Raw genomic sequence first — 56,596 nt, 5'->3', positions numbered from 1 at the left:
CTTAAAAGCCTGGCAGATAAAGCGCTTTTACAGCAACAAGCATCATCAGCACCAACTGATGAAGAGAAAACAATCGCACTCCATACTCTGTTATTTAAAGATCTGATGGTTGGTGATTATCAAGGTTTTATTGACGATAAACGCTTACAACAAAATATTAAAAATATGCCCGACCAGACGCTTTTTGACGATGTAAATATCGGCGTATTCAATTGGGATGGCAGCGGTAGCGAACCTGGATATTTTTGCGCGCCATTAGATAAAACGGTAGAAGTACTGGCTAAAAATAAGAACGATCCTCACGCATTGAATTGCATCGGCGAGTTTTTACGTACGACCAATGCCAATGTCAGAATTGATGTTGAATCAGGAAATAATGGCAAACTCGATCAACTCGCCAGCACTGCACTTAATCAAGATCCAATGCACGGGCGATTGAAATATTACCAGCAGGTTATTGCCGCCCCTAAAGCAGAGCCCGAAGATAAAAGCTACGCGCTTTATCGTGCGGTGATGTGTTTCTCACCCTCTGGTTATAACAGTTGTGACCAGCAAGAGATCGCTAAACAAACGAGGCAACGCTGGTTTAATCAGTTGAAAAGCAATTATAAAGGCAACCAATGGGCGCAACGCCTCAAATATTATTGGTGATATGAGATTGCTGAAACGATTATTACTTTTACACGTGTTTATTGCTGCTCTCTCTACTGCCTCGGCAATGGAGAGAGCACCAAACGGCTATGTAAATGCCCATGACTATCCGGCATTTTGGCTATGGTCTGGCGTTTGGGCTCAGCCTGTTTTGCAACAAGCTCAGACGCTTTATCTCCACCAAGGGGAAGTGATTAGCGTTGGTCAGACGACGCAATTTATCAAATTAGGCCTGCCATTAAGCCAACTCAAGGCACCGAAGGTCTGGATAACCGTGCGCGTTGCTACACTGGATATCACGGACGATGTCTTGGCAAACGTTTTACGATTGCCTGCGCGCTGGGCTGAAGCAGGCAATCAGGTGGTTGGCTTGCAGATTGATTTTGACGCCGCCACTTATCAGTTAGATAAATACGCAACTTTCCTCACCATGCTGCGCAGCAAGCTGCCCGCGGAATATTCCCTAGGTGTGACTGGGTTACTCGACTGGGCGAAAACTGGAAATATCAATCAGTTAAATACGTTACCGATTGATGAACTGGTGATCCAAACTTATCAAGGCAGACATACCGTCACGCAATACGAGCACTATTTGCCCGCGCTACTGAAACTGCAATTACCCTTCAAAATTGGTTTGGTACAACAAGGCGCATGGAATACACAGTGGCAACAACGCCTGGCGGCGTCACCATTCTATCGCGGCGAAGTGGTCTTTCTGTTGAATACGGCCAAGTAACGACTGAAATCCCAAATAGTTGGCATTACGACAACGCAGCTCATAACCCTCAGAACACAAAAACTCAGTAGCATTTTTCACCCGATGCATTGACTAGGTAGAATGATCATTCTACCATCTGCGCATGAACACAAAAAACACCACTGAAATACCAGACAGATTACTGGATGCAGCCGAAGCGCTGATTTACCAGCACGGCCTCAATGCCACCGGGATGGAACAAATCGTCAAGAAAACCGGGATAGCGCGTAAAACTATTTATCGCTATTTCAGTAACAAAGACGATCTGTGTGCTCAGGCATTGCAGCACAGAGATAAACGCTGGATGCGTTGGTTTGAAGAGTCATCGTGCGTCAGTGATAGTCCAGAAGCGTGCTTACTCGCCATGTTCGACGCATTGAAATCCTGGTTCCAAACCGAGGACTTTCGCGGTTGCGCCTTCATTAACTCAGCAGGAGAAACGGCAGATCCGCATCATCCAGTAAGGGTGATTGCCAAAGAGCATAAAGTGAACATTCTTCGTTTCATCACAAGGTTGGCCGAAAAAGCGCATGCCAAAACACCGCAAGCACTGGCCAATCAATTGCTGGTGTTGATTGATGGGGCCATTACCGTTGCTATGTTGATGGGCAACCCGGCCGCTGCCGACGATGCCAAAGAGACAGCAAAAGTATTAATAAACAGTCAGATAAATTAGTTCAAATATTCGAGGTGATACATGTCTGAACCTACAGAAAGAAGAGCGCCTTTCCCGCCATTTACTCGCGAGACGGCCATCCAGAAAGTTCGCTTAGCCGAAGATGGCTGGAATTCACGCGATGCAGCCAAGGTGTCGCTGGCCTATACGCCTGATACCCAATGGCGCAATAGAGCAGAATTTATTAATGGTCGCGCCGAGGCCGAAGCTTTTTTGACGCGTAAATGGCGCAAAGAGCTGGATTACCGCCTGATCAAAGAATTGTGGGCGGTAGAGGCTAACCGTATTGCCGTACGTTACGCCTATGAGTGGCATGACGATGCCGGTAACTGGTTCCGTTCTTATGGTAATGAGAATTGGGAATTTGATGACAACGGGCTGATGTTCAATCGTTATGCCTGTATCAACGACATGCCGATTAAAGAGAGTGAGAGAAAATTCCACTGGCCGCTAGGACGCCGCCCAGATGATCATCCCGGTTTGAGTGAGCTGGGGTTATAACATCAAGATTCAGCCAGAAGCTTAAAACCATCTAGGTCTGCTTCTTGTGAGTTGATCTTCGATAGCCTGTCTTGTTGGCTAAGATAACGAATACAGGCCAGAGGAAATGACCATGAACAGCCAATCAAACTCAACATTTGATCTAAAACTCATAACTCATCGCCAACTGGCCTAAGCCGCACATGACTATGGCTTGTGAATAGAGAATATAGGATATATTCTCTCAACATACTTCCTCGGCAGGCTGCATTCTATGTCTTCACAGGCGCACTTACTTGACGTTACTCAACTTGGCATTGCTACTGAGGGCGGACTTTCGCTGGTTAATGGCATCTCATTTCGGGTTGAACGTGGTGAAATCGTTGCGCTAGTCGGGGAGTCAGGATCGGGTAAGACACTGAGTTCACTGGCATTAATGGGCCTGTTACCTAGCGGTGTACAGCAGCAGCAAGGTGATATTCGCTTTGAAGGTGAGCTGATTGCCAGCGCTGGCCAGCCGTTTGCCGCACAGGTGCGTGGCCAACGCATTGCCACCATATTCCAAGAACCGATGACTAGCATGAATCCGGTGCTGAAAGTCGGAGAACAGATTGCCGAGGTATTGGTCAGACACCGCCAGCTCAGTTGGAAACAAGCCCATCAGCAGGCTATCGCACTGCTAGACAGAGTCGGTATTGTTAACCCAGCCCAACGCGCTAAACAATATATTCACCAGCTATCTGGCGGCATGCGCCAGCGAGTGATGATCGCCAGCGCTATCAGCTGTAAACCAGCACTGTTGATCGCCGATGAACCGACAACCGCGCTTGATGTGACGATCCAGGCGCAGATCTTGGCATTATTACAGGAAATCCAGCGGGAGATGGATATGGGGATTCTATTGATCACCCATGATCTCAGTCTGGTCGCTCGTTACGCCGATCGTGCCTATGTAATGCATCAAGGAAATATCGTCGAACACGGCGATGTTCCTGTTTTAATGACCACCCCGCAGGATGCCTATACCCGCAAGTTGATCCAGGCTTCGCAACCTGAACCGCTACCGCGCCAGCCGATTTCCAGCGGCAATACGCCATTGCTCAGCATACAGGCTTTAACCAAGAGTTACCCGCACAAACATTGGCTGCCGTTTATGCCCGCCAACCGTCAGACAGTGTTATATCCCACCACTGTCGATATCCAACGTGGTGAGATTATCGGTCTGATTGGCGAATCGGGTTCTGGTAAAACCACCTTGGGCCGGGCAATTATCGGCTTGGTGCAAGCTGACAGCGGCAAAGTGATATTCGATGGGATTGACCTACAACGCGCCAGTAAGATGCAACAACAGGCTTTGCGGCGTCGTGCACAGATTATTTTTCAAGACCCTTATGCCAGCCTGAACCCTAAAATCCCGGTGGGCGAGCAGATAGCCGAGCCGTTGCGGGTTTACAAACTGCGACCCGCTGGAGAAGTAACCCAACGCGTGGCCGAGTTGCTCACACTCGTCGGGCTGGAGCCCGATCATGCCAGCCGTTTGCCCGGCGCATTTTCTGGCGGACAGCGTCAACGGGTAGCTATTGCTCGTGCGCTCGCATTGGAACCCGATTTACTGGTAGCAGATGAAGCCGTTTCGGCATTGGACTTGTCGGTGCGCGGGCAGATTCTGGCGTTGCTGAGCCAGTTACGTGAGCAATTAGGATTAACGGTGCTGTTTATCAGCCATGATATCGGTGCAGTGCGCCAGCTATGCGATCGGGTTATCGTGCTGTACCACGGCAAGGTGGTGGAAACCGGTAGTACCTCAGAGGTACTCAATGCACCACAGGATGAATACACCCGCCAACTATTAGCTGCCGCGCCAGATATCCAACAGGCGCTACAGCGGCGTAAAACGGGTTAAGAGCCAACGCTTAGCGGCAGTTCATGATGTTCTGCCCACTCATGCCAAGACCCGACATACACCGATAAATGTTGATAACCCGCCAGGCGCAACGCCGCCAGTACGGTTGCAGCACGCGCGCCACGATGGCAGTAAATCATGATCTGCTGGTGTGGTTGCAACCCGGCCTCAGCGGCTCGTCTGGCGATGAAATCAGCACCAGCAAATGCCCCCTGTTCTACAATATCCTCCCAGAACAGCAGATGTGCACCCGGGATCCTACCGGCTCGATGACAACAGTCATGGACAAAACTGCCATCAAACTCGCTAGGCCGACGAGCATCCAATATCACTTGTTGCACGCCATCAGCTTGCTCGATTTGTTTCCGAGTCGCTACCCACTGACGCTGGAGCGGACTTAAACGGATATCCGCTATCAACTCGGCACCCTGTTGCACAGCAACCACGGCATTTGGCGCATGGCCCGGCAAAAGCTCCCCGCCAGCAGCGATCCAGGCATCCAGGCCACCATCGAGGATCAACGCCTCTTCATAGCCACAGAACCAGGCAAACCATGCGCCGCGTGGAGAACGCATTCCAACTTGCTGCTCAAAGAATACTGGCACCGCGTTATCATGCTGCACGACTTGCTGCCACGCAGCTTCAAAGGAGGCGGCCATCGCCACCAGCCCTTGCTCAGTACTGTCGGGAATAAAATAGTCATACACATTCAGGCTGACCGCGCCGGGTAACGTTGCCGCCTGCCAGCTAGCAATGTCACGCGTATCCACCAACAGAAACCGCTTACCTCGCTTCTGCTGCGCCAACAGTTCACGCGCATTAATCAGCATAGCGAGTCTCTGGAAAATAGCGGCAGGGTTTGACCAAGCTGTTGCAACTCGGCGTCTTGTAACAAGCGTGCGGCCAGCGCGATATCAAACACATTGAGGCCAAATGAAGAGAAATAGACGCTATCGTTGGTGTCAGGACGCCAACCGTCGATCAACAAATTGCTGAGGTCGGCCGCCAATGCAGCAGCGGGAAACTCCCCAGCTCGATACATTTGAAACAGACTTTTAGCGCTGGTCTGGCAAAAATCGCCCCATAAATCGGCGACCACTTTGCTAGCTTTGCGGATACCCTCAAAGGACATCTCGTGATAACCAATCTGTAAAACAATCGTCCCTTCACGCAGCGCCTGCGGCCCAAGAAATGGCTGTGCAGCGCTGGTACAGGAAATCAGCGCATCGTATTCACTCGCCAATGCATCGGCGAGTGAACTCGGACACTCAACGGGCCAAGGTAAGTCTCCCAACGCCGCCAGAGTACGTTGCAGATGGGTCGGCGTGCGGTTCCAGCAGATCAGCGTTTCCAATTGCGGGAACAACACGTTAAGCATTTTGATATGTGCCTGCGCTTGCACGCCAGCACCAAGTAATAATACGCGCCGGATCGGCCGTGGTGCCGCATAACGCAGCGCCACGGCAGAAACGGCAGCGGTGCGCGTCGCTGTCAGCGCCGCGCTTTCAACCAGCCCACGCGGAATACCGCTATTAGCATCATTAACCAAGGTTAAGGCTAACGCTTGCGGTAAACCATCTTCTGCCTGCGGACGATGAGCGGTCCATTTAACCCCTGCGGCGTTAAATCGTCCACCTACTCTCGCAGGCAGTGCGTAAGCTTTGCCTAACGGTGTCGCTAAATCGACATGCGACTCCGCCGGCATTTGCGCCTCGCCGCTGCGCATCAGACGTACCACTTCAAGCACATCATCGAAGGCTTGCTGTGGGTCGGTACCGCCAAGTTGCAACACATCCTGACGATTGAGGTAGCGCAGCGTCGGTAGCATCTTATTGCTCCAACAGTCGTTGCGAGAACGGATATAACGCCGGTGATCCACCACAGTGAACAAATACCACCTTATCCCCCTGCGCAATTTTGCCCTGTTCGACCAAACTTATTAGCCCGTGCATCGCTTTGCCAGTATACACCGGGTCAAGCAACACACCTTCGGCCTGAGCAACCCGATAGATAGCTTCAATACCACCATCTGAAGGAACACCATAGGCCGTGCCAACAAAGCCATCTTCAATCCAGATATCTTCTGGCGACCACTGCTGCGGCCACTCCAGCAGATCGGCGCAATCCTGCGCCATCGTAGAAATACGATCCTGGAACCATTGTGCTTTAGCGCTCACACTGATGCCGACAATTTTGGTCTGCGGCCAGTAATGACGTGCGCCGACGTATAATCCCGCCAACGTACCACCAGAACCGGTCGGAGCCACAATCACCTGCGGCGCGGATTCACCGCGCGCTTTCAGCTGCGCATCCATCTCTTCAACTGCACGAACATAGCCAAGCGCTCCTAAAGGCGTTGCTCCGCCCAAAGGAATGATTAGCGCTTTTTCACCGCGCGCCGTGGCAGCATCAGCATGCGCCTGCATGGCCCCAGCGATCAGATCAAAATACTGGTCTGGATCGAGGAACTGCAGCTCGGCACCGAACAATTTGTCCAGCAGCAAGTTGCCCTGATACTGCTCCGGCGGGTTGCCGCGCAGCACTAAAATCGGTTTCATACCGAATTTTCGTGCTGCAGCGGCGACCATACGGGCATGATTTGACTGATGCCCGCCGGTGGTGATCACTGTGTTAATCCCCTGACGACAAGCTTCTGCCATCAAGTACTCCAGCTTACGAACTTTGTTGCCGCCACCGCCAAAACCGGTGTAATCGTCACGTTTGATCGTAAGCTCAATGCCCAGCGATGCCCCCACATTGCTCAAACTTTCGAGCGGCGTGGGGAAAAAGCCGAGTGGAACACGTTCAAAATCATCAACAGTTTTCATCTTGTTACCTTAACTTTCTTTATGTACTGCTTTATATACTGCTTATGTACTGCTTGGTTTTCCCTGGTGCTAGCGCTCGGCCATAAGCCGAGAAAAATTTAGAATGACTTGATCCAGTCACTCATTGAATGCTGGAAACGCTGCAAACCTTGCAACGTTACAAATTCATTGATGCCGTGTGCATTGCCACCGTGACCCAGGCCGCCAATAAGAAAAGCTGGCGCAATCGGCGCAAACGCATAAGCTGGCGCACATCCTGGAGCCCACGGCCAGATCTGTGGCGTGGCATGATGCTGCTGATAACTGGCAATAAGTTCATTGACGCCGGTCGCTTCACGGCTAAAACGATGGCCGGGATAACAGTCATCAAGGAGCAGTTCGCAGCCTTCGAAACCTGGTGTGGCTAAGCGCTGATGTATGCTGGCAATCAGTGCGGCGCTATCGATACCCGGCGGTGTACGGAAAGCTAATTCGGCACTGGCACGATGCGGTATCACGCCGCGTCCACCCGGCGGATCGCTATGGATTTCGGCAAGATTGAGTACTGCACAGCCGAGCAGATGTTGCAGGCAGTGCAAAGTATCACCAGAAACGGTCAGCCGTTGACTGCGGCGAAAACGCAGCTCATCGCCAAGGCTAAAGTTTTTGGCGAGTTCTGCCAGCAGCGCGTTGGCTGGTTCATCAGGCGTAATTTTTGCCAATACCGCTTGATTGCCTGGCTTACCGCCAATAGCGTTAAGCGCGGCTACCAAGCGCCAAACCGGATTGGCAATCCAACTGGCGTTGCTGGCATGTATTGCCGCTGTAGGCCCGCCCCACTCCCCGCCGTTCACCGATAAACAACCGCTACTCAACCCACTAAAACCGAGATAAATGCGTGGCTCTCCCCCGCCATATTCACAAAGCGAAGGGAACAATACGGCTTCAGCTGGAGCAATCGGGCAAGGGTGTCGTCCCAAATAACGGCGCAAGCTACCGCTGCCAATCTCTTCTTCGCCTTCAATAACAAATTCGATATTGACGGTTAACTGCTCTGCTAACAGCAGGTTCTTCACCGCCATCAGCATGCCAGCCAATGGCCCTTTGTTATTTTCTGCGCCGCGGGCCACATACACCGCCCCCAGCTCAGGCCACTCCAGAACGCCGCCGGTAAACGGCGGGATATCCCAACCATGATCGCTGGCAGGCATCACATCGTACATGTTGTACAACACCAGCGTTTTACTGGCGCCGATATCCAGACGCGCATGGACTAACGGCGGTGAATCCTTCAGTAGTTGCTGACTGACTGGTAAAACAGGATGGGCACCTAATTCAGTTTCCAGCCAGGTTTCTAGCCATTGTGCCAAGGCTCGCTGCTCGTCTAGCTCACCGTCAACCGAACGAAATGGCGTCATCTGGGCCAATAAATCGAGTGTTTCTTGCAGTGCTGGCGTGATATCAGCAGACGCCATCGCTAATCGAGTCATAGGCGGATCCTCGGATTAAGTACCACGTACAACAAGTCAATAATCAGGTTGATGCCGACAAATAGCAGTGCAGCTAGCAGCACAATCGCCTGAACCAACGGAAAATCGCGGTTTTGAATCGCCTGTACCGCCAGTCGGCCAATGCCCGGCCAGGCAAAAATAATTTCCGTCACCAGCGCACCGCCGAGCAGCGAGGCAAAATACATTCCCTGCACCGTGACGACCGGGATCAGCGCATTACGCAAGCCATGACGCACAATTATGCGCCACTGGCTTAGCCCTTTAGCGCGGGCAGTACGAATGTAGTCCTGCTGTAATACATCGATCAGGCTGGCGCGGATCAGCCGGGCAATAGCGCTCATATAATAAGCACCTAGGCTAATCGCTGGCATAATCAGCTGGCTGGCACTGCCATAACCACTCGATGGCAGCCAGCGCAAATTCAGACTAAAAAGAATAATCATCAACAAGCCGAGCCAGAAAACCGGTACCGCCTGCCCACTAAATGCCAACAGTCTTGATAAGAGATCCCACAGGCTGTTCTGCTTTAACGCACTGAGAATACCCAGTAATAATCCGGCAATCGTGCTCCAGGCCAGCGCCGTGACCGCCAGCAGCAGCGTCGCGGGTACTCGTTCACCAATCAGAGAGGTAACTGGCTGGCTGTAGCGTAACGAATCACCCAAATTACCGTGTAGCACCTCATTGAGGTAATGGCCGTATTGCCACAGAAGTGGACGATCAAAGCCCATGCTATGACGAAAAGAATCGATCTCCTGCTGCGTCGATCCCGGTGGCATCATCACTGCCGCCGGATCGCCGGTCAGATGCAAACTGTAAAAAATCAGTATTGATAAGCCAAACATCACCAAGATCGACTGGCCGAGGCGCGCCATAATATATCTCAGCATATTAGCCCGCCCTCGCATGGCTTTTGCGCAGCAAACCGTCACCGAGCAAGTTACAGCCGATGACCAGAGCGGCAATGATCAATCCCGGATAGAACACCAACCATTGCGCCAGCAACATATAAGATCGCCCTTCGCCAATCAGATTACCCAAGGTTGGCGTTGGCGGCTGAATACCCATGCCGAGAAATCCTATCGAAGCTTCCAATACGATAAGCCGCGGAATATCGAGGGTCAGCAGCACCACTAATGGCGTGGTCAAATTAGGCAATACATGGCGTAATAAAATACGTGGCGTTGAAAAGCCCATCGCGCGGACGGATTCAATATATTCCAGCTCACGGATCTCAAGCGTTTTTGCTCGAGCAACCCGAGCATAAATAGCCCAACTGGTCACCCCCATAATCACAATGATATTGCTCAGAGAGGCACCAAATAACGCCATCACGAGCAAAATCAGCAGAATAAAAGGTACGGCCAGCTGAATGTCCATCAGGCGCATGATCAACGCATCTAACCAACCACCGACATACCCGGCCAACATGCCAAGCAACGAGCCCATAACGGCTGCAATCACAGCGGCCATCAGTACAATAAACAGCGACAAGCGTGTACCAGCAAGAATACGCGCCAGCAAATCACGCCCGAGCTGATCGGTGCCCAACCAGTGCATACCCGATGCAGTTTGGGTCCCTGGCGCTAAAAACACATCGGCCAAATGCGTCGTTAATGGGTCAGGCAGCGGCAACCAAGGCGACAGTAACGCCGCCAGCAGCACGAGAGCCACCAGCAGGCCACCGAGCAGCACATCGCCATAAAAGCGACGACGTGGTTTGGTCCGTAATGCCTGACGTAACAGGATCATTTCAGTTTCAAATCAAACAATGGAATACGGGAATCAGCACGACCAGTGAAGGTCAATGCATCGCTGCTGGCGTAAATAGAATCCTCACGATACAGCGGGATTAACGGCTGCTGTTCAGCCACCAAGGTTTGAATTTGTTGTAAGATCTTCTCGCGTTTTGCCGCATCAACCGTCAAACGGCTCTGGTTAAGCAAGCTGTCGAGCGCAGGAATACTAACGGTGGAGTAAGGCTCGCCTGAATGTAGAATCGGGTAAAGTGCAGCGTCAGCATCCAATGTTTGGGTCGATCCCCAGGCTAACATATACAGTGGCGCTTGTTTCTGGGCGGCGACTTCCTGGGTATAGACAGACCATTCTGGTACTTCAAGCTCGGCTTTTACGCCAATCGTTGCCAAATCCTGCACGATAGCTTGCGCGACATCAGCGCTGGCAATATAACGGCGCGGCGCTTGGAAATGCACGGTGAAACCATTTGGGTAGCCCGCGGCTGCCAACAAAGATTTGGCCTTAGCAATATCCTGAGCTGGTGCTGGGATCGCTAAATAACCAAAATCTTTCGCCCCAGCCATAGTTCCGGTTGGTGTACCGAAACCATGTAGCAAGTCTTGGGTATAAGACTGACGATTAAGCGCGAGAGACAAAGCCTGTCGTACCCGCACATCATTCAGCGGCTTCTCGTTCATTTTCAGGCCAAGGTATACGGTCAGACCGCCACCTTTAACCTGCTCAAGATGAATGCCCGGTTTGTTTTTCAACGCGGGCACCAGATCGGCCGGTACGCCATCAACGAGTTGAACTTCTCCAGTCAATAATGCGGTAACACGTGCCGTAGCCTCTGGGATTGGACGCCATGTTACGGTATCGATAGACGGTTTACCGCGCCAGTAATCTGGGTTGGCTTGCATCACTACTTTTTCGTCCGGCACAAATGCCGAGAGCGTATAAGCACCGCTACCAATAGGCTTGCGAGCAAATTCAGCGGCGCCGACTTTGCTGACATAAGCTGGCGGCACGATATAGGTCGGATAGCGGCTCATTCGCGTTGGCAGTAATGGGTCCGGGCCATCGGTGTGAATTTGAACCTCATACTCCCCGATAACATCGACAGACTTAATCGTTCTGATATAGGAAATCGTCGGCGCATGATTAGCCGGGTCAAGAATACGGTCGATTGAGAATTTCACCGCCTGTGCGTTGACGGGTTCACCATCGGTGAATTTTACGCCTTTGCGCAATTCAAATTGCCAGGTCGTGTCATTAATAGCCTTCCAGCTCAGCGCCAAGCCGGGTTGCAACGCCATGTTCGCATCGCGCATCACGAGCGTGTCGAACAAGTTATCAACCAGCGTCGCCGGCTCTTTCAAAAAGCCAGGGTCCATGGCAGTCGCTGACGTCGGTTGGGCAATAACCAACTCAGACGCTATCGCCATAGGAGATATCAAGCCAAACAACACCACCAGAGAAGCAAGTTTGAAGACAGGTATTCTCATCACAATCATGTCCCAACACGTTGCCAACCAAAGGCTGACAGAAGAAGAGTTAACAGAAAAATAGCTAACAGAAAAAGAGTTAAGCGCGAATTTTCACCGCTGTGTTTTTGATGCACTACAATTTCTTAATACATGATATATCCTATATAATGCATTTTTGGCAAGCTATCGATTAAAGTGCAAAAGAATAGACATTTTTTTGCTAACGCTGGGGGGCACAATGTTTGAGATGGAAAAAGCACAACGCGTCAGTCTGACTATGCAGGTTGAGGCGAATTTGAAACGCGCATTAATTGTCGGTGTCCTCAAGCCAGGAGCGCGCTTGGTTACCAAAGATATTGCTAATCAACTAGGTACCAGCGTGACGCCAGTACGCGAGGCATTGCTGCGTTTAGTTTCTGCTGGCGCATTGGATGCAACGCCCGCTCAGGCTTTTTTAGTACCCGATATGCCACTGGGCAAATACCAGGAAATCACGCTGATACGTAAGCAGCTAGAAGGCCTGGCCGTTACTCAGGCAATATCAAAAATGAATGCCAAGAAGCTGACAAAACTAAAAAAACTCAGCGCCGAGTTTATGGCCTCCAAATTAGAGCAAAATGTTGAACACGCATTACAGGCTAATCGCGAGTTTCGTTTTGCACTCTATGCTTATGCTGAAATGCCTTCCCTGACGTCACTTATCGAACAGCTTTGGGTGCAAATTGGCCCATGCTTTAATTATCTCTATCCGCAATCTACTGAGATGGCACAAGGGCAGCATAATTACGACGAACTTCTGCTCGCCTTGGCGGCTGGTGATAGTGAACGTAGCGTACGTTCCATTCATAAAGCCATCGATGATGGTGCAGCTCTGCTTGAGAAACATTATTTCTCCCTGCAAGCCAGAAATAGCTAATAAATAGCAACAGATTCAGCCATCGGCCTGAATCTGTTGTCATCCTAAAAATACATTTTTGGCTATAAGAAATAGAGACTGATCACAAAAAATCCGCGTTACTTCGTTGGAACCCTTCCCCCTTTCTTTATTATTTTTCAATAAGTAATCCCAGTCTTATTTACCACACCCAAAACCTAACCTAGACTGTTTGATAGGAAAATTCGTATTTGCCCATGATGGTGTAGCTCCGACATATGAACAGAAACATATTCCGCAAGGAAGCTATTGAATACAGCAAGACGAAATGGCTAGGTAAAGCACTGCTGGTTTCAGGTTACCCAGCTTGGGTCATTGCTTTAATATCTCTCTTGTTTTTCATTGCGCTAATAAGCATGATTATTTTCTCTAGCTATACGCGAAGAATTAACGTCAGCGGGGAGGTCATTACCCAACCGCATGCCATTAATATTTTCTCGCCACAGCAGGGGTTTATAAGTAAAACATGGGTAAAAACCGGCGATCGAGTACAGCAAGGCGCACATCTTTATCAAATTGACGTCAGCCGCTCAACCCAATCGGGCAACGTCAGCCAAAATTCAATTGCGGCGATTAAAAATCAAATCACCTTGGTTGATGATATCATTCTGAAACTACAGCAGAATAAACAACAAACCGAAAAGAATCTTCAGCAGCAGCTTAATCAATATCAATTAGCCCATGAGAAATCACTAGCGCTGGTCGCGAATGCCGCCAAAGGCATGGAAGAAATGCGCCTGAGCATGAATAACTATGACAGTTATCAGCGTAAAGGGTTAATTAACAAAGACCAGCTAAACAACCAGCGCTATCTTTATTATCAACAACAAAGTTCCTATCAAAGTCTCAATACCCAAAGCATTCAGGAAAGCTTGCAGATCACTAATTTGCAAAGCGAGCTATCAACGAAAGCCACCGACTTTGATAATCAGATATCGCAATATCAATATCAGCGCAGTGATTTAAGTCGGCAATTAGCCGAGGTCGATGCCGGTGGCACCCTCTTTATTAATGCGCCAAGCGATGGAAAAATAGATTCTCTTAGCGTCACGCAAGGGCAAATGGTCAACGCTGGCGATAGTCTGGCGCAATTGGTACCTAGCAGCAGCGATGCCTATTCATTGTTACTATGGCTACCTAATAGCAGCCTGCCTTACGTCAAGTCTGGAGACAGCATCAATATTCGCTATGAAGCCTTCCCGTTTGAAAAGTTCGGCCAGTTTCCTGGCAAGATAATGTCAATTTCTAGCGTCCCAGCCTCGACGCAAGAGATGTCTTCATACAATAACGTCCCTCGCCTGCCGTCAGGCGGCACCAACCAACCTTATTACAAAGTGCTGGTTGCTCTGGACAATAACCAATTTAGCTATCAGGGAAAAACGCTGTCTTTATCCAGCGGCATGAAAGCTGAATCCACCCTATTTCTGGAAAAACGTCCTATCTATCAATGGATGTTGTCCCCTTACTACGATATTAAAAAGAGTATAACCGGGCCTATTCATGAATGACTCCGCATTTAAAGACATGATGCACCGACTGAACTTCAGTTTCCGTCGCAAGGTGCCACAAGTTATTCAGACCGAGGCTGCCGAATGTGGTTTGGCTTGTATGGTCATGGTTTGCCGCTACCACGGTATGAATATCGATTTGTTTAATCTGCGTCAGCGTTTTGGCATCTCTTCGCACGGTGCGACGCTAGCATTACTGATTAATATCGCTAACCAGCTCAAGCTAAAAAGCCGTCCGCTCTCTCTCGATTTAGATGAACTACGTGAGCTTAAAACGCCCTGTTTACTGCATTGGGATATGAGCCATTTCGTGGTGCTCGTCGCAGTCAAAGGCTCACGCTTTATAATCCATGATCCGGCATTTGGGCGGCGTGTTGTTGGGTTGGCAGAAATGTCACAACACTTTACCGGCGTAGCGCTGGAGCTGTGGCCAGATAGCGAATTTACCCGAGTCACTCAGCGTACCAAGCTGAGCTTTCGCAATATGCTGGGCAATATCAGCGGATTGAAGGGCTTTTTAGTCAAGATATTCTGTTTGTCATTAGTGGTCGAAGCTATCAACCTGTTGATGCCAATCGGCACCCAGTTGGTAATGGACCATGTCATCATCGCCGAGGATCACGATTTACTGGCGTTGATCTGTATAGGGTTACTGTTCTTTATTCTGTTCCGCACCTTCGTCAGTATGCTACGGGCCTGGACTTCATTAGTGATGGGCTCATTAATTGACGTGCAATGGAAAGCTGGGATGTTTGATCATCTGATGAAGCTGCCATTGGCCTACTTTGAAAAACGTAAACTTGGCGATATCCAATCTCGCTTCGGATCGTTAGATACTATCCGCACTACGCTGACCACCAACCTGGTCAACAGCATTATTGACGCCATTATGTCGATAGGCGTTTTCATTATGATGCTGTTATACGGCGGTTGGTTGGTATGGGTTGTTCTCGGATTTACGGCCCTGTATATGGTGCTGCGACTGGCGACGTATAACCAGTATCGTCAGGCATCAGAAGAGCAAATTGTTAAAGGTGCCAAAGCCAGTTCGCACTTTATGGAAACGCTATACGGTATCAGCACGTTAAAAGCACTGGGCATTTCGACCACACGCTCGCAATTTTGGCTGAACCTGAATATTGATACTACCAACGCCAATATCCGTATCTCTAAACTCGATATGTTATTTGGCGGGGTAAATACCTTTATCAGCACCGTCGATCAGGTGATTATTTTGTGGCTCGGCGCATCGATGGTGATCGACGGCCAGATGACACTCGGGATGTTTGTCGCCTTTAACGCCTACCGTGGGCAATTCTCAGAACGTGCCGCCAACCTGATCAATATGGCCTTACAACTGCGGATGTTGGCACTACATAGCGATCGTATCTCCGATATCGTATTTACCGAGGCAGAAACGACACAGCCAACGCGCAAGCTGTTGCCTGAAAACCAACCGGCCAGCTTTGAAGCACGAGATATCGTCTTTCAATATGACGCCCTTTCCAGACCGATTTTCTCCGATCTAAATATCGCGGTCAGTGCAGGAGAGAGCGTGGCGATTGTCGGCCCTTCCGGCATTGGAAAAACCACGCTGATGAAGGTAATGGCCGGGCTGTTAACGCCAACACAGGGCAATATATTGATCGACGGGCTGGATATTAATAACGTCGGATTAAACAACTATCGCGACTGCATTGCCTGCGTCTTACAAGACGACAAACTGTTTGCAGGTTCGATAGCCGATAACATTGCCAGCTTTGATATCGGCAAAGATATGGAGCGGATTATCAGTTGCGCCGAGCATTGCAATATTCACGGTGAAATCATGCAAATGCCAATGGGCTATGAAACGCTTATCAGCGAACTTGGCGGCAGCCTGTCCGGGGGGCAAAAACAGCGTTTGTTGATTGCCAGGGCCTTGTATCGCCAGCCAAGCTTGCTGTTCCTTGATGAAGCCACTAGCCATTTAGATCTCGACAATGAGGCGCATATTAATGCCTCTATCGCGGCATTGCAGATCACAAGGATCTTTATTGCTCATCGCCCTTCAACGATTGCCAGCGCCAGCCGGGTGATTAATTTGGGCGATGCTACGCAGCCCGCATCATAAATGCATATCAACTAAGAAACACTTTTTCTCTTAAATAAATACGCCGCAAAAAAATTTGCGGCGTATTAAAAATAACGTCACTTAAAACTTAGTACAGTAGATTAAATCATTTGAATTAGGCCGAATCCGAAAAAGAAACCGCCAAGTACCCTGTCAATTTCGTACTAAGAAATGAGTGCTTATCGATTAATGGCGACCGAAAATTTTATCGAAAATAGAGATAACGCCAACAGCAACTTGCTTAAGGCCGTTATAGATTTCATGAGCGCCTTTGATAATGCCATCCAGAGAAGTACCAACGCTTGGTACTGAGGCCTGCTGCGCACTGCTGAGCAAGCTGCTCGCCAAACCTGCACCACTAACTGTTTGTACTTCCTGAGATGAAAGCTCTTTCATTATATTCTCCAGAATAAAAGTGATGTAATAAATCGGATGTAATCGGAAGTCGAAAATTAAACGCAATGAGGTTCAACTTTCTCCCGTATAAATTTTTAATACAGGTTGTAAAAAAGTGCAAACTGATTATTTAAGTAAATAGACATTAATTTAATTTTTAATTAAAAATAAATTAATAACCTTTAAAAACAATTAATTAAGTTAAATAAAAAATAAACTAAGTATATTCTTATGAAATGACGTAAAAATAAACATGTCTATACACCAAAATAATTGGCGTAGCGTCATAGTAACAAACGAGTTCATCTCGACGAGTTTACTTATGTAAACGATTCGCAAGAACTCGATATCCAGCAGGACTATTAAGAGTGTAGCGGCGGATGTTCTTTAAAATATTGAACCAGAAAATCAATGCACACTTTTAATCTCGCCGATCCCGATGGACGAATCGGATATACCGCCCAAATATTGGCATTTTGATACCATTGCGGAAGCAGGTGGATAAGTTTGCCGTCATCAATATGTTTTTGAACATCCCACATCGAACGTAGCACGATACCATGGCCTTTGAGCGCCCAGTGCAACACCACACCACCGCTGTTAGAAGAGAGCTGGTTTTTAACATGCACCTGAGTGATGTCACTACCATTGGTTAACGGCCACAGACCAAATGGCGAATTTCGTTCCTGAATAAATAGACACTGGTGATTCTTCAGATCATCGACCGTTTCCGGCCGTCCATAGCGGTCAATATACTCGGGTGATGCGCAGACTATCCGGCGATTCTCAAACAGCATTTTCGCAATATAGAGATCATTGATGTCATCACCTACCGTAATTTCAATATCCACATCCTCCTCGAGGAGATCGATGGCTCGATCGGAGAGCGTCAGTTTTATCTTTAAATCAGGATAGGTCGTAGACAGTTCAGAAATCGCCTCAGAAATATGCGATAAACCAAAACCAAATGAACAACTGATATTCACTGAACCAATAATGGATTCGCGCCAAGAAGCCAGATCCGAAACAAATTGGTCCATACTATCAACTACATTCATAGCGCCAGACAGGGCTTTTTCACCATCTGGCGTCAGACGCATGGTGCGGTTATTCCTGAAAAATAACCGCGTATCGAGCCGCTTCTCCAATATGCTGATTCTTTTGCTGATATAAGAGGGAGAAAGCCCCAGTTCTGCCGCCGCACGAGAGAAACTTTCATTTCTGGCGACAGTAACAAACACTTGGAGATCTTCAATCAGCGGCCAGTGGCTGCCTTTATTTTCCGGTGTAGTCATCATTTTTTGTGCCCCTCCCCTATATACCCAATACCCCAGATAATTGGCGTTGCATCGAGGCGGCAAGGGAACACATTCCAATGGCCTACTTTGTTAAGTGACTCGAGTCAGTAACCGCAGTCAACGCTGGGGCAGCGCCAAGTATAAAGGGTAACATCGTCGCCAGCATTTGTTCAGGGATCTCTTCATGCGGCGCATGTCCACAAGGCAATGCCGTACCTTCAACCTGGTACGCTTTTTCTCGCCAGGTGGCGAGCACATCATAAAGCTGCCCGACAGTGCCCTTAGCTCCCCATAATAGCTGTAACGGGCAACTGATGCGTTTTTCACTATCCTCAGCATCATCTTGTAGATCGATGCTGGCCGCAGCACGATAGTCTTCACATACCGCACGCAACATGTCCGGGTCACGATAACAGCGCAGATACTCGGCCATAATTTCAGGTCCGGTAGCTCCCGGCGTCTTAATTTGCCCGTCGATATGTTTTTGCAGGAAAAATTGCGGATCATGGCCGATCATAGTTTCCGGCAATGGCGCAGGTTGTATCAGGAAGAACCACCAAAAATACCGCGTAGCAAAGGCTTGATCGGTGAGCGCATACATTGTCGCGGTAGGCGCAATATCGATAAATACACAGCGGTTGACGCGCTGCGGATAATCTAAGGCCAAACGATGACCAACTCGCCCGCCGCGATCGTGACCAACAAAAGTGAAATCATCATGGCCTAATGCATCCATCAATAAAATAATGTCTTCGGCCATGACCTTTTTGGAATAATTGCGATGCAGCACGTCACTCGGCGGTTTATCGCTATCACCATAACCGCGCAGATCCGGCATGATGACCGTAAAATATTGTGCCAACGTCGGGGCTATTTTTCGCCAGGTGACATGGTTTTGCGGGTGGCCATGCAGTAAAACCAGCGGTGCCCCCCTGCCTCCGACCGCAGCGCGTAATGTCACGCCATTAGATAATGTGACATCTTGCAGGACAAAATCAGCAATAAATGAGGATTCGCCGACAATAGCTATCCTGTTGCTCGGATTATTCATGTTGTTATCCATACCGATATTCATCCCTCAATTAGCACGCCAGCCATGGATTAGTAGAAAAATGGTTGGCTTCAAAAGCGCGAATATCACTCTGGTACTGCAAGGTGTAATCAATAAAATCCAGACCTTCTAGCAACATCTTGCTTTTCAATGCATCCAGGCTGAAATCTATGTCGCCATTTTCGCTGATGATGCGCTGCTGCTCTAAATCGATAGTAATGTTATTTTTTTGCGGGTCAGTGGCAATGCTTTCGAGCTGGTTAAGTTGTGCTTGAGCTAATTCAATGGTCAGCACGCCGTTTCTTTGGCAGTTATCATTAAAAATACCGGCAAAGCTGCTGCCGATCAGCGCGCGAATGCCTAGCTGCTTGAGTCCCCAGACCGCATGTTCTCGGCTCGAGCCACAACCAAAATTAGGGCCAACTAATAAGAATGTCGTATTCTTCCATCCGTCTTGGTTGAGGACAAAACGCTCATCGGGTTGCCCATCGGCGTTAAAGCGCAGATCGAAGAAAACGCCTTTATCCAAACCCTGACGGTCGATCCCTTTTAAGAATTGCTTGGGCATAATAACGTCCGTATCAATATTGGCAGACATCATTGGCGCTACAACGCCACTAACAGTTTTAAACGCTTCCATAATCAACGGCCTTCTTTAATAAACTGGCGAACATCGGACAGGCGACCTGTAATCGCCGCAGCCGCTACCATCGCAGGACTCATCAAATGCGTTCTGGCTCCGGCACCTTGCCGTCCGGCAAAATTACGATTGGTACTAGAAGCACAGCGATCGCCCAGACTTAATACATCCTCATTCATCGCCAGACACATCGAGCAGCCCGATTGTCGCCATTCAAATCCGGCATCAATAAAAATCTTGGCTAATCCTTCCCGCTCGGCTCTTTCGCGCACTTGAGTGGATCCAGGAACAATGATCCCCTGCACATGCTCGGCGATCTTCTTACCTTTAAGCACTTTGGCTACTTCGCGCAGATCCTCAATGCGGCCATTAGTACAAGAGCCGATAAAAGCATGGGTAATAGGGATCTGCTCGAAGGGAGTGCCGGGTTTTAAATCCATGTAACGCAAGGCGCTTTCCATATCGCGTCTTTTTGCGAGATTAGGTTCATCGGCAGGATTAGGCACGCAGTCGCTGATGCTTCCGGCTTGATCTGGGCTGATCCCCCAAGTCACTTTAGGTGCCATATCGGCGCAATCGAGCACAATATCTTGATCAAAGACCGCATCATCATCACTGCGTAATTGTTGCCAATGGTGGACGGCTTGCTCCCAAAGCTCACCTTTCGGCATACGTGGAGCATCTTTTATGTAGCTAAAAACTTTCTCATCAGGCGGCATAAACGCACCGCGAGCACCGGCTTCCACCGCCATGTTACAGATGGTCATGCGGCCTTCGACACTAAGCTGGTCGATTGTCTCGCCAGTAAATTCAATAGCATATCCCGTAGCACCATCGGCACCGATACGCTCAATGAGCAACATAATGATATCTTTGGCAACCGTAGCAACAGGCAATCTTCCCAGCACCGTCACGCGCATGGTTTTCAGCTTTTTATACACCAGCGTCTGGGTTGCCAGCATATGTTCAATTTCGGAGGTGCCGATACCAAACCCGAGTGCGCCAAACGCGCCGTAAGTCGTGGTATGACTATCACCGGCGGCAATGACCATCCCAGGCATCACCAGCCCTTGTTCATGGGCGACAACATGCTCAATTCCCTGGCGCTTATCCATGACACCAAAGAGTTCAAGGCCAAAATCGCGGCTGTTCTCTTCAAAGTATTTAACCTGTAGTGCACCGCCAGGATCGGTCATTTCAGGCGTTCTTACCGGTCGGGTTGGATTGACGTGATCAACATTTAACAAAATGGCTGCAGGCTTCCACACCTGTCTTTGCGCATCACGCAATCCACTGAAAGCCTGAGGGCTGGTATATTCATTAAGTATTGAACGGTCGATATACAACAGGACAGTCTCGTCATCCAATTGGCGGACGGTATGGGAATCAACAAGTTTGTCGTAGAGCGTTTTTGCAGACATTGAGCATCACCTTGCAGCAGGTTTAAACAAAAGCACTTTATTTTTATCGATAATAACCCTGTTTATTTTGGATGTAAGGGGAACCATGATGCCTATTCGTAATGTATAAAATCACAAAGTGTGCACTACCAGACAATCAGTGCGGAACGGGCTTTCAAGAGTAAATAGCGGGATTATTTAACGGGTAAAGAAGGAAGGGAGTCATTAATTTCATTGGTTCTTAATAAACAAGCATGCCGCAAAATACCTAAATACGTTGCGGCATGATGATTGGTGCACTCTTTAACGGCTTACGCCGTTTGAGTTTGGCCGAATCCGTGGAAGAAACCAGCAATTCCACCTTCAAGACCTGCGCCTAACGTATGGCCTGCAATGGCACCGGCCGCGCCGCCAACAACGCCACCTACTACGCCGCCAACAGTACCGCCAACAGCATTACCAACCACAGGTACGAAGGAGCCTAAAGTCCCACCAATGCTACCACCGATAGCACCGCCTGCCGCCGTACCAAGCGTCGTACCACCTAAGGTCAAAATGCTCTGCAGGATGCCTGCACCGCTAACATCATCAATTTCTTGAACCGTTAAGTCTCTCATATCCTTGTTGCCTCTCTATGAGTTAATTACACGTCCCAGTGCATCGATTAACGACCGCCGAGAATCCCACCGAAGATATTACCAACAGTTGACACTACCCCGCCAACGACGCCACTGATGACATTTTTAGCACCATTAAATGCCTGACCTGCCACATTACCGGCAACATTGCCGATAGCATTGCCAAGATCGCGAGCAGGTTTATCTAACAGGCTATTAATACCATCGGTAATCAGACCGGCACCGCCGACTTCTTTAACTTCTTGAGATGAAAGTTCCTTCATGATTTTCTCCATAACAAACGTAATGAAATAGATCTGAGGGTAATTCAGAACGACGATTGCAGAGCCAGAATTGTTGGCATAACGAAGTGGTTTGGATAACCAAGATTGTTTAGATAACAAAAATGCTTTGCACGTCTTATTAACCTTTAATACAGGTTTCATAAAAGCGCAAATTTTTGGCAAGAATAACTTTATTTTAAATAATAAAAAGAGGGATAAGCATGCCGCAGAATATATTGCGGCATGTTTATTAAAAATTCATTCGTAGCCAGTAAAAAATACTTAAGCTACTTGAAATCATGCAGAATCTTGAAAGGAAACTGCCAGCAATCTTTCAATTAACGAGGTTTAATAAAACCACCGAAAAGTGAAAGAACGCTTTTTACAATGCTGCCAACGCCGCCAATAATTTGGCCAACGCCGCCGATAACGCCGCCAATCACACCGCCAACATCAGGAAGTGGAAGGCCAGTACCATTGCCATCTAATAAACCTGCACCGCTAACTGTTTCAACTTCTTGAGATGAGAGTTGTTTCATTATCTTCTCCACAATAAAAGTGATGAAATAGATCGGAAGGTATTTAGGAAGTGCGACTCAATTGCGTGAGTATTCGTTCGCATCCCCTTAGAAGGTTTAATACAGGATGTAAGAAAGTGCAAATTTCAGATTAGTCTTATTACAAATAAAATAATCTTTTTTTGTCAGATAGAGAAAATCAGCAAGAAAACATAATAAAAACAGTAGCAATATTTTCAAGGATGGAAGAAAACAAACGCTATTAGTTTGCGTTTATCTTCTTCAATCCTTGTCAGTGGAATTTTAGGCTGAAACTTTTTCTGCGTTGACCTGTTTGGCCTCAGAGATAGTATTGGTCAGGCGACCGATATGCTCAATTTCAACTTCAATCACATCACCAGGCTGTAAGAACAGTGGCGGTACACGCTTTTTACCCACCCCACCAGGAGACCCTGTCAAGATAACGTCGCCTGCTGAAAGCTCAGTGAAGGTGCTGATATAAGCAATCAGATCCGCGACTTTGTGTACCATGTTGGCAGTATTATCATCCTGCACCACACGCCCATTGAGCAAAGTACGCAAGTTGAGCGTCTGAGGATCGGTAATTTCATCGCGAGTGGTCAGGCACGGGCCAAAGGCACCGGTAGCCGGCCAGTTTTTACCTGCGGTGAACCAGCTGTGCTGCCAGTCGCGCACCGAGCCATCCATATAGCAGCTATAACCCGCAACGTAATCCAAGGCCTCCGCTGCGCTGACGTGAGAACAGGTTTTCCCGATAACCACCGCCAGCTCACCTTCATAGTCAAACTCTGCTGAGATTTTCGGTTTCAAGATGTCGTTGTTATGCCCAATCTGGCTGTCGGCAAAACGAACAAACAGTGTTGGCGCAGGATCAGATTCATCAAACTCAAGGCGTTTTTCGGCGTAATTCATGCCAGCACAGATAATCTTTAGTGGATCATCGATAACCGGAAGATAAACGATTTCATCAAGTGCAAGATCGGTGGCGTTATGCTGATATTCTGCCGCAACAGATAATGCATCAGCGGCTAATAATGATTTGATTGTTGGATATGTATTGCCAATTCGTATCTTAAGGTCAATAACGCCATCTGCTTTTAAAATCCCATAGCTTTTATTATTGTTGTGGAGATAGTTAATCAGTTTCATGTTACATCCCTAGTATTATATCTAAATAATCAGTACGTTAGTAAAAATGGATAGCAAGGCGGGCGGCGGAAAAAGCGCAAATATTGTTCTAATCATCTGGAATGTGACCAAATGAATCCATACCGTCCTGACACGCCTTTCTTATTTATAAATCAATTAGTTAATACAAAACATTAACATTGACGTCGCTATTTTCGCCGATAATAAGATTACATTCAAAATATATTGTAAGAATATCTTTCTGATAAACGAAAAACCTCGTTATTATTACAATAAAATATGACGTTAAAAAAATAATACCGTTATGAAATTAATAGACTCACGCCAAGATAAATATTATCTAGAATTCAAATCATCCGAGTTCTCTGCACTTGGCGCCAGCGCAATGGTGTTTCTTGATGATAACGACGAAATAACAGCGAAAAATGCGAAGCAGAATCAAACCCTAACCGACCCGCGACTTCAAGTACTGACAAAGAGGTGTTGCGTAGCAATTCTGCGGCACGAATCATGCGCTGACGGATAAGGAAATCATGCAGAGTTTCGCCGAAATGGCTGCGAAATACGCGGCTAATGTGACGCTTAGATAGCTGGAATACATGGGCAAGATCATCTTGTTTCAAAGGTTCTTCAAGATGATCAATCAGGTATTGCGCCACGCGCTTTGCCAGCATGTCGCCACGCTCATGAGCAATATACCCGGCAATCAATGAAGGCGAAGCGGCGGCAATATTTACCGCCTCCAGTAAAATCAGCTGGATGGTCTTTTCCTGTTGCATCTGCCGTAACAGGCTTGGCTTTTGTAAGCCTAATTCACGATGTGAGATTAATTGATAACGCATAAACGGCGTTAACGACCAGATACCAAAATCGGGCAAACATTCGAGACTATTTTGCTTGGCCTGGCCCAGTTGCAGAGCGTAAGTCATATAATCCGGCGAGCCATATAAGGTGTGGTGGCTCTGTGTTTGCGTAGTCGTTTCAGTCGCATGTGGACGCAAAGATTTTACCATTGCAAACTGATTACGCATCGCCGACCCCGAGATACCAGAATCCCCCTCAGTGACATTCATCAAGCCCTTTTCAGGGATAATCAGCATAAATTCGTCATGCAGATGAAAATCGGTCTGATAATGTTTGTCTGTATTATAAAGAGATGAAATCTCTGTCATATCAGAGGGTCCACAGCAAAAAGGTAATGAGGCCACGCGGCAATAAGCAAAGTGGAAGAATTATACGATCAATCCCCTCTGCTGATAATCCCCATCCGTTTCATACCATATTGAGCTTGTCTCAAATACGGCATTTATTTACGCCATCCTGTCCCAAATCCGTGAGAAGTGCAGCGAGATGTTTGTCAGTATGCGCGCCATTATCAGCGCCTGATTACAGGCATCCTATTTTGGTACATCACCGGGTGACGTATGAATGTTTTTTTGAGTTTCTCTTGTGCGTTCCTGTGGGCATCAACAGGCATTTTTGTGCATCTGCTACATGGGGTCGGCGTATGGCAGATGATTTTATGGCGTTTTAGCATTGCTGCCCTCTGCGCTTTTTTACTGGGAAGGCAGGTATTTTCACGAACAGGCAACTCAGCTAATGGGCTGGCAAGCCTGACCCGTCACGATCTACTGCTTAGCGTACTGATGTCGCTGTACTATATTTGTGCCACCTTTGCCTTTGTACTGGCTCCGGTTGCACTGGCCGCGTTAATTGTCGCCTTGTCGCCATGTATCACCTTTATCTGCCGGTTGTTCGACGGCGATAAATTAAGCTGGCGAGAAATGCTTGGTTTTACATTGGCGCTGCTGGGCGTTTACCTGTTTCTATTCCAAGGTAAGAATTCGGCTACCGCGTTCAATAACCAAAGCTTGCTCGGAGCAGCGCTGGCTTTTGTTTGCGCCATCGTGCGCGCACTATATTCGTTTCGTATCTGGAAACTCTCGCAGCGTGGCTGCGCGCCCTCTGCCAGTGCCATGAGCCTGGGCACATTGCTGATCGGCCTGCTGCTATCACTGGTATTTTCCCTGCCCTCCGGCGGGCCGTTCGCGCTAACAGTCAGCCCATTCACAATAACGGCACTGGTTGCGCTCGGTGCGCTATCTACCGCCTTACCAACGCTAATCAATGGCCTGGTTTCAGGGCGTCTCAATCCCAGTATCCATAGTCTGATCGGCATGACGAGCCCACTATTTTCTAGCGTGATGGCCTGGTTCTTCCTTGGTGATACGCTGTCGGCCTGGGAAATAACCGGCATGATCGTCGCACTGCTGGGCATCGCTTTGTCATTATTTTAAAACGTCAGGCGAATTGACTTGTTTTGTCATTTTTGTATTTTAAGGACATACAGAGCACAACGTTAAGCAAAGACAGCGCGGCCTTTTATGCACATACAAAACTTCCTGATTATTGTCCCCGATGGCGGCATGTTATTTGAGCCAACGGGTATCGCCGATATTCTGATGCAAGCTAACCGCTTGAGGCCGCAGGATTCCCCCAATCCTCCTTATCAGGTCACCATTGCCACCACCCAATCACATCGGGTGATACACGGCATGTCAGGCCTAAGCCTGCTGGCTGATTATCGTCTGTCTGACCTTGATCCCTCCCAGTCCTATGGCACGGTGATGATTACAGGTAAGGGAATGAATGTTGAGGAAGCTGACAGTGTTATTGCATGGATACGTCAGGCAGCGCCGCGCACAGGGCGAATTGTATCGATATGCGGCGGGGCGTTGTTACTGGCAAAAGCGGGCCTGCTAGATAAGCATCGCGCCACCACACACTGGCGACTGCTTGATGCGATGCAGGCAGAATTTCCCGCCATTGATGTCGAGAAAGGCCCGATTTATGTGCAAGATGGCAACATATGGACCAGCGCTGGCGTCAGTTCTGGCTTTGATCTAACGCTTGCTCTGGTCGAAGACGATCTCGGTTTTAGCGTCGCGCGCAGCGTCGCACAAGATCTGGTGATGTTTTTGCGCAGGCCCGGCGGGCAATCACAATTCAGTCGTTTCCTGCTAAGTCAGGCCAGTACACCTGGCCCCATTCGTGACTTACAATCGTGGATACTTGAAAATCTAGCCAGTGATTTATCAGTGGAAAAGCTGGCAGAACGTGTCGCCATGAGCCCGCGTAATTTTACTCGCGTCTTTACCAAAGAAACCGGCAGCAGCCCGGCTAAATACGTTGAGGAAGTCCGCCTCGACGCGGCACGTCAGCATCTGGAACAAAGCTCAGATAAAATCGAACAAATTGCTGTCGTCACCGGCTTTGGTAACAGCCTGAATTTACGGCGGGTCTTTGAGAGAAACTTGCAGCTTACGCCGTCAGATTACCGCGAGCGCTTTTATGCCCGTACATCCGAGCACACCTTTATCTGACTAACAGGGCTTATCTGACTGACAGAGCTTATCTGATTTACCGGACTGAGCTTATCGACCGCAGAGGCAAAAAACAGCAATATGGCCTAAATTGATTGTTAATTGTCATTTACGCCAAATCACTCTCGCACTACTTTGAAGCCAGATAATTCATTAAGGAGTTCATCATGGTCAAAGTAGGCATTAACGGATTCGGTAGAATCGGCAGAAACGTACTGCGCGCGGCGCTTGGCCGCAGTGATTTTCAAGTGGTGGCAATCAACGACCTGACCGACAGTAAAACGCTGGCACACCTGCTGAAATATGACTCACTTCAGGGCACGCTCGCCGCCTCTGTTGAATCATCCGAGGGGCAGTTGGTGGTAGATGGCAACGCGATCCGCGTATTTTCCGAACGCGATCCGGGCGCAATTCCATGGAGCAGCGTTGGGGTAGAACTGGTGATTGAATCGACCGGTTTCTTCACTGACAAAGCCAAAGCCGAGGTGCATATCACCAAAGGCGGCACCAAACGAGTGATCCTCTCCGCTCCCGGCAAAGATGATGACATCACCGTGGTCATCGGCGTTAACCATGAGAAGTACGATCCGGCACTGCACAAAGTGGTCAGCAACGGCAGCTGTACCACCAACGGTCTGGCACCGGCGGCACAGGTTCTGCATCAACACTTTGGTATTGAACATGGCCTGATGAACACCACTCACGCTTATACCAACAGCCAGGCGTTACACGATCAGCCAGAAAAAGACTTGCGCGGCGCACGTGCTGCTGCCCTGTCCATCGTGCCTTATTCCAGCGGTGCCGCCAAAGCCTTAGGCAAAGTTATTCCCGAACTCGACGGCCGCCTGACCGGTTATTCACTGCGCGTACCGGTACCGGTGGTATCTATCGTTGACCTGACAGTCACGCTGAAGCGCAATGTCAGCGCAGAAGAAGTGAACGCAGCGTTCCGCCAAGCGGCAGAATCCGGTCCGTTAAAGGGCATTCTGGGCTATAGCGACGAACCGCTGGTCTCAAGTGATTATCAAGGCGATGCGCGCTCATCGATCATTGACGGATTGTCTACGCTGGTGATCGGCGGCAATCTGGTGAAGATCCTCGCCTGGTATGACAACGAATGGGCGTTCTCGAATCGTCTGGTTGACCTGGCGGTACTGATGGATAAACAAGGCCTGTAACTGCCTTGTTGATGTCAGGTTTCTTATTGATATAGGCATAACTCTGGCCCGCAATACGCTATTTCCTAGATAGCGCGGGCCTGTAATGAAAACGTTGGCATCAACCCCATACGCCAGAGAATACGTTTAATGGCACGATATCTTGTTTGGCGAAACTGACCATATCCTCTATCTGACTGAGCAGAAACTGTTGCTTCTTATCACCAAGGTGTCTGTCATTGATAATCACCTCTTTAAGTTCTGAACCGACATACGCGACTTCCCATGCACCATCTTGTAAGCCATGTTCTTGAAATACCTTCTCCCGCTTTAATACCCACCCGGCCGCCGCCATAAGTGTGGAAACATCGTTTTTGGTGATCAAGGTGCGAACGTTTCCTTCCACCCCGTTAAACAGCAACGCATATTGATTTTGAATCAGCACCGCGTGCAGATGCGCCAACTGAGCAATATGGGTCGCTTGGCTATCCCATTCGGCATAACACAATGTTTTGGCGATATGTCGCGATTTTTCGATGATTTTCGCCAGTTGATTTTTATCGTCAAAATACCATGAGCAATGCGAGAGAATAATTTTATCAAAGCATTGATTGGGGAAGACTATTGAGTCGGACAGGAAATCGGTGTCGAGATGAAATTGGATTCTGGCTCCTAGCGGCGAGGCGGCTATCTTAGCGATCGACTGCGCCAGTGTATAAGGTGCACCATAATCCCCGTGCGCAATATCCACAGCAACAACCTCACCAGCCTCGCCGACCATTTCGGCTAAAACGGCGGTAGTATCACCTTGGCCACAGCCGATTTCTAAAATTTTATCACCGGGTTTAACCCCCCCAGAAGGTTGCTAAGTTGATCCTATGCTGCGTTTGTATTTTTTGAATATCTCGATTGTTTTCATCCAGCAGCATATAACTCAAAATTTTCTCAATCATCGCAATCCTTATTATAAAGCGGGCAACAGAATCCAATCCTACAGACAAGCAATCTTACACATTATATCCGCCCCTCTCCCGCTAAATGCTCTCTCGTGTGTAAGATGAAGATTGATCATTTATCCAACGGAACGCCTTTAATGACTGACCTCACATTCCGCCGCGCACTGCTTAGCGATCTTCCCGCCATCATTACTCTGTTAGTTGATGATGCGCTTGGCCAACAGCGGGAAGATGCCAGCTCACCGCCGAATCAATGTTATCTCGATGCGTTTGCGGCCATTGAGGCAGATGCTAACCAACTCCAGGCCGTCGCTATTTTCGAGAATAAAGTGGTAGGTACGTTACAGATAACCTTTACACCCGGTTTATCGCGTAAAGGCTCTTGGCGCGGACAAATCGAAGGGGTACGCATTGCCAGCGCCTACCGCGGAGCTGGCTTTGGCGAACAGATGTTTGACTGGGCTATTGAGCAATGCAAAGCAAAAGGATGCGATTTAGTACAGTTAACCACGGATAAAACCCGGCCAGATGCGCATCGGTTTTACGAAAAACTGGGATTCGTTGCCAGCCATATTGGCTATAAGCTGGCATTGTAATCCCGTGATGATATTGGCCTACATATTCCAATATTGTCGAACGACGCCAAACAGCACACTCCCAAGATAAACCCCCGCGGCACCGACGATTCCGGTTAATGTCGGCGGTGCCGGTAACGGTAATTTAATCCACGAAAATAGCACGCCAACGGAAAGACCCGCCACCAGTGCCAGACATATTTGCACCATGGTTAATGTCCTAGTTTATTGCCGAACGGCTATTTCTGAAGCGTGACCTGCAAAAAACGGTCGACACTTTTTTGTAAAAATTGCTGGGTACCCGAGTCCTGCAAACGACCATCGATTATTTTGGTATTGACGTGAGTGATGACGATTTCAGGCATCGGTGGCAAATAACACAGCATGGAGGACAAGGTTTCACGCATCTGATATAGACTTCGCACCCCGCCCAATGCCCCTTCTGACTCTGAGGCAAATAACACCGGTTTATGCATCATGCAACTGGCAAATGCCGGACGAGATAGCCAGTCTAGCGCATTTTTCAGCACACCTGGCATACCGTGGTTATATTCCGGCAGGGTTATAAATACCGCATCGCTGTGGGTAATTGTTTCACGGAACGCCACCACCGAAACGGGTAAATCACCGCTTTCGAGATCTTGGTTATAGTGCGGTAAAGCACCAATATCCAGCGCGGTAAACGCGTAGCCTTCCGGTAGTTTTTCCGCCATCTCATTAAGCAATACTTTGCTGTAAGACTGTGTTCTCAGGCTGCCAGCAAAGCCGCTGATTTTTTTGGATGCAGACATAATATTACCTCTGTTTTTACGGTATTCAGGTTGATTGACGATCGCTGAAAGCACTATATCAAAAGCTGGTAATATTGATTTTGAGATTAGGACAACCCTATTTGAGGAAGGAACATGTCAACTGCACTGCCCTTTTCGATACAACGTATTTCACATCAGGCCAATACATCGATTGATGAACACTGGCATGAACAGGCGCAATTATTGGTGGTTTTGCATGGAACGGCATCTTTGTTGATCAATGGTGAACGTTGGCTGGTACTAGAGCGTCAAGGTATCTGGATAGATAAGGATATCGCGCATAGTGTGACTTATGGCAAACATAGCGAAATGCTGTTACTGCTATTTTCAGCCGCTAAATGTGAGGTACCAAGCAAGCCTTTTTATTTCAGTAATCTGTTGCTTGAGTTGCTCGAAGAAGCGCTGCGCGTTTATGACACTGCCGATGTGAGTCAGGCATTAGCGTTGATTAATCCCCTGATACTGTATTGCATCACCAACAGCCAACATGATGGGCAGCTCCATCTGCTGGGCGGCTCCGATCGCCGTTTGACTCGCGCTATTGCTTGCCTTAATCAGCAGCCGGGGATTTGGTTAAATCTGGTTGAACTGGCCAATCATGCAGGTTGCAGCGCGAAAACTTTATCGCGTCTGTTTACAGCGGAAACGGGCATCAGCTTTATCCAGTGGCGGGAAAAGTTCAGTATTATGACCGCGATGGAAAGATTGGCGCAGGGTCAGTCGGTGTCTCAAGTGGCGCTTGATTTGGGCTATCAAAGCGTGGGAAATTTCTCGACCATGTTCTCGCGGGTGATGAAGATACCACCGGGTAAATTTACTATCACCGCCGCCAAAGGCTATATTGCCGCAACCGACCATTAACCCCCTTTCATTCACGAGGCGCGCCATGCCGAGCAAAGCCACACCATCAACCACTCCGGGCCTTATCGTGATAGAAGATGCCTCCGTTCGCTGCTTCTGGCAGCCGGACATGCCGGACTATCACGATAATGAATGGGGACATCCGGTGATTGACGATCGGCGATTGTTTGAAAAAATCTGCTTAGAAGGTTTTCACGCCGGAATGTCATGGCGGCTGATCTATAATAAACGCGAAAATTTCCGCCGCGCCTTTCATGATTTTGATTTCCATGCCGTAGCGCACTTTGGGGAACAGGATATTGAACGACTGATGACGGATAAAAGCATTGTGCGCAATCGGGCGAAAATTCTCTCAACCATTAACAATGCGAAACGCGCCGTAGCGTTATTCGAAGAGACTGGTTCACTCGCCGCTTGGTTCTGGCAATTTGAACCAAAAGTTAGTGAACGCCCACAAACTGTAGATCTCACTTACTGGCAGCAAAACACCACCTCAGCAGCGTCAATCACGCTATCAAAGATATTAAAAAAACGTGGCTGGACATTTGTTGGCCCCACCACCGTTTACTCATTTATGCAGGCAATGGGGATGGTTAACGATCATCTTGAAGGCTGTGTCTGTCGCAAAACAGTAGAAGATTTACGTAACCGCTTGGTACGCCCCCATCTTCCTTAGGCGTCACGCCTGAGCGGGTAAAAATATTCTTAAGTTTATTTCTCTGATAGGTAGACCGAATTGCGCAATCAAGCCATAATATTTTTCAAATAAGCCAGCATGACAGCTACCTTCATGATTCTGACCATAAAACCCCGCTCAACTCTCGATATCGATGGAATACCACGCACCATTTTTGCTGTCCCACAATGCAATGTCGCGACTGATTGGGAAGTCTTACCGCACCGCCATCGTAAGGCGCAATTAATCTACACCGTCTCCGGTATGATCCGCTGTGAGGTAGAGAAAGGCATGTGGTTGGTCCCGCCGCAATGTGCGCTATGGATGCCGGGTAATGTCCTGCATAGTGCGCAAGGCACCGGCTCATCAGAATGCTACAGCCTGTTTGTTGAAGAAGAAGCCGTCCCCGGTTTGCCAACCACCTGCTGCACGCTCGGCGTCTCGCCGCTGCTGCGTGAATTGCTATTGCAAGCCAGTAGTTTCGCGCCAATGTACGATGAACAGGGAGCAGAAGGTCGTTTAGCTAGCGTATTGCTGGATCAATTGATCGCCGCTCCCATCGAAAACCTGCACCTGCCGGTCTCGGATGATTCACGTATTCGTCAATTGATGGAGCGCATGCTGGCCGATCCGGCAGACAAATCTACGCTCTACCAATGGGCACAGCGTATCGGGATGAGTGAGCGCTCACTAAGTCGCACATTGCAGCAGCAAATAGGCTTAAGCTTTGGCAACTGGCGCAGACAGTTACATGTCACGTTAGCGCTGCAACGTTTATCACACGGCGAAAGCGTGCAGACCGTCGCATTAGATCTCGGTTACGAAAGCGCCAGCGGCTTTGTCACCATGTTTAGAAAAGTGATGGGCAAACCACCGGCACGTTACCTGGCGGAGAAAACCGCCACCGAACAAATTTCAAGCGCGAAGCTTGTGATGTAAGAACCGGCAAACCACGCCGGCAATTCATAAAAGAATGCCGGATTGGCCTGAATCGTCGTCAACACCTTGGCCGCCAGACCGGTAGGATTGCGTCGGCGAGTTTCCATCGCAGTAACGTAGTTGATGGCGAAACTTGTGGCTACAGCCTGTGCACAGGGCGCTTTAAGTCTGAGGGGTATAAATGAGTAGGGGGTATTGTCGTTAATTATTATGTATTGGCAGATATGAGCGAAAAGCGGAAGTACGAAACTATGTATACGACTATGGGGCATTACGTGGGTAGGATCAAAAGGAGTAACACCCATCGTTTGTACACACCTTAATGTGCCGCCAACTCATAAAAGAATGTCGGATTGGCCTGAATCGTCGCCAACACCTTGGCCGCCAGCCCGGTAGGATTACGTCGGCGGGTTTCCCAACTTTTGATGGTATCCACGCTGGTACCCAGCGCCTTCGCCATTTCGCTTTGTGACACATTAAGCTGTGAACGGATAGCCTTCACATCGATAATTTCATAACGAGTCACGCGAGCTGGTACTTTAACCCCATTATGAATATCAACCGCCTCTTCGAGAGAAGCTTTAAGCTCGTCAAAAAAACTCATACTACACCTCGCCTTTTAGTCGTTTTGTCAGCTTTTTTAAATCCGCTTTTTCGGCATCTGTAAGGCTGTCCTTGATGCTCTTTGGATAAGCCATCACCAGATAGATAACTTCATCGGTAGCCAGAAAATAAATAACTCGAGTACTACCGCTTTTCCCCTGGGGGCCGGTTGCCATTCTGATTTTTCGCAGCCCGCCAGTTTTCTGAATCAGATCCCCTTTGTCGGTAAACTTGATCAGCTCAATCTGTAGTTCTTTAAGCTCATCATCCGTGGCAATTTGCTTTATCTGCCGGGTAAACATCGAAGTTTCGATAAACTCAATTGCATGAGTCACCATTCAATTCCTTTTGATTGGAGATGTACAGTGTACACCAAATTAATAACATTACTCTAGTCAGATTAATTTTTTGCCCTATCCTTTGACCTTAATAGCGCATCTTATCGGCCAAGTGAACGAATGCAGGCTAGGCGCATAGCGACCCGTTAAGCTTAAGCGCAAAGGGTTTTCGCCTTAAAACCCTTGCCGGAAATGTTCGGCTACGCGGATATATTCCCTTTAGTGATAAGCGGCCGAAACTGCACCAGTGTCATATAAACGTTCATAACCGCGGTAACTTGGTCATCAAATGACATCCTTTATAACTTATCAACGGCAAACATATTGATATCTATAATCAATATATATAACTCCCCCTCCGCTATGACAGGATGGTGAAATTACGCGCAAGCGTTTCTTTCAACACCCGTGAGGAATGTTTATGTCCACCATTGAAATCCCCGCTTCCGCCAGCGAAGTCCGCGTTAACTCTCCCGAGCCTTTTACGCCGCTGCCACGCCCGACTACACCAGCGCATGTGATCACCAGCGATCAGGAAGCGATTACTATTGCTGAAGGTCTGGCAAAACAATTTGCCAAGGGAGCAGCCCGTCGTGACCGCGAAGGAATATTGCCGATTGCCGAGTTGGATGCCTTTTCGCAAAGCGGGCTATGGGGCATTAATATTCCCAAAGAGCACGGTGGGCCGGAGGTATCTTATGCCACGCTGGCGAAAGTGATCGCTATTATTTCTGCCGCCGATCCCGCGTTGGGACAGATCCCGCAAAACCATCTGGCAGGCGTTGCAGCATTGATTGCTGACGGCTCAGAAAGCCAGAAAAAAACGCTGCTCAGCGGCGTATTGCAAGGGTTGCGTTGGGGTAATGCGTTTTCAGAAAAAGGCTCGGCGACGGTCGCAGATTTTAAAACCACGCTACGCTACGTTGATGGTATTCCAGTCGTTAACGGCGAGAAATTCTACGCCACCGGCGCGCTGCTAGCGCATCTGGTACACGCTGTTGCCGTTGATGAAGAAGGTCGCGCCCATCTGATTATTCTCGACCGCGATGCCGAAGGGTTAACGGTTATCAACAACTGGTCGAGCTTTGGTCAACGTACCACGGCTTCCGGCACCGTGATCCTCGACAATGTAAAAGCCTCTCCCGAGCGAGTGATCCCAACCTGGAAAGCCTTCGATCGCCCTACCGCTTCCGGCCCGATCTCACAGATCATTCAAGCGGCGGTAGATACCGGCATCGCGCGCGGCACGATTGAAGATACCATTGCTTTTGTGCGTGAAAAATCGCGGCCGTGGATCGACAGCGGCAAAGAAAAAGCCTCAGAAGATGTGTTTACCATTGCCGCCGTCGGTGATTTAAAGATCCGCCTGCACGCCGCCGAAGCGCTGCTGTGGCGCGCCGGACAATTAATTGACGTCGCCCTTGCCACGCCAAACGAAGAAACAGTAGTCGCTGCCACGCTGGCAACCGCCGAAGCCAAAGTGTTATCAACCGAAGTGGCTATTCTGGCCGGGAATAAACTCTTTGAGCTAGCAGGCACCCGCTCGACGCTGGCGGAATATAATCTCGACCGCCACTGGCGTAATGCGCGTACTCACACGCTACACGATCCGGTGCGCTGGAAGTATTTCCACGTAGGAAATTACTATCTTAATGATGTGAATCCTCCGCGCCATGCGTGGAACTGATATCTCGCTTGAATAACTCGGTACCAACCACCTCTAGGTAATAAAAACAATGGCGTCCAGCCAGTTTCGAGACGCCATTTTCCTTGCTGTATCAGGCTTCAATTCAATCGCTGCATGAGTGTTACGATTGCAAAACACTCATGCATGGCGTAGATTTATTAACCAACTGACGAAACCGCCAACTCAATATCCTGAGGCGCATTCCACAGATACACGGTGTTCAGGCTAAGGTGGGTATATGCTTCACGAACAGGCTAAAGCTAAAAATCAGCGCTCTGTCCAAACGATTCGAGATAATACCGCGGTGATCGATAGTTTCGCACTTAGCTCTCTATCCCCTGACACTGTTGAGGTGCGCAGAATGCTTAGTCGCACCCAAAAGGATTCACAGCATTTTATCGTGACGCTCAAAAGCGATCTCAATTGTGCGGTTCACACCACTGTTGTTAAACCCTTTGCAGAAATTGCTGTTCGTGGTGAGAAATTACGTTTTACAGTGAAACCTAGAAATCAGTATCCGGAACTGCACGTAAGTGACGATATTTTACTGATGATTGAACAATCGGTGACAAGGTTCATGGAAAGCAACTTTGCCACTCACATCTCATATTCATGAGAGAGATTTTAAAACTTAGGATCAGGATGGCCCAACGGAATGGCACCTTCTTTAATCAGCGAGACTTACGCTAAAGATCTTTCTAAACTCCCGTCCTTTTCAGGCGAGTGTTATGTTTCTCATACCCTTCATTTCCTGTTGCCAGATGACACAGTGATACTCCGCCTCACGGAGATCTCCTACGAGAAAGCTGACTTCAATCATATTGCTGTTGTTGAAGAAATTGCCTTTTCTTCCCCCGAATTTATTGCAGGCTATATTGATGAGCTAAGGAATGATGGGCTTAAAGATGCTGATGTTGCAGAGAAAATCCTAAAACTCAACATGATGGATGAGACAGCAACAAAAGTTATCGCTAGATTTGCCTATGATCATTTCGCATTCAGGGATCGACAAGGTCAGTTGGCTCAAGGCAAACAAATCAGAGGGGCTTATGTCACCCCTGAAAAAGCTGGAGCAGGTTTAGCCGGTCAAATTTACAGGCAATTAACCATGCTGCACCATCACTTGGTTTGCGACAACGCGCAGACTGTTTACGGAGCCACATTATGGGCGGTAACTGTGCGCAACGTGGCCGGCCGAGTAGATATTTATAATGCAGCTAAGCAAGAATATGTCGAAGAACTGGGTGATGGAGCAATAGGTGTCAACGGCTGTATTCCTTGGGATATAGGTAAATTGAATCCAGCTAATTTAAGAAAGTGGCAACAATACCCAGTCCACCCGACCATTCAACATTGCTACTACCTCGTGCTAATCATCTCGGCCTAAAGGCATAATCCGTTGAGGCAGTTTTAAGCTTAATTGATTTAAAAATAGCGCGCCAACGCCCCTTAATGCCGCTGACGCCCACTCAATGCTCCCACCGCCAAGACGACAAAAATCAGCAGACCGGTGCTCACTTGCTGCCAGTAAAAATTCCAGCCGATCAGTAGCAGGCCATTAGCCACAAAACTTAGCAGCACTACGCCAATCAAGGTGCCGGGGACATTAGGCCGTCTTGCTGGCGAGAAGATCGTGCCGATATACGCGGCACCAATGGCATTGAGCAGATAAGCGTTACCAGAAAGCGGTACCCAGGCTTTCACGTTTGAAGCCAGGATCAACCCGACCACACCGGCAGTCAGCGCACTGATCACAAATGCCAGTGCGATCATTCTGCCGACGGCAATCCCGGAATAGCGAGCAACGCTGGCCTGGGTACCGAGCAAAGTAAATACTCGCCCGTGTCTGGTACGTTGCAATAGCAAATGCAGGGCTAGTGCCAGCCCTAATACGTACCACAGTGGCAAAGGCAGCCCCAATAAGGAACCGTGGCTGATAGCGGAAAAGGCCGGTGGTAATACCTGACTGAGTAAGTAGATCGGCTGCCCGCCGTTAGAAGAGAGTTGCTGCACGCTTTGGCCAATAAACAGCGTGCCTAGCGTAGCTAAAAACGGCTCAACGCCCAGCACCGCCACCAGAAATGCGTTAAACAGCCCCACGCCAAGCGCTGCCAGCAAGGCCGCGGCTAGCGCCAGCGGTAATCCTACCTGATGCAAAATCAGCGTGACTAGCACCAGACAAGCGAAGTCGATGGAGGTGCCAATTGATAAGTCGATAGCGCCCATTGATGCCACCAGCGTCATGGCCAGCGCGGCGATAGCTAAGGGCGCAACATTGTTAAGCAGTACACTTTCAATATTGCTCACGCGCACAAAACCCGGCGCGAAGACGCTGAAAAAAACCAGTAAAGCAGCGAAAGTCAGTACCATTAATATGCGCAGCACATTACCGCGCCCGCTTTTACTTCTCACTTCGGTTGCAGTTAATTCAGACACGGACTTTTCTCCTCTGCTGACGCTGGCGTAGCAAAGCGGTCAACGATACCACCAGCAAGATCAACACGCCTTCGACGCCATTGATCCAATAACTTGAAACGTTAATTAACTGGAATCCATTGGCGATCAGGCTTAGAAACAGCGCGCTAATCAGCGTGCCGCCAATGGTCGGTATCAAACGTCGTGAGAAAATCACGCCGAGTAATACTGAAGCAATCACGATCAACAAGTTGTCATTGGCTCCCGGCGAACTGCCGCTCAGCAAAGAGACAGATGCTAGCGAGGCAATACCCGCAGCAACCCCGCACAGCACATAGCTGGCAGACAGATAAAATGCGACCGACAAACCCTGCGCTCGCGCTGCTATCGGATGGCTGCCCACCGCCTGGAGGCGCAGACCAAATCGGGTGAAGTGTACCAACAACCCAAAAAATAAGGCTAAAGCGGCAAACGCCCAGGCTAACCACGGCAGATTCAGCGGGCCGTTACCCAATAGCAAATCAAACAACGGGCCGCTGACCGGCACCGTAGAATTTTGCGTCAGTACCATTTCCAGCCCAATGGCGATATTCATGGTGGTTAACGTTGCCAACAGCGGCAAAATACGCAGCCACACCACGGCAAAGGCATTCAACAACCCAAGCGCTGCCCCGGTGAATAACGCCAAAAGTACCGCGCTGCCAATGGACGAGCCTTGACTGATTTGCGTAGCAAAAACTGCGCCGCACAGGCCAAGGTTGGCGGCAACCGACAAATCAATACCGCCAGTCACCGAATGGCTACCGCCGCCAATTAGCACCAGCGTCAGACCAAAAGCTAGCGTACCGGTGACAATAGTTTGTTGCAGCACATTGCCAAGATTTCCCAGAGTAAGAAAAATCGGTGACAGCAGCGCAAACACCGCCAGCACGGCAATAATGATCAGCAGCGCCCCCATCTGCAACCACTGTCCGGTGCGATCGGCCCGGGCGATGGGTTTAGCATGATGAGTCGCCGCAACCGATTGAGAAATCTCACTCATGATGTTACGCCTTGTTTGAGTATCGCCGCTTCAGGCCGCGTCGAGCTGCGCTCTGCACCGGCTGCCCAAGCCAGAATTTCATGGTGGTCAGTGTGTTCACCTTGCAGAATCTTCACGATATTGCCTCGCGCCATCACCAGAATACGGTCACACAGTGATTGCAGCTCCAGCAAATCGGTAGAAAAGATAATCACTAACGCGCCCTGTGCCGTTAAGCGTTGCAAAGCCTGATAGATTTCCGCCTTCGCGCCAATATCAACGCCCACCGTCGGCTCATCGAGCAGATAGACAGTAGCCTGAGTATTGAGCCACTTTGCTAACACCACTTTCTGCTGGTTACCGCCGGAAAGTGCTCTCAGTGGCGCTTCCGCTCCCGGTGCCCGAATGCCCAAATCGGCAATATTCGCGTCAACCAGTGCCCGTTCACGCCTCTGGTCGATAAACAGTTTTTTGACCAGCGAGGCCAGGCTGGTGACGGCGATATTTTCACGCACGCTCAGTTCAGGGGCGATGCCGTTTGCCCGCCGGTCTTCAGGCACAAAGGCAATACCGCGATTTACTGCTTCATGCGGTGAACGCGGTAAAAAAGCCTGCTCTAATAACGTTATGTTACCCGTTACGCCACTCTCCAGACCAAATAGCGAACGTACCAAGGCTTTGCCGCCTGAACCAAGTAAGCCCGTTATCCCAAGGATTTCCCCGCGCTGTGCGGTAAAACTCACGTCCGAAAAACGCCCAGCCGCCGAGAGGTTCTCTACCCGCAGCATCACTTCATCGCGGCGATGGTATTGGCGTTGGACCAGCGATTTCTGCTCATCCCCCAGCATATCGGTAATCAGTTGCTGCGTGCTGACCTGACTTATCCGGTGCTGAGCCACATCGCGGCCGTCGCGCAGTACCGTCACCTGCTGACACAGGTCGGTAATTTCATCGAGGTAGTGGGAAACATACAGAATGGCTAAGCCGCGCTGACGCAGGCTGCGAATCGCATGAAATAGCGAGGCAACTTCATGGCGGGCCAGCGCTGCCGTCGGTTCATCAAAGACTAAAATACGAGGTGAATGTCGCAGCGCGCGGGTGATCTGCACCACCTGCTGCTCAGCAACACTGAGGTCGCTGACCAAGCTGTCGGGATTGAGGCGTAATCCAAAATATTCAAAGATGGATTGCTGGGCAATTTGGCGCATTCGGCGTCGGTTAAGCAGCGGTAAACCGGGGAAAGAGGGTTCCTCCCCCAGTAACAGCGCTTCCGCCACGGTTAGGGTCGGTGCAAGTAAGCGTTCCTGATGGACAATCTCGATGCCTCGCGCTTGCGCCGCCCGAGGCGAATCAATGCGCTGCGGCTGACCGGCTAGCGTAATTTGCCCTTCATCGGCGGCCAGCAGGCCACCGAGGATCTTAATCAACGTCGATTTTCCCGCACCGTTGTGGCCGATCAATCCATGAATGTTACCCGCCTCCAACGTCAGAGAGACATCACGCAATGCCGGCACGCCATCAAACGCCTTGCTGATATGATGTAGCGCCAGCAGAGGCGCGTTCTCACTCATGAGCCTGACCTAAAACTTTTTGCACTTCACCGGCATTCTGTTTAGTGACCACAATCGCAGGCACATAGGTAGCCGGTGGCAATGAGTGGTCGCCCGCCAGATAGCGCGCCACGTTTTGCACAGCAGTTTGACCAATCAGATAAGGCTGCTGCGCCACGACGGCAGCGGCGCTGGATTTGGGATCTTTCACCAATGACACCACGTCCGGGCTGCCGTCTACCGCGTAGGTTTTAATCTCTGTACGTCCGGCTGCATCAACCGCTTGCGTCGCGCCAATTTGTGGCACATCCCAGGCCGCCCAAATCGCTTGTACCGAACCTTTCGGATATTTATTTAATAGCTGGCTAATTTGCGCATAAGCATCTTGCACGGTGTTTGGAATAACATCGCGCAGCTCTGGCTGAATGATTTTAATTTTTGGATACCATTTCAGCACCGCTTTTAATTGGTCATAACGCATTGCCACAACGGGCACACCATAAAAGCCATTAAATACCAAAATATTCCCTTCACCATGTAAGTCATTCACCATTTTTAATGCTAACTGCTCACCGATATAAAAATTATCGGAGGTGGTGACGTTAATGCTCGACGGACTGGCGGTATCGACGGTGAATAAAGGGATACCGGCGGCGCGGATTTTTTTCAGCCAAGGTTCCAATACCGTGGCCGTACCTAATGTCTCAATAATGGCATCAGGTTTTTGTGAGATAAGCACCTGAATTTGTGATATTTGCTGTGCATCCTTGCGGCCACCATCGAGGGCTATCGGCGTACCGCCAAGACGTTTTACCTCATCAATCTGCCCTTGATAGGCTTTTAGATCCCAGTAGTGATCGGTACCCGCAACGGTGATACCAATGCGTTTACCTTTTAATGAAGGAATTGCGTTATCACTATTTTCGGCATGGGAAGGAAGCGAAAAAAAAAGCGCCATACTGGCCATCATAACCAGAGACGCTTTAATACTGTTTTGTAACCACGTTTTTTTATTAATATTATTCGTTGCTATCATCATTTTATTATTACCCTGAAATTGTGCAAAGAATCGACAAGGTAGCATAACGGTTATAAAACGCTCATGCCGATTTCTGCTAAGGGTTAATCAACTTTGTTAAATAGCTTTCTCCTTCTGCTTCATGGGATATTTCATTCGCCAATTGGGGATAAATACAGTGCGTCCTCGCACTATCGATGATTAAGACGGCGCGAAAGTCGGTCGCCAAAAAATTGCAGCAACGTCACTAACGCCACCAACACAATGATCACCGTCAGCATCACCTGAGTATCAAAACGCTGGTAACCATAGCGATAAGCCAGGTCGCCCAAGCCGCCGGCACCGATAGCGCCGGCCATTGCCGAGGCGTTGATCATAGTGACTAAAGTGATGGTAAAACCGCTGACAATGCCGGGACGCGCTTCCGGCAACAGCACATGCCAGATAATGTGCCAACGGTTGAATCCCATCGCCTGCGCGGCTTCAATCAAGCCTTTATCCACTTCACGCAGGCTGACTTCGGCAATGCGGGCGAAAAATGGCATCGCGGCCAGCGTTAATGGCACTGTTGCTGCCCATACGCCGTAAGTTGTGCCGACGATCAGCCGGGTAAAGGGTAACAGCGCCACCATCAGGATCAAAAATGGAATGGAGCGAAATACGTTGACGACCCAGCCCAATACGCGGTTGAGCAACGGATTGGCAAACATATTCCCGCGATCGCTCACCACCAGGATCACCGCCAGCGGCAAGCCGAGGATCAGCGCAATCAGCGACGAACTGCCGACCATTAATAGCGTATCAAGCAAGCCATCCCATAAACGTTCAATTTGCAGCGACATAGCCCAGCACCTCCACGCGATCCGCTAACGATGACGGAATATGTTCTACGCTTAATGCCGGTGTTTCCGCCGCCGTTAGCAGCAGGATCTGGCCAATTTGTTTACCCTGCACCCATTCCAGCGCGGTTTGTATCAGCGTTGCCCCCTCGCCGATCGCCGTATTAATTGCCGCCAGATCTGGTTGTGCGCCCTGCCCGGTATAACGCAGGCACCAGAGTTGTCGGCTATGCAAAGCGCTGGGCTGCGCACTGAGGCGCTCGCTAATAAATTCTGGCAGATTGTCTATCTGCGGATTGAGCAGCAGCCGGGTTGTAACATGCTGCGGATCGCCATACACCTGCCATACCGGACCACGTTCAATCACCTTGCCGCCATCGAGTACCACCACTTGATGACAAAGATCGTGGATCACATCCATTTCGTGGGTGATCAGCACAATAGTGATCCCCCGTTGGCGATTGATATCGCGCAGCAGGGCGAGAATAGATCGCGTGGTTTCTGGATCGAGTGCCGAGGTGGCTTCGTCACACAGCAACAGTTGAGGATCGTGCACTAACGCGCGGGCAATCCCCACCCGCTGTTTTTGCCCGCCAGAAAGCTGCGCCGGAAAAGCATGCTGTCGATCTTGTAAACCCACCAGCGCTAACAGCTGATCGGCCTTGCGCTGGCGCTGTGTTTTAGGAATTCCAGCGACCTGCATCGGTAATTCAATATTCTGTCTGACCGTTTTGGCGGAGAGTAAATTGAAGTGCTGGAAGATCATCCCGGTGCGCCGCCGCCAGCTCACCAGCTCGCTCGCCGATAGCGCGCCAATATCTACGCCATCGATCAGCACTTTCCCGGCAGAGGGATCTTCTAGTCGATTAAGACAACGGATAAGCGAGGATTTCCCCGCCCCACTACGGCCGATAATGCCAAAGATCTCACCCCGTTTAATCTCTAGATTGATATCAGACAGCGCATCGGCTGCCTGACCCGGATAACGCTTGAACAAACCGTCAATCGCCACATGCACCTGGCCTGGTGCCGTGTTTAGCTGCGCTTCGGCCCGCACCAGCTCATCAGGATAGGTCAGGCTGACCATAATTATTGGCTCCAGCCCGGTTGATAAAGCTTGCCGTAGAATTTATCCAGACTGGCGCGAACTACCGGTGAATGCTGGTAAATATCCACGAATTTGCGTAAACGCGGGTCATCCTGATGACCATCACGAATAACAAACAGGATGACGTATTCCGGGTTTTCCAGCCCGTCGAAGAGCAGCGCTTTTTCAGGATCGATAGTGCCAGACAGTTTCAGGTAGTGCGGATAACCCTGTGCCAGATCGACTTCATCTAAGGATCGGGAAAGCTGAACGGCTTCGACTTCAATAATCTTTAAATGCTTAGGATTGTCGACAATATCATCGACGGTGGCATGGATACCTACGCCCGGCTTGAGCTTAATCAACCCGGCTTTTTGCAATAGCAGTAAACCCCGTCCGGCGTTAATCGCATCGTTAGCAATCGCCACCGTGCCGCCGTCTGGGATCTGCGCGAAGCTAGTATATTTTTTCGAGTACAGCCCGACGTTATTAATGGTTGCCGGGGCGTATTTCACCAGATGGAATCCGCTCTCTTTATTGGCATTGTCTAAGAAGGGCTGATGCTGGAATAAGTTAACATCGATATCGCCATTCTCGACGCTGACATTCGGCGCGATCCAGTCACTAAACTCAACCAGTTTGACCTCCAGCCCCTGCTTTTTCGCCTCTTCAACGGCGGTTTCCAGCGGTGGCGCAAAGGCGGCGGTGGTGCCAACTTTTAGCGGCCCGGAATAGTCAGCCGAGGTAGCCGCCGCGCTGATTGTCAGCAGGCCTAAGAGTAGTGTGTATTTTAGAGCAAAGTTTAGTGACATCCCGTCTCCTCAGAAGATATTCAATCTTAATTTATGATCATGCTTCAACACGCCAGCGCGCTGCCGGATGGCGGGCGCTGAGTCGGTCGTGATTAAAGAGTTTTTTACGTAACGAACCCGGCTGATAAGCGGTTTTATAGCGCCCGCGTTGTTGTAATTCCGGTACTACTAAATCAATAAAATCGATGTAACTTTGCGGATTAACGATGCGCGTCAGATTAAAGCCGTCGATGCCGCCTTCATCCACCCATTGCAGTAGTTTTTCCGCCACTTGCGTTGGATTACCGACAATCAGCGGATAACGGCCGCCTAATGCGTACTGTTCCAGAAGTTGACGACGTGTCCAACCGCTATAAGCGCGGGTAACCGACTCAATCGCCTGTGTCGAACCGGCCTGAATCGGCTCATCGAGTTCAAAGCGCGCCAAATCAATACCGGTTGAACTGGAGAAGTGTGCGATACCGGCTTCCGGGCTGGCGTAGCGCAGATATTCTTGATGCTTCTCCTGCGCTTCCCGCTCCGTTGGCGCCACAATCACCGACACGCCCATAAAGATTTTCAAGTCATCCGCCAATCGCCCGGCGTCTACCACCGCCTGACGCAGTTTGTCTGCCTGAGCGCGCATGGCCTGCGGCGTACTGCCATTCACAAAAGTACATTCAGCATGGCGCGCGGCGAAACGAATACCGCGATCGGAGCTTCCAGCCTGAAACAGCAGCGGCGTGCGCTGTGGTGATGGAGAAGAGAGGTGATAGCCTTCCACCCGATAAAACTCCCCCTGATGATGAATTTGGTGAATCTTGCTCGCATCGGCATAAATACGCCGCTGGCGGTCGGCCACCAGCGCATCGTCTTGCCAACTGCCTTCCCACAGTTTGTAGCTGACATCGAGAAATTCATCAGCCTGATCATAACGGCGGTCATGGCCGGACTGTTGCGCCTGCCCCATTGCTCGCGCCGCGCTATCAAGATAACCGGTGACAATATTCCAACCCACGCGGCCGTTAGTCAGGTGATCCAGCGTCGAGAGGCGACGAGCAAACGGATACGGCGCTTCATAGCTGAGGTTGGCTGTGAGGCCAAACCCCAGATGTTCGGTTACGCTTGCCATGGCGGAGACCAGCATCAGCGGATCGTTAACCGGCAGTTGAATTGACTCGCTGGCCGTTAAGCCGATCCCTTGTTGGTAGACGTCATACACGCCGAGAATGTCGGCAATAAATAGCCCATCGAATAAGCCGCGCTCCAGCGTTTTGGCAAGACTCGTCCAATAACGCAGAGAAGTAAATTCTGTCGAGCGATCCTGTGGATGTGTCCACATACCGTGATGAATATGGCCCACGCAGTTCATATTGAAGGCATTGAGCAAGATCTGCTTACCCGACTGGCTCATAGGGTTCCCCTGCGCGGTGGCAATACGCCGTTCAATACATAGTTGCCGATAACCGGGTATTTCCAGCGCACCGGGTCGTGCAAGGTATGCGTGCGCGCATTGCGCCAGTGACGATCCAGATTGTGTTCTTGCAATGCTGAACGCGTACCGGAGAGTTCAAACAGTAGATTGCCCGCTTCCAGCGATATCTCAGTGGTCCAGGCGCGAACGCCAGCCACTTGTATTGATGCCTCCGCAACCGAATCTGCCTGCGGGTCACGTTGGGCCGCATCCACCGTTTCTCCGGCTTGTTGCAACAGCGCATCCCCCGCCTGCAAACGTGCTGCCAGCCGACCAATACGGTCAAGCGTCAGCGGATCATCGCTGGCCTGTTCAATACCTGAATCTGGCCACGGGCGTGAACGGGTTTTAATAAATTCCAACATGTCGTTAAAGGCTGCTCGCGCAATACCCTGATCGACAGCGGCGTGCATAATCTGTGCAAAGGGACCAACGGTGGTAGGACGCTCAAACGCACTTTGGAACGGGACGATCTCCTGCGGATCGACAGCAACCGCATCAAATACCACGCTGCCGCTGCCGGTCGTGCGCTGGCCAAAGCCGGACCAGTCGTCAATCACCGTGACACCGGCCTGATGGCGAGGTACAAACACTAACTGCTCTTTGCCATCATCCCCCAACGCCGCGGTGGGAATGCGGTCGGCAAAGAGTGCGCCGGTGGCGTAGAATTTGCGTCCTTGCAATAGATAGCCCGCGCCCTGCTTTTGTACCGAGGTGTTACGATGATGCGCCGCCGCCGAGCTGAACTCTGCCAGCGCATTCCCCAGATGTACGCCATCCAGTACTTCCTGATAAAACTGCCGTTGCTGCTGCTCACTGCCGTTAATACGCAGCACTTCCAACGCATAAAAATGGTTTTGCGGGATCTGTCCGATCGCCGCATCGGCCTGGCTAAGAATGGCGATAACCTGCGCTAATACGGCAGTGGATACCGCCGCCCCGCCGAAAGCAGTAGGTACGGTAATCGCCCCTAATCCGCTGGCAAACAGCGCCTGCAACTGCTCATGGGGAAGCTTACGCTGGCGGTCACGTTCAGCTGCATCAACACGGAATATGTCGGCCAGTTCTTTGGCAACATTGAGCGCCTGTTCTGCCGAGGTAATACGTCTGGCAGGATATTTGGGATCAACCCGGCGAGTCGTCATCTTCAGCTCCTTAAATCCAGGCGTGACGCGCCGGAAAGATATGGTTTAGGTAGTAGTTGCCAATAGCGTGATATTTCCAGCGCACCGGATCATGCAGCGTGTGGGTACGCGCATTGCGCCAGTGGCGATCCAGCCCGTGCTCGCTAAGCGTGGCCCGGCTGCCGCCCCACTCGAGTAGCTTTTCACTGGCTTTCAGCGCGATCTCGGTGGTCAACACCTTGGCTTCTGCCACCGCAATCGACGCCTGCGCGGCGATATCGGCGGTCAATTGGCTCTGGTCAATCGTATCCAGCGTTTGTGCAGCACGGCGTAATAACGTCTCGGCGGCGGTTAGCTCGATATAAATCCGGCCAAGATCCGCCTGTAAGTGCGGATCATCCGCGTTGCGATCGACACCCGCATCCACCCAAGGGCGAGAACGGCTGCGGATAAATTCACAAGCCTCATCAAAAGCGCCGCGAGCAATACCGGCATCAATTGCCGCCTGAATTAATTGCGACACTGCGCCACGTAGCGAAGGTTTATCCTGGCTAGGATGTGGGATAACCCAGTGTTCATCCACGGCTACCTCGTGCAGGCGCACCGTGCCGCTGGCGGTAGTACGCTGGCCGATGCCCGACCAATCGTCAACAATCTCCAGCCCCTGTGCAGGTCGCGGGATAAAGGCCATCACCGCGTGGTCGCGATCGTCTAAGGCATTCGTGACGACAATGTGAGCAAAGAGTGCACCGGTGGAATAAAACTTCTCCCCCGTCAGGCGTAAGCCACCTGCCTGACGCGTCAGACGAGCGTTGATATCGCGAGTATGGCGGGTGTTTTTTTCCGGCCCGCCGTTGCCCAGACGTTGGCCTGCAACCACAGCTTTAAAGATCGATTGTTGTTGGGCAAGGGTTCCCACATCGCGTACAAATTGCAGAATACCGAAGTGGTTTTGTGGAATTTGCCCCAAAGCAGGATCGGCAGCGCTGATTAAACGAAAAACTTCAGCCAGCGTTTGATATGACAATCCACCGCCACCAAATTCTCGCGGTATCGAGATACTGCCCAGCCCACTGCGGCTAAACAATGACAAGGCTTCCACAGGATAAATACGTTCACGGTCACGCTTGGCCGCATCGGTAATCGCTAAGTCGGCAACGGCTTTCGCCGCTGCTAGCGCTTGCTCATCACTAAGAAGCACATCTGCTGACTCTGGCAGTATGAATAGGTTATTTTTCACACCGGGGATATCACTCATTTCATCGCCTTAATTAAACAGCAACGCTTATTCCGTAATGCGCTAAGTCATTACGAAATTTAGAAAAATGGGGTAAGCGTTGACTCTAGATAAAGGGGATAATAAGCAGAGTAATAATCGTAAGTAAAGTTTGTGCTTATGCTGTATTTAGCAATTTATTACTAAGAAAAAGATAATGAAAAATAACTCCAATAGGTTATTAATTAGTATTAATCTCACTTATAGAAGAAAAATAATATTTCACCCGTTCGAGTAGATATTTTACCGATGAGCTATGTTGATTATTTTTATAACTGACAATGGCGTAACTTGCGGTAGGGAGTTTTGCTTTGATTGGGATAATAGTTAATGCATTACTACCAAGCGGTTTCTTCATGAATTCTGACAATACGGTAATAAATCCAGCATAAGTGACCAAATTATAAATTGTCACGACTGAGTCAGTACGTACCAGTTTTCGTGGGTTGAAATCATTGGAGTCAAATAACCCCATTAGCTCGTGATAATACCCCATATCTGTTTCTGGCAAGATCCAATCGGCATTGCGTAATGCATGTAAGCTTTCACAACGGGAGAGTGGATGATCTTTAGCAGCAAGGTAAGCAAATTTATCCTCAAACAGCGGTGTGATATTGAAGTCCTTTATTGGCATATCAGCAGTGACAGTACCAATAGCAAAATCTAACCGCCCTTCTCTTAACCCGGGCAGTAACGAGGAGAGCTGTGCTTCTTGCATCGCAAGTTTGGCATCTGGATAGGCCTGTTTAAAATCCTTAATGATATTGGGTAGACAAGTAAAACTGACCAACGATGAAAAACCAAAGGATATCTCGATAGCACTATTATGTGCCATATTTTGCATTTCACTGACGGAACGAGTTAGCCCCTGTAAAATACTTCGGGAGTGAGAGTGAAAAACTTTACCGGCCTTGGTTAGCTCAATCCCTACGTTATTTCTTATTAATAACTCCACTCCAAAGTTTTTTTCTAACTCGCTTATTGTTTTAGTCACTGAAGGCTGAGTTTGTCCTAAGGAACGTGCGGCGGCACGAATTCCTCCGCAACGTACGACCTCCTGAAATACGATGAGTTGCTGTGTTTTAGGTAAATATGTCATGGGAATAATTATCATGTATGAAAAATACGATTTTGTGATCTAAATCTTAAAAAAGAACAAATCATATAATATTCATCAAATTAACTTTTTATAAATTACGTATAAATTGATGAGAATCAATATTCAAAGGGTAGTGATAATTAAAAACTATCCCCAAAAAATAAATGGAGTCTACTGCGACTTTTGAATCACCTATAGGATGAAAAACACGCAATAACCGAACAAGGAACGTCTAATGCAAGCAGTACAACAAGATGAGGATGATACAAGGTATTCTCTTGCCAGAGTCATGCTCTGCGTATTATTTATCGTCATAATTTCCGAATATATTGGTGAATCAAAGCTACAAATTGGTGCGACGAGTATCAGTTTTTTGCCGATGCTTTATGCGGTCATTATTGGCGTATTAATGACACCCAATATCTTAGGGAAATGGATTAAACCACTGGGTAAGTTTATTGGCAAAAAGGAAATAAAAATAACGGGTAATGTCGTTATGATTTCTCTGCTGCCACTCGGTGTCAAATACGGCACCTTAGTCGGGCCGAATATAAAAGAAGTCATCAATGCCGGGCCTGCGCTGATTTTGCAAGAATTGGGTAATCTGGCTTCCGTGTTTATCGCCATACCTATCGCCGTAATGCTTGGCATGAAGCGCGAAGCGATTGGTGCCTGTTCCAGTATTTCCCGCGAGCCTTCGCTTGGTGTCATCGGCGAAAAATATGGGATTGATAGCCCGGAAGGTACCGGAGTACTAGGCACTTACCTGATCGGCAGCACCATCGGTACCATCTACTTTGGTGTCATCAGTCCATTGGGATTGCATCTTGGTCTGCATCCATTATCTCTCGCCGTGGCCTGTGGATTAGGCTCGGGCAGCATGATGGCCGCCGCCTCGGCCTCTCTGGCCGCCGCCGTTCCTGAGATGTCCCAGCAAATATTAGCCTTTGCCGCTACTAGCAATATGTTAGCGGCATTTACCGGCATGTACGCATTGATATTTATTGCTTTACCCCTGAGCAACTTTATTTATCGCATTCTCCCACATAAAAAATAACCGAATGGGAACTCATACCGCCATGACATTAAAAGAACATCTCGATAATTCAAAAATCATTATTCCGGCGATTATTCTGGTACTGATTGCTCAATGGGTCGGTAAAGGCATGTCACCGGTAGAGGCGATTCCTGGTGCAATAATCATCTTTGTCATTGTAATACTTTCGATACAAATCAAATCTTGGCTACCGAAATTGCCGCTTCCTGCGTTTGCTTGGGCGACGGTCATTTCTCTATTGCTAAGCATTCCTTATTCGCCCATCAGCGGCCCTTTTATGGCCTTCACCAACAAAATCGACTTTTTAGCCACGACAACACCGCTGCTCGCCTTTGCGGGGCTATCCGTGGGAAATAGCCTGGATAAGCTGAAATCCATGAGTTGGAAGATTGTCATTGTCTCGATTGTTGTCTTTACCTCCGCTTTCTTTGGCGCGGCCTTTGTCGCCGAAAGCATTCTCCATTTCCAGGGTATTATTTAAGAGGTTTATATGAATTTTCAGCACTATAACGAGTTAGGTATCAACTTTCGCCGCTTCCTGCATATACATCCTGAATTGGGCCGTGAAGAACATGTCACCAGCGACTACTGCCAACTGCAATTTAAAAAACTCGGTTATAAAATTACGCCATGTTTTGAAACCGGTTTCTATGCTGATTTATACGTTTCGCCTACGCTGCCAACGATAGCATTCCGAGCCGATATGGATGCTCTGCCCGCCGATGAAAAGCCAGGTGTAGTGGTATGTTCCCAAAATCCCGGAGCCGCTCATTTATGTGGTCATGACCTGCATATGGCCATTGGCTTAACTGCCGCTGCAATCATGGCGGATCATAGACGATACCTCACTGCCAATGTCCGTTTCTTATTTCAACCCTCTGAGGAGATGTTTCGCGGAGGAGCAGAAAGCATGATTGCCGAAGGGTGTCTTGAAGGCGTTAGCCAGGTATTCGGCTTGCATAATGATCCGCAAATAGACTGTGGGAAAATTGCCATACGCCACGGCGTAATGTCATCCAATGGCGATCAATACAAACTCAGTATTGAAGGTAAAAGCTCCCACGCCGCCGCCCCCCATCTAGGATTAGATGCGTTATCAGAATCAGTAAGATTGTTAAATGCCTTTAAAGCCATTGTGACCGATCATATCGATCCGAATAAAACGGCACTCATTTCGACTTGTATGTTAAAAGCCGGTGAAGCACCAAATATTTTGGCGCGTTCAGCCGTTATAGAAGGCTCGATTCGATCTTTCGATACTGCAGTACAAAAAACGCTGAAAGAGCATTTCATGGCTGAAATTGAAACCACAGAACGCCATGGATTTACTACATCCTTAGAGATGATGGGATACCCAGCGATTGAAAATCATGACGGCGAAACTGATCGAGTTATCACCGCCGCCAGTAGTATTCTTGGCAGTGAGAATATCTTAACCGATTATCCACCGATGGTAGGTTCTGAGGATTTCTCTTACTTTATTAAACAAACGCCAGGAGCGTTCTTCTTCCTCGGTAGTGGCGATCATGCCAATGGTATTAGTAATCCGCTGCACTCCAATCCGTTTATTACCAATGAGGCGTGTATTTTGATCGGTGCAAGGATCTTCGCCAAGCTTGCTGGGATTTAGTGCGAATTCAATAGTATCGAGGCGGATAAAAACGTCCCCTGCTGAATATTTTTCTATTTATTCATGACAAAATAATGGAGCACATGCCACTCCTATGCTCGTATTAACACCAGAAATTCCCGATCATAAAAGGGGTTGGCCATATGTTATAAATAAATAGAGCATCTTTATAGATGATGGCACTCAGCGATGAGTGCCTCAATAAGAACAGGGCGACAAGGAGATAATTTTATATTAACCAGACCCTCGCTAGTTAATAAAATTAACAAACTCATATATCTTAGGCATGATGAGTTAAACAGAAAATTGCCGAATAACACCTTTAGTTAATTCATCACATTCTGCAGCATGTAAAAAAGCATTCAGTAAACCAGGAAAACGTATATCCAAATCATCTCTTCTTAGCGAAAGTAAGCTCTCTCGTCCTGAAGGTATTTGCCAGATGATGCCGCTATCTCGCAATACTCGCCAATGATGAGTCAACGTTGATTTTGAAATCCCTTTTAGTATGGAGCCACACGTATGTTCACCACCATCAGCAAGAACGCTCACTATCATCATTCTCATCGGATTGCCAAGCGCAGCCAATACATGCTCTAGGCGAATTTTGTTTTGATCTGGGTGTTGTATTATCATAAATTAAATCCTTTAATATTTTATGAGGTTTTAAAGTTAATCCTAATGGAACACATGTAATATCAATTATTATAATCAACATTAAAGGTATTTATTTTTCAAGCTTAATATTTATTAAAAAAATATAAAGCATCATATTATCTTTAAATCAACCTTCTCAGTTTCCACATCGTAGGCACCATTAATACACAAATCTATCGGATAAGGCTTCCATGAAATCAAGCCTTTTATTTCAAATAAAATCAATCCATTTCTTGATGGATGATCGCTATCAATAGATGGTGATACGATAAGTGACTCAGCAAGTATTCTTGGCTCAAAACGTAGCAATGCATTTCTAATTGTTTTTTCGATCGTGCCCCAATTATGCTGGTTAGCATAATTTCCGATCATAGCACCCACGCCATAGTTTAATACTGAATTAGCGACCAATTTGAATCTTTTAAGATCCAGCCTGTCTTCAATATTAGTACTATTCATTATTTCAGTAATGTCCTTTTGTACAATGGCACGCATTTTTTTTGAATCAAAAAAAAACCTATCAAATCGTTCCGTTTCAATCCTAGGCTCATCATCTAATAGACGTTCCAATAATGTAGGTAAAAACTGCCTTTTTCTCTCCATAGAAAATTCCCATTAAAAGATAGTAACCTGATCTAATTCCAATAGTGAATAATCGCCGTTGTCTGTAATAAATGTTTTTCGCCCATTAGCAACAGAAAAACCAGCTGAAACTTCGTTCCATTCTGTTACCAATCCCAATTTAATATTTTGCTCTGAATTGGTTGCAACAGGATAACGAGAAGGAATAAACCCGTAATATATATTGTTTTCTATTTTTAGCTGTGCCGGAGCCCATATCAAATCTAATAAATTTTTTGGTTTAGGGACTTCAAATGATTGGATCATTGAAAAAGGAACCCATCGATAGCCGCCAGCACTGATAAACTCACAGATTGGTCCAACCCTACCATCGCTATCACTAATCCATGAAAAATCACCGGTTATCGTGCCATTACCCGTACTCTCAGGCGCCAGTTCAAAAGCACGATCCCGTAATGCATTCGAATTATCGAGATCATTTTTCCCAAATGAAACATTAGCTTGATGTAGAGTCTCCACCCATTCTGGAAATTGAATATCCAATGCCCCGGCTTTATTTTTCCCAGAGAGTACATCGTTTCTTAATAGCTCACTGAATGTTAAATTTTTATATAACTCTGCACGTTTCTTTAGACTATCATCTAGTAACTTCATGATATCTAATTGCAACAAGGCCTTATCCCAAAGGCCATCGATACAGTAAAGCTTAAATAGCAATTCTCGTAAAACACTATCACTTGGCTTTGTTTTTACCTGAGCTAGAATACCTGATAAAATTTCATTGAACGATTTTTTTTCTGATAAATCATTTAAAGTAAAAGAGTCAAACATGTGTTCATCCTAAACATTATAGTTAAAAATGGCTATCCAGACCTATCTTGTAAAGATCCTCAAATACTAGAGGCGGGACTGTTTTTTTATTTTTGCTTGCGATATTGTCTGGTGCAAGCGCTTTTAATATATCGTGTTTTTCATCTTCATATAGAACATCATCATCAAAATTAATTATATCTAATTCACCCCATACTTTTTCGAAAAGGAAGGATGACTCAAGTATACATTCCGTCAATGTTTTATCTTTCATATGGTCTCTAACCGTTTCAAAATATCTATCATCCTGGGGAAGTTTGTTATCCTTCTGTCTTTCATGAGAAAAAAATTCCCTATGTTGCTCCCCCCAGATAAGAAATTTTTTATATTCAAACGCTAGCTCTTTCAGGACATCTCCCTCAACCTCCCTCATGACATCCTTCTCATTTGAATATCTGATATCTGCTTCATGGTGCCCGCCATGAGATAATATATCTTCAATTTCAGATGAGTAATAACTTTCATGCTCCATACCAGAAGATGATAATAAACTATGTAGTGCATCTACAGGAGAACCAGACTGTTCATCCGTTGCTATTTTGACTTTAAAATGACCTAATTGGATCTCAGAAGACAAGTGTAATGGATGACTTTTCCCATAATGTAAAAGCATACCATCAACGCAACAAACATACTCACGACAAGCATTGAATATTACAGGCCCAATTGGGGTCCAATAAAAAAAGACCCCATTTCCCTTATCAACTTCAGCCACTGCGCCGAACTCTCCAAGCGAGATATCAAATACAGCGGGCCTTTCCAATGAGTAACTCTCATTAAAGAAGAAAGTATGCTTATTATCAGGCCATGTTAATAATAGTTGCATTATTATCTAACCTATAAAAACATCACAAGATCCGGTGATAATTAATCCTACACATCCGGTAAAATCTAGAACCCGAGAAGCAGGGAGATTATTAATAAATACTGAGCATGACCCGGTAACCACGGGGGCAATGCCATGAATTAAACAAGTCGCGATACTCAAGCCAACCGCGGCACTGGGTCTGCTATTAGTAAAAACATCACACGAGCCACTAATAATAATTCCACAGTGGCAAGTCAAATCACCAAATCTGGCTGCACTTCTCATAGAACGTCCTCTCATAGTGAAATTAAGGAGGGGGAATGCTTACCCCCCTCTACATTACCGAATCTGTTAATCCGTTATTTCGGATAAAAACCGAACGTGAAACTCCCCGTTGGCTCTGGTTCGGTCGGCGTCGGCGTCTCGGTCGGCGTTGGCGTCTCGGTTGGCGTCGGCGTCTCGGTCGGCGTCGGCGTTTCCGTTGGCGTCGGCGTCTCGGTCGGCGTCGGCGTTTCGGTCGGCGTCGGCGTCTCGGTCGGCGTCGGCGTCTCGGTCGGCGTCGGCGTCTCGGTCGGCGTCGGCGTTTCGGTTGGCGTCGGCGTTTCCGTTGGCGTCGGCGTTTCCGTTGGCGTCGGCGTTTCCGTTGGCGTCGGCGTTTCGGTCGGCGTTGGCGTTTCGGTCGGCGTCGGCGTTTCGGTCGGCGTCGGCGTTTCCGTTGGCGTTGGCGTTTCGGTCGGCGTTGGCGTTTCGGTCGGCGTCGGCGTCTCGGTTGGCGTCGGCGTCTCGGTTGGCGTCGGCGTTTCGGTCGGCGTTGGCGTCTCGGTCGGCGTTGGCGTCTCGGTTGGCGTCGGCGTCTCGGTTGGCGTCGGCGTCTCGGTTGGCGTCGGCGTTTCGGTCGGCGTCGGCGTTTCGGTCGGCGTCGGTGTCTCGGTCGGCGTTGGCGTTTCGGTCGGCGTTGGCGTCTCGGTTGGCGTCGGTGTTTCCGTTGGCGTCGGCGTTTCGGTCGGCGTTGGCGTCTCGGTCGGCGTCGGCGTTTCCGTTGGCGTCGGCGTCTCGGTCGGCGTTGGCGTTTCCGTTGGCGTCGGCGTTTCCGTTGGCGTCGGCGTTTCCGTTGGCGTCGGCGTTTCCGTTGGCGTCGGCGTCTCGGTCGGCGTTGGCGTACGAGTTGGCGTCGGCGTCTCAGTCGGCGTTGGCGTATGTGGCGGCGTCAACGGCGGTGTATGTGGTGGCGTCCACGGAGGCGTATGCGGTGGTGTCCACGGCGGCGTATGTGGTGGCGTCAATGGCGGAGTTGGTGGCGGTGTCCACGGTTGCGTCAACGGCGGAGTTGGCGGCGGTGTCCACGGTTGCGTCAACGGCGGAGTTGGCGGCGG

59 protein-coding genes and 2 pseudogenes (1 of these 61 cut by a window edge) are annotated in these 56,596 nt (G+C 48.8%); 21 read left to right on the top strand and 40 right to left on the bottom strand.

What is annotated here, in order from left to right:
* The 5 genes from ACL9RG_RS19605 to ACL9RG_RS19585 all read left to right on the top strand — a co-directional run.
* Positions 1-651, top strand: partial view of a hypothetical protein gene (locus tag ACL9RG_RS19605; RefSeq protein ID WP_422794322.1) — the 3' portion only. It extends 1,542 nt beyond the left edge of the window; 651 of the gene's 2,193 nt are visible here — the last part of the coding sequence; its start codon lies off the left edge, out of view; it ends in the stop codon at positions 649-651.
* Positions 652-718: 67 nt separating this feature from the next.
* The gene (locus tag ACL9RG_RS19600; protein ID WP_422794362.1) at positions 719-1,387 is read left to right on the top strand and encodes a DUF3142 domain-containing protein; all 669 of its coding nucleotides are present in this window, start codon (positions 719-721) and stop codon (positions 1,385-1,387) included.
* Between the two features lie 124 nt (positions 1,388-1,511).
* On the top strand, positions 1,512-2,084 hold the full coding sequence (locus tag ACL9RG_RS19595; RefSeq protein ID WP_422794321.1) for a TetR/AcrR family transcriptional regulator: 573 nt from the start codon (positions 1,512-1,514) through the stop codon (positions 2,082-2,084).
* Positions 2,085-2,105: 21 nt separating this feature from the next.
* The gene (locus ACL9RG_RS19590; RefSeq protein WP_422794320.1) at positions 2,106-2,585 is read left to right on the top strand and encodes a DUF1348 family protein; all 480 of its coding nucleotides are present in this window, start codon (positions 2,106-2,108) and stop codon (positions 2,583-2,585) included.
* A gap of 253 nt (positions 2,586-2,838) precedes the next feature.
* Positions 2,839-4,467 carry a dipeptide ABC transporter ATP-binding protein gene (locus tag ACL9RG_RS19585; protein WP_422794319.1) on the top strand — a complete coding sequence of 543 codons (1,629 nt, stop codon included), beginning with the start codon at positions 2,839-2,841 and terminating at the stop codon, positions 4,465-4,467.
* On the opposite strand, the gene ACL9RG_RS19580 is transcribed toward ACL9RG_RS19585, so the two are convergent.
* The 7 genes from ACL9RG_RS19580 to ACL9RG_RS19550 form a co-directional block, all read right to left on the bottom strand.
* The gene (locus ACL9RG_RS19580) at positions 4,464-5,297 is read right to left on the bottom strand and encodes a sulfurtransferase (protein WP_422794318.1); all 834 of its coding nucleotides are present in this window, start codon (positions 5,295-5,297) and stop codon (positions 4,464-4,466) included. The two genes, ACL9RG_RS19585 and ACL9RG_RS19580, sit on opposite strands and share 4 nt — an antisense overlap.
* Complete coding sequence (locus tag ACL9RG_RS19575; RefSeq protein ID WP_422794317.1) at positions 5,291-6,295, bottom strand: ornithine cyclodeaminase; 1,005 nt, start codon at positions 6,293-6,295, stop codon at positions 5,291-5,293. The genes ACL9RG_RS19580 and ACL9RG_RS19575 overlap by 7 nt, the downstream gene beginning before the upstream one ends.
* Position 6,296: 1 nt before the next feature.
* Positions 6,297-7,295, bottom strand: a complete 999-nt coding sequence (locus ACL9RG_RS19570) for a 1-aminocyclopropane-1-carboxylate deaminase/D-cysteine desulfhydrase (protein WP_422794316.1) — start codon at positions 7,293-7,295, stop codon at positions 6,297-6,299.
* A gap of 98 nt (positions 7,296-7,393) precedes the next feature.
* A complete protein-coding gene (locus tag ACL9RG_RS19565) occupies positions 7,394-8,764 on the bottom strand; it encodes a M20/M25/M40 family metallo-hydrolase (protein ID WP_422794315.1) in 1,371 nt (456 codons plus the stop codon).
* Complete coding sequence (locus ACL9RG_RS19560) at positions 8,761-9,675, bottom strand: ABC transporter permease (protein ID WP_422794314.1); 915 nt, start codon at positions 9,673-9,675, stop codon at positions 8,761-8,763. The genes ACL9RG_RS19565 and ACL9RG_RS19560 overlap by 4 nt, the downstream gene beginning before the upstream one ends.
* Before the next feature lies 1 nt (position 9,676).
* Complete coding sequence (locus ACL9RG_RS19555; RefSeq protein ID WP_422794313.1) at positions 9,677-10,537, bottom strand: ABC transporter permease; 861 nt, start codon at positions 10,535-10,537, stop codon at positions 9,677-9,679.
* Positions 10,534-12,027, bottom strand: coding sequence for an ABC transporter substrate-binding protein (locus ACL9RG_RS19550; RefSeq protein ID WP_422794361.1), 1,494 nt, complete (start codon positions 12,025-12,027; stop codon positions 10,534-10,536). The genes ACL9RG_RS19555 and ACL9RG_RS19550 overlap by 4 nt, the downstream gene beginning before the upstream one ends.
* A gap of 220 nt (positions 12,028-12,247) precedes the next feature.
* Here ACL9RG_RS19550 and ACL9RG_RS19545 point away from each other — a divergent pair, with 220 nt between their 5' ends.
* From ACL9RG_RS19545 to ACL9RG_RS19535, 3 genes are all read left to right on the top strand, one after another.
* Positions 12,248-12,925, top strand: coding sequence for an FCD domain-containing protein (locus tag ACL9RG_RS19545; RefSeq protein ID WP_422794312.1), 678 nt, complete (start codon positions 12,248-12,250; stop codon positions 12,923-12,925).
* Positions 12,926-13,161: 236 nt separating this feature from the next.
* Positions 13,162-14,451 carry an HlyD family secretion protein gene (locus ACL9RG_RS19540; RefSeq protein ID WP_422794311.1) on the top strand — a complete coding sequence of 430 codons (1,290 nt, stop codon included), beginning with the start codon at positions 13,162-13,164 and terminating at the stop codon, positions 14,449-14,451.
* On the top strand, positions 14,444-16,564 hold the full coding sequence (locus tag ACL9RG_RS19535) for a peptidase domain-containing ABC transporter (protein WP_422794310.1): 2,121 nt from the start codon (positions 14,444-14,446) through the stop codon (positions 16,562-16,564). Before ACL9RG_RS19540 ends, ACL9RG_RS19535 begins: the two co-directional genes overlap by 8 nt.
* A 186-nt stretch (positions 16,565-16,750) precedes the next feature.
* Here ACL9RG_RS19535 and ACL9RG_RS19530 read toward each other — a convergent pair whose 3' ends face one another.
* The 10 genes from ACL9RG_RS19530 to ACL9RG_RS19485 all read right to left on the bottom strand — a co-directional run bounded on the left by ACL9RG_RS19530 (position 16,751) and on the right by ACL9RG_RS19485 (position 25,110).
* Positions 16,751-16,960 carry a hypothetical protein gene (locus ACL9RG_RS19530; protein ID WP_422794309.1) on the bottom strand — a complete coding sequence of 70 codons (210 nt, stop codon included), beginning with the start codon at positions 16,958-16,960 and terminating at the stop codon, positions 16,751-16,753.
* Positions 16,961-17,322: 362 nt separating this feature from the next.
* Complete coding sequence (locus ACL9RG_RS19525) at positions 17,323-18,258, bottom strand: LysR substrate-binding domain-containing protein (protein ID WP_422794308.1); 936 nt, start codon at positions 18,256-18,258, stop codon at positions 17,323-17,325.
* Between the two features lie 82 nt (positions 18,259-18,340).
* Positions 18,341-19,309, bottom strand: coding sequence for an alpha/beta fold hydrolase (locus ACL9RG_RS19520; protein ID WP_422794307.1), 969 nt, complete (start codon positions 19,307-19,309; stop codon positions 18,341-18,343).
* A gap of 31 nt (positions 19,310-19,340) precedes the next feature.
* Positions 19,341-19,949: a 3-isopropylmalate dehydratase small subunit gene (leuD, locus tag ACL9RG_RS19515; protein WP_422794306.1), complete on the bottom strand. Its 609-nt coding sequence runs from the start codon at positions 19,947-19,949 to the stop codon at positions 19,341-19,343.
* A gap of 2 nt (positions 19,950-19,951) precedes the next feature.
* Positions 19,952-21,370, bottom strand: coding sequence for a 3-isopropylmalate dehydratase large subunit (gene leuC / locus ACL9RG_RS19510; protein WP_422794305.1), 1,419 nt, complete (start codon positions 21,368-21,370; stop codon positions 19,952-19,954).
* A gap of 290 nt (positions 21,371-21,660) precedes the next feature.
* Positions 21,661-21,966 (bottom strand): hypothetical protein, encoded by a 306-nt coding sequence (locus ACL9RG_RS19505; protein ID WP_422794304.1) that lies wholly within the window; start codon positions 21,964-21,966, stop codon positions 21,661-21,663.
* Between the two features lie 47 nt (positions 21,967-22,013).
* Entirely contained in the window at positions 22,014-22,250 is a 237-nt protein-coding gene (locus ACL9RG_RS19500; RefSeq protein ID WP_422794303.1) for a hypothetical protein, read from the bottom strand.
* Positions 22,251-22,588: 338 nt separating this feature from the next.
* A complete protein-coding gene (locus ACL9RG_RS19495) occupies positions 22,589-22,789 on the bottom strand; it encodes a hypothetical protein (protein ID WP_422794302.1) in 201 nt (66 codons plus the stop codon).
* Positions 22,790-23,071: 282 nt separating this feature from the next.
* A complete protein-coding gene (locus ACL9RG_RS19490) occupies positions 23,072-23,938 on the bottom strand; it encodes a fumarylacetoacetate hydrolase family protein (RefSeq protein ID WP_422794301.1) in 867 nt (288 codons plus the stop codon).
* A 347-nt stretch (positions 23,939-24,285) separates the two neighbouring features.
* Entirely contained in the window at positions 24,286-25,110 is an 825-nt protein-coding gene (locus tag ACL9RG_RS19485; protein WP_422794300.1) for a helix-turn-helix domain-containing protein, read from the bottom strand.
* Positions 25,111-25,362: 252 nt separating this feature from the next.
* Between ACL9RG_RS19485 and ACL9RG_RS19480 the strand changes: the two genes are divergently transcribed.
* The 3 genes from ACL9RG_RS19480 (at position 25,363) to gap (ending at position 28,499) form a co-directional block, all read left to right on the top strand.
* On the top strand, positions 25,363-26,235 hold the full coding sequence (locus ACL9RG_RS19480) for a DMT family transporter (protein ID WP_422794299.1): 873 nt from the start codon (positions 25,363-25,365) through the stop codon (positions 26,233-26,235).
* Between the two features lie 93 nt (positions 26,236-26,328).
* Positions 26,329-27,321 carry a GlxA family transcriptional regulator gene (locus ACL9RG_RS19475; protein WP_422794360.1) on the top strand — a complete coding sequence of 331 codons (993 nt, stop codon included), beginning with the start codon at positions 26,329-26,331 and terminating at the stop codon, positions 27,319-27,321.
* Between the two features lie 167 nt (positions 27,322-27,488).
* Positions 27,489-28,499, top strand: a complete 1,011-nt coding sequence (gene gap / locus ACL9RG_RS19470) for a type I glyceraldehyde-3-phosphate dehydrogenase (RefSeq protein WP_422794298.1) — start codon at positions 27,489-27,491, stop codon at positions 28,497-28,499.
* A gap of 100 nt (positions 28,500-28,599) precedes the next feature.
* Here the strand turns inward: gap and ACL9RG_RS19465 are convergent.
* Positions 28,600-29,319 (bottom strand): annotated as a pseudogene (locus tag ACL9RG_RS19465) (class I SAM-dependent methyltransferase); the annotation flags it as partial.
* Between the two features lie 252 nt (positions 29,320-29,571).
* Between ACL9RG_RS19465 and ACL9RG_RS19460 the strand changes: the two are divergent.
* Positions 29,572-30,030: a GNAT family N-acetyltransferase gene (locus ACL9RG_RS19460; protein WP_422794297.1), complete on the top strand. Its 459-nt coding sequence runs from the start codon at positions 29,572-29,574 to the stop codon at positions 30,028-30,030.
* Between the two features lie 18 nt (positions 30,031-30,048).
* On the opposite strand, the gene ACL9RG_RS19455 is transcribed toward ACL9RG_RS19460, so the two are convergent.
* On the bottom strand, positions 30,049-30,219 hold the full coding sequence (locus tag ACL9RG_RS19455) for a XapX domain-containing protein (RefSeq protein WP_422794296.1): 171 nt from the start codon (positions 30,217-30,219) through the stop codon (positions 30,049-30,051).
* 29 nt (positions 30,220-30,248) lie between these two features.
* Positions 30,249-30,800, bottom strand: coding sequence for an NADPH-dependent FMN reductase (locus tag ACL9RG_RS19450; protein WP_422794295.1), 552 nt, complete (start codon positions 30,798-30,800; stop codon positions 30,249-30,251).
* Positions 30,801-30,914: 114 nt separating this feature from the next.
* Here ACL9RG_RS19450 and ACL9RG_RS19445 point away from each other — a divergent pair, with 114 nt between their 5' ends.
* The 3 genes from ACL9RG_RS19445 to ACL9RG_RS19435 all read left to right on the top strand — a co-directional run bounded on the left by ACL9RG_RS19445 (position 30,915) and on the right by ACL9RG_RS19435 (position 33,297).
* Positions 30,915-31,682, top strand: a complete 768-nt coding sequence (locus ACL9RG_RS19445; RefSeq protein ID WP_422794294.1) for a helix-turn-helix domain-containing protein — start codon at positions 30,915-30,917, stop codon at positions 31,680-31,682.
* Positions 31,683-31,707: 25 nt separating this feature from the next.
* Entirely contained in the window at positions 31,708-32,358 is a 651-nt protein-coding gene (locus tag ACL9RG_RS19440; protein ID WP_422794293.1) for a DNA-3-methyladenine glycosylase I, read from the top strand.
* A gap of 114 nt (positions 32,359-32,472) precedes the next feature.
* Complete coding sequence (locus tag ACL9RG_RS19435) at positions 32,473-33,297, top strand: AraC family transcriptional regulator (protein ID WP_422794359.1); 825 nt, start codon at positions 32,473-32,475, stop codon at positions 33,295-33,297.
* 14 nt (positions 33,298-33,311) lie between these two features.
* On the opposite strand, the pseudogene ACL9RG_RS19430 reads toward ACL9RG_RS19435, so the two are convergent.
* The 3 genes and pseudogenes from ACL9RG_RS19430 to ACL9RG_RS19420 all read right to left on the bottom strand — a co-directional run.
* Positions 33,312-33,401 (bottom strand): annotated as a pseudogene (locus tag ACL9RG_RS19430) (transcriptional regulator); the annotation flags it as partial.
* Between the two features lie 215 nt (positions 33,402-33,616).
* A complete protein-coding gene (gene nadS / locus ACL9RG_RS19425; protein WP_422794292.1) occupies positions 33,617-33,901 on the bottom strand; it encodes a NadS family protein in 285 nt (94 codons plus the stop codon).
* A 1-nt stretch (position 33,902) separates the two neighbouring features.
* Positions 33,903-34,235, bottom strand: coding sequence for a type II toxin-antitoxin system RelE/ParE family toxin (locus ACL9RG_RS19420; protein WP_422794358.1), 333 nt, complete (start codon positions 34,233-34,235; stop codon positions 33,903-33,905).
* Positions 34,236-34,659: 424 nt separating this feature from the next.
* Here ACL9RG_RS19420 and ACL9RG_RS19415 point away from each other — a divergent pair, with 424 nt between their 5' ends.
* From ACL9RG_RS19415 to ACL9RG_RS19405, 3 genes are all read left to right on the top strand, one after another.
* The gene (locus ACL9RG_RS19415; RefSeq protein ID WP_422794291.1) at positions 34,660-35,925 is read left to right on the top strand and encodes an SfnB family sulfur acquisition oxidoreductase; all 1,266 of its coding nucleotides are present in this window, start codon (positions 34,660-34,662) and stop codon (positions 35,923-35,925) included.
* A gap of 238 nt (positions 35,926-36,163) precedes the next feature.
* Entirely contained in the window at positions 36,164-36,541 is a 378-nt protein-coding gene (locus ACL9RG_RS19410) for a hypothetical protein (RefSeq protein ID WP_422794290.1), read from the top strand.
* Positions 36,542-36,580: 39 nt separating this feature from the next.
* A complete protein-coding gene (locus ACL9RG_RS19405; RefSeq protein WP_422794289.1) occupies positions 36,581-37,312 on the top strand; it encodes a hypothetical protein in 732 nt (243 codons plus the stop codon).
* A gap of 62 nt (positions 37,313-37,374) precedes the next feature.
* On the opposite strand, the gene ACL9RG_RS19400 is transcribed toward ACL9RG_RS19405, so the two are convergent.
* The 11 genes from ACL9RG_RS19400 to tdcA form a co-directional block, all read right to left on the bottom strand.
* Positions 37,375-38,361: an ABC transporter permease gene (locus ACL9RG_RS19400; protein WP_422794288.1), complete on the bottom strand. Its 987-nt coding sequence runs from the start codon at positions 38,359-38,361 to the stop codon at positions 37,375-37,377.
* Positions 38,354-39,382, bottom strand: coding sequence for an ABC transporter permease (locus ACL9RG_RS19395; RefSeq protein WP_422794287.1), 1,029 nt, complete (start codon positions 39,380-39,382; stop codon positions 38,354-38,356). Before ACL9RG_RS19395 ends, ACL9RG_RS19400 begins: the two co-directional genes overlap by 8 nt.
* Complete coding sequence (locus ACL9RG_RS19390) at positions 39,379-40,932, bottom strand: sugar ABC transporter ATP-binding protein (RefSeq protein ID WP_422794286.1); 1,554 nt, start codon at positions 40,930-40,932, stop codon at positions 39,379-39,381. The genes ACL9RG_RS19395 and ACL9RG_RS19390 overlap by 4 nt, the downstream gene beginning before the upstream one ends.
* Positions 40,925-41,950, bottom strand: coding sequence for a sugar ABC transporter substrate-binding protein (locus tag ACL9RG_RS19385; RefSeq protein WP_422794285.1), 1,026 nt, complete (start codon positions 41,948-41,950; stop codon positions 40,925-40,927). The genes ACL9RG_RS19390 and ACL9RG_RS19385 overlap by 8 nt, the downstream gene beginning before the upstream one ends.
* Positions 41,951-42,120: 170 nt before the next feature.
* Positions 42,121-42,771 carry a methionine ABC transporter permease gene (locus ACL9RG_RS19380; protein ID WP_422794284.1) on the bottom strand — a complete coding sequence of 217 codons (651 nt, stop codon included), beginning with the start codon at positions 42,769-42,771 and terminating at the stop codon, positions 42,121-42,123.
* On the bottom strand, positions 42,755-43,855 hold the full coding sequence (locus ACL9RG_RS19375) for a methionine ABC transporter ATP-binding protein (protein ID WP_422794283.1): 1,101 nt from the start codon (positions 43,853-43,855) through the stop codon (positions 42,755-42,757). Before ACL9RG_RS19375 ends, ACL9RG_RS19380 begins: the two co-directional genes overlap by 17 nt.
* Positions 43,856-43,857: 2 nt before the next feature.
* On the bottom strand, positions 43,858-44,667 hold the full coding sequence (locus ACL9RG_RS19370) for a MetQ/NlpA family ABC transporter substrate-binding protein (RefSeq protein ID WP_422794282.1): 810 nt from the start codon (positions 44,665-44,667) through the stop codon (positions 43,858-43,860).
* Positions 44,668-44,704: 37 nt separating this feature from the next.
* Positions 44,705-46,060, bottom strand: coding sequence for an LLM class flavin-dependent oxidoreductase (locus ACL9RG_RS19365; RefSeq protein ID WP_422794281.1), 1,356 nt, complete (start codon positions 46,058-46,060; stop codon positions 44,705-44,707).
* Complete coding sequence (locus tag ACL9RG_RS19360; RefSeq protein ID WP_422794280.1) at positions 46,057-47,265, bottom strand: SfnB family sulfur acquisition oxidoreductase; 1,209 nt, start codon at positions 47,263-47,265, stop codon at positions 46,057-46,059. The genes ACL9RG_RS19365 and ACL9RG_RS19360 overlap by 4 nt, the downstream gene beginning before the upstream one ends.
* 10 nt (positions 47,266-47,275) lie before the next feature.
* Positions 47,276-48,502 (bottom strand): SfnB family sulfur acquisition oxidoreductase, encoded by a 1,227-nt coding sequence (locus ACL9RG_RS19355; RefSeq protein WP_422794279.1) that lies wholly within the window; start codon positions 48,500-48,502, stop codon positions 47,276-47,278.
* Positions 48,503-48,701: 199 nt separating this feature from the next.
* Positions 48,702-49,619 (bottom strand): transcriptional regulator TdcA, encoded by a 918-nt coding sequence (gene tdcA / locus ACL9RG_RS19350; protein ID WP_422794278.1) that lies wholly within the window; start codon positions 49,617-49,619, stop codon positions 48,702-48,704.
* Between the two features lie 235 nt (positions 49,620-49,854).
* Between tdcA and ACL9RG_RS19345 the strand changes: the two genes are divergently transcribed.
* Genes ACL9RG_RS19345 through ACL9RG_RS19335 form a run of 3 tightly spaced genes read left to right on the top strand, consistent with a single transcriptional unit; the run spans position 49,855 to position 52,306 of the window.
* Positions 49,855-50,676, top strand: a complete 822-nt coding sequence (locus tag ACL9RG_RS19345; protein WP_422794277.1) for a DUF3100 domain-containing protein — start codon at positions 49,855-49,857, stop codon at positions 50,674-50,676.
* Positions 50,677-50,698: 22 nt separating this feature from the next.
* Positions 50,699-51,157, top strand: coding sequence for a hypothetical protein (locus ACL9RG_RS19340; RefSeq protein ID WP_422794276.1), 459 nt, complete (start codon positions 50,699-50,701; stop codon positions 51,155-51,157).
* 9 nt (positions 51,158-51,166) lie between these two features.
* On the top strand, positions 51,167-52,306 hold the full coding sequence (locus tag ACL9RG_RS19335) for a M20 metallopeptidase family protein (protein ID WP_422794275.1): 1,140 nt from the start codon (positions 51,167-51,169) through the stop codon (positions 52,304-52,306).
* Positions 52,307-52,600: 294 nt separating this feature from the next.
* Here ACL9RG_RS19335 and ACL9RG_RS19330 read toward each other — a convergent pair whose 3' ends face one another.
* From ACL9RG_RS19330 to ACL9RG_RS19305, 6 genes are all read right to left on the bottom strand, one after another.
* Positions 52,601-52,942: an ArsR/SmtB family transcription factor gene (locus tag ACL9RG_RS19330; RefSeq protein WP_422794274.1), complete on the bottom strand. Its 342-nt coding sequence runs from the start codon at positions 52,940-52,942 to the stop codon at positions 52,601-52,603.
* A 132-nt stretch (positions 52,943-53,074) separates the two neighbouring features.
* The gene (locus tag ACL9RG_RS19325) at positions 53,075-53,566 is read right to left on the bottom strand and encodes a type VI secretion system baseplate subunit TssE (RefSeq protein WP_422794273.1); all 492 of its coding nucleotides are present in this window, start codon (positions 53,564-53,566) and stop codon (positions 53,075-53,077) included.
* Positions 53,567-53,578: 12 nt separating this feature from the next.
* On the bottom strand, positions 53,579-54,376 hold the full coding sequence (locus ACL9RG_RS19320; protein WP_422794272.1) for a type VI secretion system accessory protein TagJ: 798 nt from the start codon (positions 54,374-54,376) through the stop codon (positions 53,579-53,581).
* Positions 54,377-54,398: 22 nt separating this feature from the next.
* Positions 54,399-55,241, bottom strand: coding sequence for a TagK domain-containing protein (locus ACL9RG_RS19315; RefSeq protein ID WP_422794271.1), 843 nt, complete (start codon positions 55,239-55,241; stop codon positions 54,399-54,401).
* Between the two features lie 6 nt (positions 55,242-55,247).
* Complete coding sequence (locus tag ACL9RG_RS19310; RefSeq protein WP_422794270.1) at positions 55,248-55,508, bottom strand: PAAR domain-containing protein; 261 nt, start codon at positions 55,506-55,508, stop codon at positions 55,248-55,250.
* A gap of 74 nt (positions 55,509-55,582) precedes the next feature.
* Positions 55,583-56,596: hypothetical protein (locus ACL9RG_RS19305; RefSeq protein ID WP_422794269.1), on the bottom strand; the 1,014-nt coding region annotated here is incomplete at its 5' end.

The sequence above is a fragment of the Rouxiella sp. Mn2063 genome (assembly GCF_049319665.1).
In the GTDB taxonomy this organism is placed as follows: Bacteria; Pseudomonadota; Gammaproteobacteria; order Enterobacterales; family Enterobacteriaceae; genus JBMOUD01.
Note: the sequence above shows the minus strand (reverse complement) of the source record. Positions and strands in the feature narration are given on the sequence as shown.

What these genes read in the sequence shown, in the direction of transcription:
- ACL9RG_RS19590 (WP_422794320.1), top strand. Translation starts at nt 2,106, where the DNA reads ATGTCTGAACCTACAGAAAGAAGAGCGCCTTTCCCGCCATTTACTCGC.
- ACL9RG_RS19500 (WP_422794303.1), bottom strand. Translation starts at nt 22,250, where the DNA reads ATGAAGGAACTTTCATCTCAAGAAGTTAAAGAAGTCGGCGGTGCCGGT.
- ACL9RG_RS19520 (WP_422794307.1), bottom strand. Translation starts at nt 19,309, where the DNA reads ATGAATAATCCGAGCAACAGGATAGCTATTGTCGGCGAATCCTCATTT.
- ACL9RG_RS19450 (WP_422794295.1), bottom strand. Translation starts at nt 30,800, where the DNA reads ATGTCTGCATCCAAAAAAATCAGCGGCTTTGCTGGCAGCCTGAGAACA.
- ACL9RG_RS19540 (WP_422794311.1), top strand. Translation starts at nt 13,162, where the DNA reads ATGAACAGAAACATATTCCGCAAGGAAGCTATTGAATACAGCAAGACG.
- ACL9RG_RS19585 (WP_422794319.1), top strand. Translation starts at nt 2,839, where the DNA reads ATGTCTTCACAGGCGCACTTACTTGACGTTACTCAACTTGGCATTGCT.
- ACL9RG_RS19395 (WP_422794287.1), bottom strand. Translation starts at nt 39,382, where the DNA reads ATGAGTGAGATTTCTCAATCGGTTGCGGCGACTCATCATGCTAAACCC.
- ACL9RG_RS19595 (WP_422794321.1), top strand. Translation starts at nt 1,512, where the DNA reads ATGAACACAAAAAACACCACTGAAATACCAGACAGATTACTGGATGCA.
- ACL9RG_RS19495 (WP_422794302.1), bottom strand. Translation starts at nt 22,789, where the DNA reads ATGAAACAACTCTCATCTCAAGAAGTTGAAACAGTTAGCGGTGCAGGT.
- ACL9RG_RS19555 (WP_422794313.1), bottom strand. Translation starts at nt 10,537, where the DNA reads ATGATCCTGTTACGTCAGGCATTACGGACCAAACCACGTCGTCGCTTT.
- ACL9RG_RS19570 (WP_422794316.1), bottom strand. Translation starts at nt 7,295, where the DNA reads ATGAAAACTGTTGATGATTTTGAACGTGTTCCACTCGGCTTTTTCCCC.
- gap (WP_422794298.1), top strand. Translation starts at nt 27,489, where the DNA reads ATGGTCAAAGTAGGCATTAACGGATTCGGTAGAATCGGCAGAAACGTA.
- ACL9RG_RS19360 (WP_422794280.1), bottom strand. Translation starts at nt 47,265, where the DNA reads ATGACGACTCGCCGGGTTGATCCCAAATATCCTGCCAGACGTATTACC.
- ACL9RG_RS19415 (WP_422794291.1), top strand. Translation starts at nt 34,660, where the DNA reads ATGTCCACCATTGAAATCCCCGCTTCCGCCAGCGAAGTCCGCGTTAAC.
- ACL9RG_RS19370 (WP_422794282.1), bottom strand. Translation starts at nt 44,667, where the DNA reads ATGTCACTAAACTTTGCTCTAAAATACACACTACTCTTAGGCCTGCTG.
- ACL9RG_RS19565 (WP_422794315.1), bottom strand. Translation starts at nt 8,764, where the DNA reads ATGACTCGATTAGCGATGGCGTCTGCTGATATCACGCCAGCACTGCAA.
- nadS (WP_422794292.1), bottom strand. Translation starts at nt 33,901, where the DNA reads ATGAGTTTTTTTGACGAGCTTAAAGCTTCTCTCGAAGAGGCGGTTGAT.
- ACL9RG_RS19325 (WP_422794273.1), bottom strand. Translation starts at nt 53,566, where the DNA reads ATGGAGAGAAAAAGGCAGTTTTTACCTACATTATTGGAACGTCTATTA.
- ACL9RG_RS19335 (WP_422794275.1), top strand. Translation starts at nt 51,167, where the DNA reads ATGAATTTTCAGCACTATAACGAGTTAGGTATCAACTTTCGCCGCTTC.
- leuC (WP_422794305.1), bottom strand. Translation starts at nt 21,370, where the DNA reads ATGTCTGCAAAAACGCTCTACGACAAACTTGTTGATTCCCATACCGTC.
- ACL9RG_RS19375 (WP_422794283.1), bottom strand. Translation starts at nt 43,855, where the DNA reads ATGGTCAGCCTGACCTATCCTGATGAGCTGGTGCGGGCCGAAGCGCAG.
- ACL9RG_RS19315 (WP_422794271.1), bottom strand. Translation starts at nt 55,241, where the DNA reads ATGCAACTATTATTAACATGGCCTGATAATAAGCATACTTTCTTCTTT.
- ACL9RG_RS19535 (WP_422794310.1), top strand. Translation starts at nt 14,444, where the DNA reads ATGAATGACTCCGCATTTAAAGACATGATGCACCGACTGAACTTCAGT.
- ACL9RG_RS19575 (WP_422794317.1), bottom strand. Translation starts at nt 6,295, where the DNA reads ATGCTACCGACGCTGCGCTACCTCAATCGTCAGGATGTGTTGCAACTT.
- ACL9RG_RS19490 (WP_422794301.1), bottom strand. Translation starts at nt 23,938, where the DNA reads ATGAAACTGATTAACTATCTCCACAACAATAATAAAAGCTATGGGATT.
- ACL9RG_RS19600 (WP_422794362.1), top strand. Translation starts at nt 719, where the DNA reads ATGGAGAGAGCACCAAACGGCTATGTAAATGCCCATGACTATCCGGCA.
- ACL9RG_RS19580 (WP_422794318.1), bottom strand. Translation starts at nt 5,297, where the DNA reads ATGCTGATTAATGCGCGTGAACTGTTGGCGCAGCAGAAGCGAGGTAAG.
- ACL9RG_RS19545 (WP_422794312.1), top strand. Translation starts at nt 12,248, where the DNA reads ATGTTTGAGATGGAAAAAGCACAACGCGTCAGTCTGACTATGCAGGTT.
- ACL9RG_RS19550 (WP_422794361.1), bottom strand. Translation starts at nt 12,027, where the DNA reads ATGAGAATACCTGTCTTCAAACTTGCTTCTCTGGTGGTGTTGTTTGGC.
- ACL9RG_RS19365 (WP_422794281.1), bottom strand. Translation starts at nt 46,060, where the DNA reads ATGAGCCAGTCGGGTAAGCAGATCTTGCTCAATGCCTTCAATATGAAC.
- ACL9RG_RS19380 (WP_422794284.1), bottom strand. Translation starts at nt 42,771, where the DNA reads ATGTCGCTGCAAATTGAACGTTTATGGGATGGCTTGCTTGATACGCTA.
- tdcA (WP_422794278.1), bottom strand. Translation starts at nt 49,619, where the DNA reads ATGACATATTTACCTAAAACACAGCAACTCATCGTATTTCAGGAGGTC.
- ACL9RG_RS19410 (WP_422794290.1), top strand. Translation starts at nt 36,164, where the DNA reads ATGCTTCACGAACAGGCTAAAGCTAAAAATCAGCGCTCTGTCCAAACG.
- ACL9RG_RS19340 (WP_422794276.1), top strand. Translation starts at nt 50,699, where the DNA reads ATGACATTAAAAGAACATCTCGATAATTCAAAAATCATTATTCCGGCG.
- ACL9RG_RS19445 (WP_422794294.1), top strand. Translation starts at nt 30,915, where the DNA reads ATGTCAACTGCACTGCCCTTTTCGATACAACGTATTTCACATCAGGCC.
- ACL9RG_RS19485 (WP_422794300.1), bottom strand. Translation starts at nt 25,110, where the DNA reads ATGACAGAGATTTCATCTCTTTATAATACAGACAAACATTATCAGACC.
- ACL9RG_RS19310 (WP_422794270.1), bottom strand. Translation starts at nt 55,508, where the DNA reads ATGAGAAGTGCAGCCAGATTTGGTGATTTGACTTGCCACTGTGGAATT.
- ACL9RG_RS19355 (WP_422794279.1), bottom strand. Translation starts at nt 48,502, where the DNA reads ATGAGTGATATCCCCGGTGTGAAAAATAACCTATTCATACTGCCAGAG.
- ACL9RG_RS19480 (WP_422794299.1), top strand. Translation starts at nt 25,363, where the DNA reads ATGAATGTTTTTTTGAGTTTCTCTTGTGCGTTCCTGTGGGCATCAACA.
- ACL9RG_RS19385 (WP_422794285.1), bottom strand. Translation starts at nt 41,950, where the DNA reads ATGATGATAGCAACGAATAATATTAATAAAAAAACGTGGTTACAAAAC.
- ACL9RG_RS19440 (WP_422794293.1), top strand. Translation starts at nt 31,708, where the DNA reads ATGCCGAGCAAAGCCACACCATCAACCACTCCGGGCCTTATCGTGATA.
- ACL9RG_RS19435 (WP_422794359.1), top strand. Translation starts at nt 32,473, where the DNA reads ATGATTCTGACCATAAAACCCCGCTCAACTCTCGATATCGATGGAATA.
- leuD (WP_422794306.1), bottom strand. Translation starts at nt 19,949, where the DNA reads ATGGAAGCGTTTAAAACTGTTAGTGGCGTTGTAGCGCCAATGATGTCT.
- ACL9RG_RS19345 (WP_422794277.1), top strand. Translation starts at nt 49,855, where the DNA reads ATGCAAGCAGTACAACAAGATGAGGATGATACAAGGTATTCTCTTGCC.
- ACL9RG_RS19330 (WP_422794274.1), bottom strand. Translation starts at nt 52,942, where the DNA reads ATGATAATACAACACCCAGATCAAAACAAAATTCGCCTAGAGCATGTA.
- ACL9RG_RS19390 (WP_422794286.1), bottom strand. Translation starts at nt 40,932, where the DNA reads ATGAGTGAGAACGCGCCTCTGCTGGCGCTACATCATATCAGCAAGGCG.
- ACL9RG_RS19560 (WP_422794314.1), bottom strand. Translation starts at nt 9,675, where the DNA reads ATGCTGAGATATATTATGGCGCGCCTCGGCCAGTCGATCTTGGTGATG.
- ACL9RG_RS19455 (WP_422794296.1), bottom strand. Translation starts at nt 30,219, where the DNA reads ATGGTGCAAATATGTCTGGCACTGGTGGCGGGTCTTTCCGTTGGCGTG.
- ACL9RG_RS19530 (WP_422794309.1), bottom strand. Translation starts at nt 16,960, where the DNA reads ATGAAAGAGCTTTCATCTCAGGAAGTACAAACAGTTAGTGGTGCAGGT.
- ACL9RG_RS19525 (WP_422794308.1), bottom strand. Translation starts at nt 18,258, where the DNA reads ATGATGACTACACCGGAAAATAAAGGCAGCCACTGGCCGCTGATTGAA.
- ACL9RG_RS19505 (WP_422794304.1), bottom strand. Translation starts at nt 21,966, where the DNA reads ATGAGAGACTTAACGGTTCAAGAAATTGATGATGTTAGCGGTGCAGGC.
- ACL9RG_RS19405 (WP_422794289.1), top strand. Translation starts at nt 36,581, where the DNA reads ATGGCACCTTCTTTAATCAGCGAGACTTACGCTAAAGATCTTTCTAAA.
- ACL9RG_RS19460 (WP_422794297.1), top strand. Translation starts at nt 29,572, where the DNA reads ATGACTGACCTCACATTCCGCCGCGCACTGCTTAGCGATCTTCCCGCC.
- ACL9RG_RS19320 (WP_422794272.1), bottom strand. Translation starts at nt 54,376, where the DNA reads ATGTTTGACTCTTTTACTTTAAATGATTTATCAGAAAAAAAATCGTTC.